Annotated in this window: 49 protein-coding genes and 1 riboswitch; of the genes, 35 read left to right on the top strand and 14 right to left on the bottom strand. The window is 72.0% G+C overall.

Annotated features, from left to right (window positions below; genetic code table 11):
- Positions 1–136: 136 nt before the first annotated feature.
- Positions 137–907, bottom strand: coding sequence for an SDR family NAD(P)-dependent oxidoreductase (locus ACIRR8_RS05475; RefSeq protein ID WP_404059276.1), 771 nt, complete (start codon positions 905–907; stop codon positions 137–139).
- Positions 908–1,064: 157 nt separating this feature from the next.
- Positions 1,065–1,736, bottom strand: coding sequence for a TetR family transcriptional regulator (locus ACIRR8_RS05470; RefSeq protein WP_404059273.1), 672 nt, complete (start codon positions 1,734–1,736; stop codon positions 1,065–1,067).
- 163 nt (positions 1,737–1,899) lie between these two features.
- Between ACIRR8_RS05470 and ACIRR8_RS05465 the strand changes: the two genes are divergently transcribed.
- From ACIRR8_RS05465 to ACIRR8_RS05440, 6 genes are all read left to right on the top strand, one after another.
- Positions 1,900–3,069 (top strand): IS701 family transposase, encoded by a 1,170-nt coding sequence (locus ACIRR8_RS05465; protein WP_404059271.1) that lies wholly within the window; start codon positions 1,900–1,902, stop codon positions 3,067–3,069.
- Between the two features lie 113 nt (positions 3,070–3,182).
- Positions 3,183–4,394: an IS701 family transposase gene (locus tag ACIRR8_RS05460; protein WP_404059269.1), complete on the top strand. Its 1,212-nt coding sequence runs from the start codon at positions 3,183–3,185 to the stop codon at positions 4,392–4,394.
- A 303-nt stretch (positions 4,395–4,697) separates the two neighbouring features.
- Entirely contained in the window at positions 4,698–6,890 is a 2,193-nt protein-coding gene (gene tkt / locus ACIRR8_RS05455; protein ID WP_404059267.1) for a transketolase, read from the top strand.
- Positions 6,887–8,170, top strand: coding sequence for a 3-phosphoshikimate 1-carboxyvinyltransferase (gene aroA, locus ACIRR8_RS05450; RefSeq protein ID WP_404059264.1), 1,284 nt, complete (start codon positions 6,887–6,889; stop codon positions 8,168–8,170). The genes tkt and aroA overlap by 4 nt, the downstream gene beginning before the upstream one ends.
- 37 nt (positions 8,171–8,207) lie before the next feature.
- Positions 8,208–9,392, top strand: coding sequence for a chorismate synthase (aroC, locus tag ACIRR8_RS05445; RefSeq protein WP_404059262.1), 1,185 nt, complete (start codon positions 8,208–8,210; stop codon positions 9,390–9,392).
- Positions 9,389–9,916: a shikimate kinase gene (locus ACIRR8_RS05440; RefSeq protein ID WP_404059259.1), complete on the top strand. Its 528-nt coding sequence runs from the start codon at positions 9,389–9,391 to the stop codon at positions 9,914–9,916. Before aroC ends, ACIRR8_RS05440 begins: the two co-directional genes overlap by 4 nt.
- A gap of 69 nt (positions 9,917–9,985) precedes the next feature.
- Here the strand turns inward: ACIRR8_RS05440 and ACIRR8_RS05435 are convergent, their stop codons facing one another.
- Complete coding sequence (locus ACIRR8_RS05435) at positions 9,986–10,906, bottom strand: NAD(P)H-binding protein (protein ID WP_404059257.1); 921 nt, start codon at positions 10,904–10,906, stop codon at positions 9,986–9,988.
- 231 nt (positions 10,907–11,137) lie between these two features.
- Between ACIRR8_RS05435 and ACIRR8_RS05430 the strand changes: the two genes are divergently transcribed.
- Complete coding sequence (locus ACIRR8_RS05430; protein WP_404060667.1) at positions 11,138–12,559, top strand: MFS transporter; 1,422 nt, start codon at positions 11,138–11,140, stop codon at positions 12,557–12,559.
- A gap of 160 nt (positions 12,560–12,719) precedes the next feature.
- Here ACIRR8_RS05430 and ACIRR8_RS05425 read toward each other — a convergent pair whose 3' ends face one another.
- Complete coding sequence (locus ACIRR8_RS05425) at positions 12,720–13,604, bottom strand: helix-turn-helix transcriptional regulator (RefSeq protein ID WP_404059254.1); 885 nt, start codon at positions 13,602–13,604, stop codon at positions 12,720–12,722.
- 103 nt (positions 13,605–13,707) lie between these two features.
- Between ACIRR8_RS05425 and ACIRR8_RS05420 the strand changes: the two genes are divergently transcribed.
- A complete protein-coding gene (locus ACIRR8_RS05420) occupies positions 13,708–15,231 on the top strand; it encodes an MFS transporter (protein WP_404059248.1) in 1,524 nt (507 codons plus the stop codon).
- Positions 15,232–15,313: 82 nt separating this feature from the next.
- Here the strand turns inward: ACIRR8_RS05420 and ACIRR8_RS05415 are convergent, their stop codons facing one another.
- From ACIRR8_RS05415 to gcvT, 4 genes are all read right to left on the bottom strand, one after another.
- Positions 15,314–16,699, bottom strand: a complete 1,386-nt coding sequence (locus ACIRR8_RS05415; protein ID WP_404059246.1) for an L-serine ammonia-lyase — start codon at positions 16,697–16,699, stop codon at positions 15,314–15,316.
- Between the two features lie 172 nt (positions 16,700–16,871).
- Positions 16,872–18,131 (bottom strand): serine hydroxymethyltransferase, encoded by a 1,260-nt coding sequence (gene glyA / locus ACIRR8_RS05410; RefSeq protein WP_404059243.1) that lies wholly within the window; start codon positions 18,129–18,131, stop codon positions 16,872–16,874.
- Positions 18,132–18,157: 26 nt separating this feature from the next.
- Complete coding sequence (gene gcvH / locus ACIRR8_RS05405; protein ID WP_148020931.1) at positions 18,158–18,535, bottom strand: glycine cleavage system protein GcvH; 378 nt, start codon at positions 18,533–18,535, stop codon at positions 18,158–18,160.
- Positions 18,536–18,655: 120 nt separating this feature from the next.
- A complete protein-coding gene (gene gcvT, locus ACIRR8_RS05400; protein ID WP_404059241.1) occupies positions 18,656–19,771 on the bottom strand; it encodes a glycine cleavage system aminomethyltransferase GcvT in 1,116 nt (371 codons plus the stop codon).
- 180 nt (positions 19,772–19,951) lie between these two features.
- A riboswitch (glycine riboswitch) is annotated at positions 19,952–20,049 on the bottom strand.
- A 164-nt stretch (positions 20,050–20,213) separates the two neighbouring features.
- Between gcvT and ACIRR8_RS05395 the strand changes: the two genes are divergently transcribed.
- From ACIRR8_RS05395 to ACIRR8_RS05350, 10 genes are all read left to right on the top strand, one after another.
- Complete coding sequence (locus ACIRR8_RS05395) at positions 20,214–20,978, top strand: AAA family ATPase (RefSeq protein ID WP_404059239.1); 765 nt, start codon at positions 20,214–20,216, stop codon at positions 20,976–20,978.
- A gap of 52 nt (positions 20,979–21,030) precedes the next feature.
- The gene (locus ACIRR8_RS05390; protein ID WP_404059237.1) at positions 21,031–21,801 is read left to right on the top strand and encodes an enhanced serine sensitivity protein SseB; all 771 of its coding nucleotides are present in this window, start codon (positions 21,031–21,033) and stop codon (positions 21,799–21,801) included.
- A gap of 226 nt (positions 21,802–22,027) precedes the next feature.
- Complete coding sequence (locus ACIRR8_RS05385; protein ID WP_404059235.1) at positions 22,028–22,819, top strand: enhanced serine sensitivity protein SseB C-terminal domain-containing protein; 792 nt, start codon at positions 22,028–22,030, stop codon at positions 22,817–22,819.
- 233 nt (positions 22,820–23,052) lie between these two features.
- On the top strand, positions 23,053–24,723 hold the full coding sequence (locus ACIRR8_RS05380) for an ABC transporter substrate-binding protein (protein WP_404059232.1): 1,671 nt from the start codon (positions 23,053–23,055) through the stop codon (positions 24,721–24,723).
- 85 nt (positions 24,724–24,808) lie between these two features.
- Positions 24,809–25,813 carry an ABC transporter permease gene (locus ACIRR8_RS05375; protein WP_404059230.1) on the top strand — a complete coding sequence of 335 codons (1,005 nt, stop codon included), beginning with the start codon at positions 24,809–24,811 and terminating at the stop codon, positions 25,811–25,813.
- Between the two features lies 1 nt (position 25,814).
- Positions 25,815–26,777: an ABC transporter permease gene (locus ACIRR8_RS05370; protein WP_404059228.1), complete on the top strand. Its 963-nt coding sequence runs from the start codon at positions 25,815–25,817 to the stop codon at positions 26,775–26,777.
- A 6-nt stretch (positions 26,778–26,783) separates the two neighbouring features.
- Positions 26,784–27,776 carry an ABC transporter ATP-binding protein gene (locus tag ACIRR8_RS05365; RefSeq protein WP_404059226.1) on the top strand — a complete coding sequence of 331 codons (993 nt, stop codon included), beginning with the start codon at positions 26,784–26,786 and terminating at the stop codon, positions 27,774–27,776.
- On the top strand, positions 27,773–28,933 hold the full coding sequence (locus tag ACIRR8_RS05360; protein ID WP_404059223.1) for an ABC transporter ATP-binding protein: 1,161 nt from the start codon (positions 27,773–27,775) through the stop codon (positions 28,931–28,933). Before ACIRR8_RS05365 ends, ACIRR8_RS05360 begins: the two co-directional genes overlap by 4 nt.
- 18 nt (positions 28,934–28,951) lie before the next feature.
- Positions 28,952–29,611, top strand: a complete 660-nt coding sequence (locus tag ACIRR8_RS05355) for a trimeric intracellular cation channel family protein (protein ID WP_404059221.1) — start codon at positions 28,952–28,954, stop codon at positions 29,609–29,611.
- 63 nt (positions 29,612–29,674) lie between these two features.
- Complete coding sequence (locus tag ACIRR8_RS05350; RefSeq protein ID WP_404059218.1) at positions 29,675–30,547, top strand: thioesterase family protein; 873 nt, start codon at positions 29,675–29,677, stop codon at positions 30,545–30,547.
- A gap of 90 nt (positions 30,548–30,637) precedes the next feature.
- Here the strand turns inward: ACIRR8_RS05350 and ACIRR8_RS05345 are convergent, their stop codons facing one another.
- The gene (locus tag ACIRR8_RS05345; protein ID WP_404059215.1) at positions 30,638–31,300 is read right to left on the bottom strand and encodes a TetR family transcriptional regulator; all 663 of its coding nucleotides are present in this window, start codon (positions 31,298–31,300) and stop codon (positions 30,638–30,640) included.
- 122 nt (positions 31,301–31,422) lie between these two features.
- On the opposite strand from ACIRR8_RS05345, the gene ACIRR8_RS05340 reads away from it, so the two are divergent.
- From ACIRR8_RS05340 to ACIRR8_RS05330, 3 genes are all read left to right on the top strand, one after another.
- The gene (locus ACIRR8_RS05340) at positions 31,423–31,569 is read left to right on the top strand and encodes a hypothetical protein (protein ID WP_404059212.1); all 147 of its coding nucleotides are present in this window, start codon (positions 31,423–31,425) and stop codon (positions 31,567–31,569) included.
- Positions 31,570–31,641: 72 nt separating this feature from the next.
- On the top strand, positions 31,642–31,983 hold the full coding sequence (locus tag ACIRR8_RS05335) for a hypothetical protein (RefSeq protein WP_404059209.1): 342 nt from the start codon (positions 31,642–31,644) through the stop codon (positions 31,981–31,983).
- Positions 31,984–32,046: 63 nt separating this feature from the next.
- Entirely contained in the window at positions 32,047–33,216 is a 1,170-nt protein-coding gene (locus tag ACIRR8_RS05330; protein ID WP_404059206.1) for a cysteine desulfurase family protein, read from the top strand.
- Between the two features lie 9 nt (positions 33,217–33,225).
- Here ACIRR8_RS05330 and ACIRR8_RS05325 read toward each other — a convergent pair whose 3' ends face one another.
- Positions 33,226–33,963, bottom strand: a complete 738-nt coding sequence (locus ACIRR8_RS05325; RefSeq protein WP_404059203.1) for an N-acetylmuramoyl-L-alanine amidase — start codon at positions 33,961–33,963, stop codon at positions 33,226–33,228.
- Between the two features lie 61 nt (positions 33,964–34,024).
- Here ACIRR8_RS05325 and mnmA point away from each other — a divergent pair, with 61 nt between their 5' ends.
- A complete protein-coding gene (gene mnmA / locus ACIRR8_RS05320; protein ID WP_404059200.1) occupies positions 34,025–35,161 on the top strand; it encodes a tRNA 2-thiouridine(34) synthase MnmA in 1,137 nt (378 codons plus the stop codon).
- Positions 35,162–35,171: 10 nt separating this feature from the next.
- On the opposite strand, the gene ACIRR8_RS05315 is transcribed toward mnmA, so the two are convergent.
- Together ACIRR8_RS05315 and ACIRR8_RS05310 are read right to left on the bottom strand one after the other, a co-directional pair.
- Positions 35,172–35,969 carry an alpha/beta fold hydrolase gene (locus ACIRR8_RS05315; protein ID WP_404059197.1) on the bottom strand — a complete coding sequence of 266 codons (798 nt, stop codon included), beginning with the start codon at positions 35,967–35,969 and terminating at the stop codon, positions 35,172–35,174.
- A gap of 74 nt (positions 35,970–36,043) precedes the next feature.
- Positions 36,044–36,379: a DUF427 domain-containing protein gene (locus ACIRR8_RS05310; protein ID WP_404059194.1), complete on the bottom strand. Its 336-nt coding sequence runs from the start codon at positions 36,377–36,379 to the stop codon at positions 36,044–36,046.
- Positions 36,380–36,494: 115 nt separating this feature from the next.
- Between ACIRR8_RS05310 and ACIRR8_RS05305 the strand changes: the two genes are divergently transcribed.
- The 13 genes from ACIRR8_RS05305 to ACIRR8_RS05245 all read left to right on the top strand — a co-directional run bounded on the left by ACIRR8_RS05305 (position 36,495) and on the right by ACIRR8_RS05245 (position 53,800).
- Positions 36,495–37,034: a TIGR00730 family Rossman fold protein gene (locus ACIRR8_RS05305; RefSeq protein ID WP_404059192.1), complete on the top strand. Its 540-nt coding sequence runs from the start codon at positions 36,495–36,497 to the stop codon at positions 37,032–37,034.
- A 99-nt stretch (positions 37,035–37,133) separates the two neighbouring features.
- A complete protein-coding gene (locus tag ACIRR8_RS05300; protein ID WP_404059190.1) occupies positions 37,134–37,823 on the top strand; it encodes an SDR family oxidoreductase in 690 nt (229 codons plus the stop codon).
- A gap of 91 nt (positions 37,824–37,914) precedes the next feature.
- Entirely contained in the window at positions 37,915–38,943 is a 1,029-nt protein-coding gene (locus tag ACIRR8_RS05295; protein ID WP_404059187.1) for a methionine synthase, read from the top strand.
- Positions 38,944–38,975: 32 nt separating this feature from the next.
- On the top strand, positions 38,976–41,204 hold the full coding sequence (gene ligA / locus ACIRR8_RS05290) for an NAD-dependent DNA ligase LigA (protein WP_404059184.1): 2,229 nt from the start codon (positions 38,976–38,978) through the stop codon (positions 41,202–41,204).
- Between the two features lie 379 nt (positions 41,205–41,583).
- A complete protein-coding gene (locus ACIRR8_RS05285) occupies positions 41,584–43,731 on the top strand; it encodes a putative bifunctional diguanylate cyclase/phosphodiesterase (protein ID WP_404059182.1) in 2,148 nt (715 codons plus the stop codon).
- A 321-nt stretch (positions 43,732–44,052) separates the two neighbouring features.
- A complete protein-coding gene (gene gatC / locus ACIRR8_RS05280) occupies positions 44,053–44,349 on the top strand; it encodes an Asp-tRNA(Asn)/Glu-tRNA(Gln) amidotransferase subunit GatC (protein ID WP_015036350.1) in 297 nt (98 codons plus the stop codon).
- Between the two features lie 5 nt (positions 44,350–44,354).
- Positions 44,355–45,848: an Asp-tRNA(Asn)/Glu-tRNA(Gln) amidotransferase subunit GatA gene (gene gatA, locus ACIRR8_RS05275; RefSeq protein ID WP_355875839.1), complete on the top strand. Its 1,494-nt coding sequence runs from the start codon at positions 44,355–44,357 to the stop codon at positions 45,846–45,848.
- Between the two features lie 5 nt (positions 45,849–45,853).
- Positions 45,854–46,087 (top strand): hypothetical protein, encoded by a 234-nt coding sequence (locus ACIRR8_RS05270; protein ID WP_326707662.1) that lies wholly within the window; start codon positions 45,854–45,856, stop codon positions 46,085–46,087.
- A 17-nt stretch (positions 46,088–46,104) separates the two neighbouring features.
- Positions 46,105–47,613 (top strand): Asp-tRNA(Asn)/Glu-tRNA(Gln) amidotransferase subunit GatB, encoded by a 1,509-nt coding sequence (gene gatB / locus ACIRR8_RS05265; RefSeq protein ID WP_404059179.1) that lies wholly within the window; start codon positions 46,105–46,107, stop codon positions 47,611–47,613.
- A 397-nt stretch (positions 47,614–48,010) separates the two neighbouring features.
- Complete coding sequence (locus ACIRR8_RS05260) at positions 48,011–50,116, top strand: phosphocholine-specific phospholipase C (RefSeq protein WP_404059177.1); 2,106 nt, start codon at positions 48,011–48,013, stop codon at positions 50,114–50,116.
- 188 nt (positions 50,117–50,304) lie between these two features.
- Positions 50,305–52,545, top strand: coding sequence for an MMPL family transporter (locus ACIRR8_RS05255; RefSeq protein ID WP_404059174.1), 2,241 nt, complete (start codon positions 50,305–50,307; stop codon positions 52,543–52,545).
- Positions 52,523–53,128: a GNAT family N-acetyltransferase gene (locus tag ACIRR8_RS05250; protein WP_404059171.1), complete on the top strand. Its 606-nt coding sequence runs from the start codon at positions 52,523–52,525 to the stop codon at positions 53,126–53,128. Before ACIRR8_RS05255 ends, ACIRR8_RS05250 begins: the two co-directional genes overlap by 23 nt.
- 48 nt (positions 53,129–53,176) lie before the next feature.
- Positions 53,177–53,800, top strand: a complete 624-nt coding sequence (locus ACIRR8_RS05245) for a hypothetical protein (protein ID WP_404059169.1) — start codon at positions 53,177–53,179, stop codon at positions 53,798–53,800.
- A gap of 53 nt (positions 53,801–53,853) precedes the next feature.
- On the opposite strand, the gene ACIRR8_RS05240 is transcribed toward ACIRR8_RS05245, so the two are convergent.
- Together ACIRR8_RS05240 and ACIRR8_RS05235 are read right to left on the bottom strand one after the other, a co-directional pair.
- Positions 53,854–54,045 carry a DUF6191 domain-containing protein gene (locus ACIRR8_RS05240; protein WP_404059165.1) on the bottom strand — a complete coding sequence of 64 codons (192 nt, stop codon included), beginning with the start codon at positions 54,043–54,045 and terminating at the stop codon, positions 53,854–53,856.
- Positions 54,046–54,095: 50 nt separating this feature from the next.
- The gene (locus ACIRR8_RS05235) at positions 54,096–55,307 is read right to left on the bottom strand and encodes a PQQ-dependent sugar dehydrogenase (RefSeq protein ID WP_404059162.1); all 1,212 of its coding nucleotides are present in this window, start codon (positions 55,305–55,307) and stop codon (positions 54,096–54,098) included.
- Between the last annotated feature and the right edge of the window lie 66 nt (positions 55,308–55,373).

Genomic DNA, 55,373 nt, shown 5'->3' with positions numbered 1-55,373 from the left:
CCGGTGGGGCGGGATCTTCGGCCCAGACGCAGGACGCGCGCCCCCCCACCCCCAGCTCGGCCCGCCCCCGGGGGCGCGGGCCCCCCCCCCCCGGGGGGGGGCGCCCCCCCCCCCCCCCGGGACGGGCCGCCAGGTGTCAGCCGGCGGTCCAGCCGCCGTCCACCGGCATCGCGACACCCGTGACGAAGGAGGCCTGATCGCTGCAGAGCCAGGCGGCGTTGCGCGCGATCTCCTCCGGTTCGGCCATCCGGCGCTGCATGGAACGGCCGACGAACTGCTCCTCCAGCGCGGGGGTCTCCTTCAGCACCTGGTCCATCATCTCGGTGCGCGTGCTGCCCACCACCAGGGCGTTCACACGGATCCCGCGCCCTCCGTACTCGGCCGCGGCCGCCCGTGTCAGCCCCAGGACCGCGTGCTTGGCCGCCACATAGGCGGCGGAGGTGCCGGTGGCCAGCACCCCGGCCACGCTGGAGGTGTTCACGATCGTGGCGGGGCGGTCGGAGCGGAGCATGGCGGGGATCTGGTGGCGCATGCAGTTCCACACGCCCCGGACGTTCACGGCCATGATCTGTTCGAAGGCCGCACCGTCCGTCTCGTGCAGCAGGCTGCCGGACGCCGCGTATCCGGCGTTGTTGAACGCCCCGTCCAGCCGGCCGAAGCGTGACACCGCCTCGGTGACGACCCGCTCGACCTCGCCCTCCTGGGTCACGTCCCCCACGGCCGCCATCGCGCGGCCTCCGCTCGCGGTGATCCGGTCGGCCAGTTCGCGCAGCCGCTCCTCGCGCCGTGCCATGAGCACCACGGCCGCGCCCTCGGTGGCGAACACGTGCCCGGCCGCCGCCCCGATCCCGCTGGACGCCCCCGTGATCATGATGACCTTGTCGCGCAGCAAGCCTGTGTCCCTCATCATGTGAGCTCCCACTCCCCATGGACTGCTTCTGACCCCCCAGGGGCCGCCCTCGCGGATGGCCCCCCGGACAAGAAAAGAATAATGGTCCTTATGTAATTTTGCCAGTGGGTGGCAGAGGTCTGGCGGGTGTCAGGGCCGGGGGAGTCCGAGGGGCCTACCGGGGGGTCGGGTCCGCCTCCGGCGGGCGGTCGGCCGAGATGCCGTACAGGAGCAGGTCGCAGAACTGGGCGACGTGCTCTCCGTCGGCCTCGGCGGCGCCGGGCTCCGGATCGCGGCCCCGGGCGCGCACCTCCGTCCCGGCGGCCAGGCGCAGGGCCATCTCCGTCACCGCCTCCGGGGTGACGCCCGCCCGCAGCTTCCCTTCCTCGCTCGCGCTCCGGAGCATCTGCCGCACCGGCCGGAGCCAGGAATCCGGCCAGCCCCCGCCTTCCGGGAGCTCTCCGGAGAGCCGTACGGCCGCGCGCACCACGACGTCGCGGTGCAGTAGTTCGAGCAGGGCGAGCAGCAGGAGGCGGGCCCGGCGCAGGGGGGCCGCCGGGAGCCCGACCGCCTCGTTCACCCGCTCCTCGATCCGGGCGAGCCCGAGCTCCCTGAGCTCGGTGAGGAGCTGCCCCTTCGTGGGGAAGTGGAAGGTCAGCGCCCCGGTCGTGACACCGGCCTCGCGGGCGATGCGGTGCATGGCGATGCTGCCGTGGCCGTGCCGGTCGATCTCCCGTGCGGTGGCGTCCAGCAGGGTGCCGCGCGTCAGCAGGGATCTCTCCTGCTGTTTCGCCGGCCTCCTTCCCGCTCCGTCCGATGTCACCGTGGCCTCCCGCTTCTCGTTCACTGATCAACTCCCTACGCTCCCCGCGTCATCCGCCGTTCACAACGCCGAGTTGACGAACTTGCACCCGGAAGGCATCCTCACTCTTCAAAAGAATGAGAATGATGGTTATGTTTTGCTTGTCGCCGGCAGCCACCGCCGGCCGGGAGCCTTCAGGGGGCCAGTCATGTCTGCAGGGGCCACAGCGATCCTCGACGCACCGGAGAGCGCGCGGCACGGGGGGCCGGAGGGCCTGACCGCCTACGGGGAGCGGGTCTTCGGGTATCTGCCCCGCAGCGATCAGCGCCGGTGGGCGGACGCCTATCTCAGGGGGCTGCTCGCCACGCCCGGTCGCAAGACCGTACGGCGGATGGCCCGGAGGCTGGACCTGCCCGCCAGTGCGCCGCAGGCCCTCCAGCAGTTCATCAGCGCCAGCCCCTGGCAGTGGACGCCCGCTCGGGTGGAGCTGGCCCGGATCGCCGCCGAACTGCTGCCCGACGCCGTCTGGACGGCCAAGCCGGTGCTGCTGCGCAAGCGCGGAAACCACTCCGTGGGGGTGCGCGAGGGCATCCTCCCCGGCACCGGCCGGCGGGTGAACTGCCAGGTCGGCATCGGACTGTTCCTCACCGGAGCCGGACACAGCGTCCCGGTCGGCTGGCGCCTCCTCCTCGACGACGCCTGGTGCGAGGACCCCGAGCGCCGCCGCCGCGTACGGATCCCGGACACGGTGACGTCCCGCCCCGCCTGGGCCCTCGTACTGGAGATGGTGGAGCAGTTCGCCGCCGCGGGGGTGGCCGGGTCCGCGCCCGTGGTGCTCGGCCGTGACTTCGCCCCGGGCGTCCGTCACGTGGTCTCGCAACTCGCCCGCCGGCGGCGTGACTTCGTCCTGGAGGTGGAGCCCGGGCAGCCGCTCGTCCCGGTGTCCCCACGCGGGGACGTCCCCTCCCCGGCCACCGCTCCCCGCGGCGACGCGGCGGCCCTGGCCGCGGCGCACTGCCGGCGGACGACCTCCGCGCTGCCGGGGCGGGCGCAGATGTTCTCGGCCGCGGTACGTCTCCTTCCGCCCGGCCCCCCGGCACCGGCGGGGCACCAGCCCCACCGGCTCGTGGCGGAGGTCGCCGCCGCGCCGAAACGGCCCTCCCGGTTCTGGATCACCTCGCTGCGCGACGCCCCGCCCACCACCGTGCGCGGGCTCGCCCACCGCACCGTCCTGACCGACGTCGTGGTCCGGGACGTGCAGACCGAGCTGGGTCTCCTGGACTTCGAGGGCCGCTCCTTCCCGGGCTGGCACCACCACATGACGCTGGCCTCCGCCGCCTACCTCTACCGCCGGCTGCGGGGTCCGAACGCCCCCTAGGGGGCGTCGCCGAGCGGGGCCTCGCGCAGCCGAGGCGCCGCTCAGCCGGACACCGTGCCGTCCTGTCGTCGATCCCTCCGGGGCCACGCCCCCGGGCAACAGTGAGGAATCCCATGATTGACCACCACCCGGCCGCTGTCCGCACCGGCCACGCTCTGCCGGCCCAGGCCCAGGCTTCTTCCGCTTCCCGAGACCTCACCCTCGCCGAGCTGTCCTCCAGGGTCCTGGCCTCGCTGCCCCGCAGCGATCAGCGCCGCAAGGGCCTCCAGTACCTGGACGGTCTGCTGACGGTCCAGGGGCGCAAGTCGATCCGCAACATCGCCAAACTGCTCGGAACCCAGGCTTCCGAGCAGAACCTGCACCACTTCATCTGCGACTCCACCTGGGACTGGGTGCCCATACGCCGGGCCCTGGCCGAAGCCGTGGACGACGCCCTGCCGACCCGGGCCTGGGTGGTGAGACCCATGACCATCCCCAAGGCCGGCCAGAACTCCGTGGGGGTGGGCCAGCACTTCTCCCCGGCGCTCGGCCAGACCCTGAACGCACAGCGGGCCGTCGGAGTCTGGGCCGCGTCGGAATCCGCGAGCGTACCGGTCAACTGGCGCCTGTACCTCCCCTCCTCGTGGCACACCGACGACGCCCGGCGCAGTCAGGCGGCGGTCCCGGAGGGGGCGAGCGCGGAGAGCCTGCACGGCTGCGCGGTCGAGGCGTCCCGGGAGACCCAGCTGGGCTGGGGGCTGCCGGTGCGGCCCGTCGTCTACGACCTGGACGATGCGCCCGAGCCGTTCCTGGAGACGCTAGCCACCAGCCACGCGCCGCTCATGGCGAGGGTGGGCGAGGACACCCTGCTCACCGTGGTCGACCGGGTCATGGGCGGGCGGGAGCAGAGCCCGTTCCCCGCGCACCGGATCATGGCCATGGCCCGCAACATGCGGCGTCCGGTCCCGCACGGGCGCCCGCTGCCGGGCAGGGTGCGGGCCACGCCCCTCGCCGCCGCCGTCCGGGTCGAACTCCCCGCACACCCGCGGGGTTCCGGGCACCGGCAGCTGGTGCTCCTGGGCACGGGCGACTACGGCAGCCGCTGGCCGGCCGAACTGTGGCTGTCCAACCTCACCACCGTCCCCATGGAATATCTGGCCAGGCTGCGACAGCTCACGGCCCGCGCGGCCCGGGACGCCGCGGTGGTGGCCGACCGGGTGGGCATCCGGGACTTCACCGGGCGCTCCTTCACCGGCTGGCACCGGCACGTCACGCTCGCCTCGGCGGCCCACGCCGTCACCATGCTCGGCGACCCCACCCGACAACTTCCGCACCTGGTGCGCTAGTTATCGACATCCGGCTTGGGTGCCCACCCGCGGCCCCATAAGTTGGAGCGGCAGCCGAGGCACGGCCCGGCCCGCCGCGGGCCGCCCCGCCGCCGGTCTCCCGCCCGGCGCACGGCACGCCGGACCCCACCACGAGGACCGGCCCACGACAGGGGCCCGCCCCGAACCCGCCGCCCCCCCCACGCGCCTGCGCACGCCCGCCCGTACGCCCGCACGCACGTCTCGACCGCGCTGCCCCGGGCAGCACCTCCCGACCAGCCCCGCGGTTCTCCCGGACCGCCGAACTCCCGTAGGGACGACCTCATGCAGTCACCACCGCAGACCGCACCGGATCAGCCGGCACAGCGCACGGAGGACCGGAGCACCGAGGACCGGAGCACCGAGGTCCCGAGCGCTCAGGAATGGAGCGCACGGGACCGGAGCGCACAGGAGCGGATCGCACAGGAATGGAGCGCGCTCGACGAGCTGGCCGTCGACACCGCCCGCGCCCTGGCCATGGACGCCGTGCAGCACGCCGGGCACGGACACCCCGGAACCGCGATGAGCCTCGCCCCGGCCGCGTACGTCCTCTTCCAGAAGGTCATGCGCCACGATCCCGCCGACCCCGGCTGGGAGGGGCGGGACCGCTTCGTCCTCTCGGCCGGGCACGCCAGCCTGCTGCTGTACGTCCAGCTGATGCTGGCGGGCTACCCGCTGACCCTGGACGACCTCAAGGCCTTCCGCCGGCACGGCAGCCTCACCCCCGGCCACCCCGAGCGCGGGCACACCCCTGGAGTGGAGACCACCACCGGGCCGCTGGGACAGGGCATCGCCAACGCGGTCGGTATGGCCATGGCCGCCCGCTACGAGCGGGGACTCTACGACCCCGAGGCCGCCACCGGCACCTCCCCCTTCGACCACACGGTCTGGGTCATCGCGGGCGACGGCGACCTCCAGGAGGGCGTGTGCGCCGAGGCCTCGTCGCTGGCCGGGCACCAGAAGCTGGGCAATCTCGTCGTGCTCTACGACGACAACCACATCTCGATCGAGGGGGACACCAGCACCGCGTTCTCCGAGGACGTCCTGCAGCGGTACGCCTCGTACGGCTGGCACGTGCACCGGGTGGAGCCGAAGCCCGACGGCGACCTCGACCCCCTCGCCCTGCGCGAGGCGTTCCTCGCCGCCAAGGAGGTACGCGACCGGCCCACCCTGATCGCCGCGCGCTCGGTCATCGCCTGGCCCGCGCCCCAGGCCAAGGGCACCGCCGCCGCGCACGGAGCCGCGCTGGGCCCGGCGGAGGTCGCGGCCACCAAGGAGATCCTCGGCCTCGACCCGGCCCGCTCCTTCCACGTACCGGACGAGGTGCTCGCGCACACCCGGACCGCCCTGGTCCGTGGCCGCGCCGCCCACACCGCCTGGGCCGGGAGACTGGCCGGGTGGCGCGACGCCCACCCCCGCCGGGCCGCCGAGCACGACCGGATCACCCAGGGGCAGCCGCCGACCGGGTGGGAGAACAAGCTCCCCGCCTTCGAACCCGGCACCTCCATGGCCACCCGCAAGGCCTCGGGCACCGTGCTCGCCGCGCTGGGGCCGCTGCTGCCCGAGCTGTGGGGCGGCTCCGCCGACCTGGCCGGCTCCAACAACACCACCATCGACAGCTCCTCCTCCTTCCTGCCGCTGGGCAACGCCCTCCCGCAGGCCGACCCGTACGGGCGCACCGTGCACTTCGGCATCCGGGAACACGCCATGGCCTCCGTGATGAACGGGGTGGCGCTGCACGGCGCGACCCGCATCTACGGCGGCACCTTCCTGGTCTTCTCCGACTACATGCGCCCCGCCGTCCGGCTCGCCGCGCTGATGCGGCTCCCGGTCACCTATGTGTGGACCCACGACTCCATCGGCCTCGGCGAGGACGGCCCCACCCACCAGCCGGTCGAACAGCTGGCTTCCCTGCGGGCCATCCCCGGACTGAACGTCGTACGCCCCGCCGACGCCAACGAGACGGCGGCGGCCTGGGCGGAGATCGTACGCCGGCACAGTGCCGACCCCGCCCCGCACGGGATCGTGCTGTCCCGGCAGAACCTGCCCGTTCACCCGCCCAACGAGCTGGTCCCGCGCGGTGGTTACGTCTTCCGCGAGGCCGAGGGCGGGGTGCCGCGGGCGCTGCTCGTGGCCACCGGTTCCGAGGTGTCCCTGGCGGTCGCCGCCCAGGAGCTGCTGGAGCGGCGCGGCATCGCGGCCCGGGTGGTGTCGATGCCCTGCCTGGAGTGGTTCATGGAGCAGGACCGCTCCTACCGGGACCTGGTGCTGCCTCCCGACATCCGCGTACGGGTGACGGTCGAGGCCGGCGTCGGCCTCGGCTGGGACCGCATCGCGGGCGAGGCGGGACGCGTGATGTCCCTGGAGCGGTTCGGGGCCTCGGCCGACGGCGCCCTGCTCTTCCGCGAGTTCGGCTTCACCCCCGAGGCGATCGCCGCCGAGGTGGAGACCGCCATGGAGAAGGCGGCCGGCCGATGACACCGCAGGCATCCCGGCTGCGCCCGCTGACCGCGCGCATCCCCGGCTCCAAGAGCATCACCACCAGAGCCCTGCTGCTGGCCGCCGCCGCGAAGGGCACCAGCACCCTCTGGGCCCCGCTGGTCAGTCACGACACCCTCGCCTTCCGGGCGGCCCTGGGCAACCTCGGCGTACATGTCGAGAACAGCCCCGGCGACCAGTTCTGGGACGTCACCGGCCACGGACGCGGCCCCGTCGGGACGGGAGAGGTGTGGTGCGCGGACGCCGGTACGGCGGCCCGCTTCCTGCCCCCGTTCAGCGCGGCGGGCGAGGGCACCTTCGCCTTCGACGGCTCCGGACAGCTCCGGGCCCGGCCGTTGAGCCCGCTGATGAAGGCCATGACCGCCCTCGGCGCCGAGCTGGAGACTCCGGCCCCGGGGCGCCTCCCGCTGACCGTACGGGCCACCGGGCTGGAGGGCGGCGAGCTGCGGGTGGACTCCTCCATGAGCAGCCAGTTCCTCAGCGGCCTGCTGATGAGCGCCCCCCTGATGCGGCGTCCGGTCCGGGCCGACCTGAGCGGTTCCGTCAGCCGCCCCTACCTGGACATGACGCTGTCCCTGATGCGGCGCTTCGGCGCGGACGTCCAGGAGTCCGGCACCGGGGTGGTCGAGGTGCGGCCGGGCGGATACCGGCCCGCCGCCCTCGTCATCGAACCCGACGCCTCGACCGCCAGTTACGTCTTCGCCGCCGCCGCGGCGACCGGGCACCGGGTCACCGTCCCCGGCCTGTGCCGGCGCAGCCTCCAGGGCGACCTGCGGTTCGTGGACACCCTGCGCCGGCTGGGAGCCCAGGTGGAGGTGTCGGACCGGGACGTCACCGTGACGGGCACCGGACGGCTGCGCGGCGGTCTCACCCTCGACATGGGGGACATCTCCGACACCTTCATGACCCTCGCCGCCATCGCCCCGCTCGCCGACGGACCCCTGACCATCGGCGGTGTGCGGCATGCCCGCTACAAGGAGTCGGACCGCATAGCGGCGGTGGCGCAGAACCTGCGCGCCTGCGGCGTCAAGGTGGACGAGACGGAGGACTCGGTCACCGTCCACCCCGGCCTGCTGCGCCCGGCCCGCATCGCCTGCCACCGCGACCACCGGATCGCCATGGCGTTCTCGGTCCTGGGGATGGCCGCACGGATTCCGCTGGCTCTCGACGACCCGTCCTGTGTGAAGAAGACCTTCCCCGGGTTCCACCGGGAGATGGCCCGGCTCTTCCCGTCCTACGAAGTACCGGATCACCGCTGATGACCACGTACGCGCGCAAGAGGAAAGCAGGGAGAGGATGAGCAGGTTGCGCTGGCTGACCGCGGGGGAGTCGCACGGCCCCGCACTGGTGGCGACGCTGGAGGGTCTTCCCGCCGGTGTCCCGGTCACCACGGAGCTGGTGGCGGAGGCGCTCGCCCGGCGGCGGCTCGGTTACGGGCGCGGTGCCCGGATGAAGTTCGAGCAGGACGAGGTCACCTTCCTCGGCGGCGTACGCCACGGCCTCACCATGGGCTCCCCGGTCGCCGTCATGGTCGGCAACACCGAGTGGCCCAAGTGGGAGCAGGTCATGTCGGCGGACCCGGTCGACCCCGCCGAGCTCGCCGGCCTGGCCCGCAACGCCCCGCTGACCCGTCCGCGCCCGGGCCACGCCGATCTGGCGGGGATGCAGAAATACGGCTTCGACGAGGCCCGGCCGGTCCTGGAGCGCGCCAGCGCCCGGGAGACCGCCGCCCGGGTGGCCCTCGGCGCGGTGGCCCGCTCGTACCTGCGGGAGACGGCCGGGATCGAGATCGTCAGCCATGTCGTGGAGCTGGGCGCAGCGCGGGCTCCGTACGGGGACGTGCCCCGGCCCGGCGACGTGGAGCGGCTCGACGCGGACCCGGTGCGCTGCCTGGACGTGGACGCGTCCAAGGCGATGGTCACGGAGATCGACCAGGCCCACCGGGACGGCGACACCCTGGGCGGCGTCGTCGAGGTCGTCGTTCACGGCGTACCGGTCGGCCTCGGCTCGCACGTGCACTGGGACCGCCGGCTGGACGCGCGGCTGGCCGCCGCGCTGATGGGCATCCAGGCCATCAAGGGGGTCGAGGTGGGCGACGGCTTCGGGCTGGCCCGGGTGCCCGGCTCGCTGGCCCACGACGCGATCGTGCCCACCGCCGACGGCATCCGGCGCGCCTCCTGCCGCTCCGGGGGCACAGAGGGCGGCCTGACCACCGGTGAACTCCTGCGCGTACGGGCCGCGATGAAGCCGATCGCCACGGTTCCGCACGCCCTGGCCACCGTGGACGTCAGCACCGGCGAGGCGGCCGTCGCGCACCACCAGCGCTCGGACGTGTGCGCGGTGCCGGCCGCCGGGATCGTGGCGGAGGCGATGGTGGCCCTGGTCCTGGCCGACGCGGTGGCGGAGAAGTTCGGCGGCGACAGCGTGGCCGAGACCCGTCGTAACGTCTCCGGCTTCCTCGCCCACCTGGAGATCGCATGACCTCCCCCCTGGCCGTGCTCGTCGGCCCGCCCGGCGTGGGCAAGTCCTCGGTCGCACGGATCCTCGCGGCGCGTACGGGCACGGCGGCCCGTGACACCGACCGGGACATCGAGCGGCTGACCGGACGGTCCGTCAGCCAGATCTTCGCCGAACGGGGCGAGCCGCACTTCCGCGCCATCGAGCACGAGGCCGTCCGCGCGGCGCTGCACCAGCACTTCGGGGTGCTCGCCCTGGGCGGCGGGGCCGTCGTGCACGCGGGGACGCGCGCGGCGCTGCGCGGGCTGCCGGTGGTCTTCCTGGACGCCACGCTCGCGGACGTCCGGGAACGCCTGGGTGCGGACGACTCCCGTCCGCTGCTGCGGGACGACTTCGCCGGCCGGTGGCTCGGCCTGATGTCCCGGCGGCGCCCGCTGTACCTGTCCGTGGCCCGGGTCGTGGTGTCCACCCACGGGCGCACCGCGGCGCAGGTCGCCTCTGTGGTGCGGTCCGAGCTGGCCGCCGCGTCGGTGGGGGTCCCGTCATGACCGCCGTCCGCATCCCCGTCGCCGGGAGCGCCGGGAGCGAACCGTACGAGGCCGTCGTCGGGCGGCGGCTCACCGGCGAGCTGGTCCGGCCGGCCGGGGCCGCGCACCGGGCCGCCGTGACCCACCCGGCGGCGTCGGCGTACGGAAGGCGGCGCCATGACGCCGGGCCCACGCCCGGAACGTACCGGGCTCCCGGCCGATCGCTTCCCGTACCCCGTGGTCCACGGCGCTCTTGGCTCCCCGGGCCTGCCGGTCCGCGCTTTCGAGGAGCGCCGCCGCGAGGGCGTCGGGGTAGCGGGCGCGCCACCTCGCCAGGGCCTCCGCCTCGGTCAGCTCCTCATGGCGTACCGGCCGGCCCAGCACCTCCGCGAGCTGCGCGGCCTGCTGCCGGGCCGACAGGGGGGCCGGGCCCGTCAGCGCGTACGCCCGTCCCGCGCACCCGGGGGAGGTCAGGGCGCGGGCCGCCGCCGCGGCCACGTCCCGGGGGTCGACGCAGGAGTTGGCGGAGGAGCCGTGCAGCGTACGTACGACGCCTTCCTCGCGTACGGACCGCGTCCAGTCCAGGCAGTTGGACATGAAGGCGCGGGGGCGCAGCAGCGTCCAGGACAGCCCGGACGCCCGGACGCGCTCCTCGCACGCCCGCTGCCACCGGGTGATCGCGTCCTGCGCCCGGGGGTCGGCGACCGCGAGGGCCGAGACCTTCACGACGTGCCGGACCCCGGCCCGGCGCGCGGCGGTGAGGAGGTGCTCGTCGTGGGTGTCCCGCAGGGGGTCGAACGTCACCGCCAGGAGCGCGTCCGCCCCGGCCAGCGCCCGTGTCAGGGATGGGACGTCGTCCAGGTCCGCCTCGACGGCGAGGCCGGGCCCCGGCAGGCGGGCCGCCGCCCGTTCCGGGGAGCGGGTCAGGCAGCTCAGGTCGTACCGCGGGGCGAGGAGGCGTGCCACCTGGCCCCCCACCGTTCCCGTCGCACCCGTGAGCGCTATCCGCACGAACTTCTCCTCTCCACGGCTCCATGACTATCACCGGATCTGGCAAAGGAGCGGTCGCTATGCCAACATAATAATAGGCACTATGTTTCTTGCCGGGCGGTCGTTCCCCTCGTCGCTCAGCGGCCCGGCCGCACTCACTCTGGAGGAAGTACGTTGACCACACACAGCACAACACCCCGCCGGGCCTGGTTCGGCTTCACCCTGGTCCTCAGCCTCGTCGGGCTGGTGGCGATGGACAATTCGGTGCTCTACCTCGCGATGCCGAGCATCAACGACGCGATCTCGCCCAGCGCGAGCCAGGCCCTCTGGATCGTCGACATCTACGGATTCGTGGTGGCCTCGCTTCTCATCGCGTTCGGCAACCTCGGCGACCGGCACGGCCGGCTCAAGTTCCTGCTCGGCGGCGCGATGCTCTTCGGCATCGGATCGGCGGGCGCCACGTTCGCCACCAGCCCGGAACTCCTCATCGCCTCGCGCGGGCTGATGGGACTCGGCGGCGCGACCCTGCTGCCCTCCGGCCTGGCGATCGTCAGCCACCTCTTCCCCGACGTCAGGCAGCGGGCCCGGGCGATCGGCATCTTCGCGGCCACCTTCGCGGCGGGCTTCGCCGTCGGCCCGGTCGCCGGCGGTCTGCTCCTCGACCGCTTCTGGTGGGGCTCGGTGTTCCTGATCAACCTCCCGGTCGTCGTGGTCTTCCTGGCCTTCGCCCCGAAGCTCCTGAAGGAGGTCCGCGAGGCCAGGCCCGGCCGGGTGGACGCGCTGAGCGTGGCGCAGTCGGCGGTCGGCATCCTGCTCGCCGTCTACTCCGTCAAGGCCGCGGCGGCGGAGGGGTTCTCGGTCGAGCAGCTGGCCATCGGCGCGCTGGGCATCGCCATCCTGGTGTGGTTCGTACGCCGGCAGTTCACGCTGGAGGAGCCGCTGCTCGACCTCGGCCTCTTCCGTGACCGGGTCTTCACCGTCGCCGTACTGACCGGGCTCCTCTCCTTGGTGGCCTGGGCCGCGGCCGGCTACCTCAGCGGTGTCTACCTCCAGTCGGTGCTCGGCTTCACCGTGCTCACCGCGGCGTTCCTCGCCCTGCCGGGCGCGGCGGTGCTCACCGTGGCCTGCATCGGCACGGCGGGCGTGGTCGACCGGATCGGCAAGCGGGCCGCGCTGATCGCCTCGCACTTCTTCATCGGCACCGGACTGCTGCTGCTGATGTTCACCGGCTCCACCGCCGGTGCGGCGCTGTACATCGCCTCCACCGTCATCGCGGGCGTCGGCTACGGGTTCTCCTTCAGCCTGGTCGCGGAGACCGCCGTCGCGGCGGTGCCCGCGGAGCGGGCCGGTTCGGCCGGGGCCATCGCGGAGATGAGCAACGAGCTGGGCGGCGCGCTCGGCATCTCCCTGCTCGGCTCGCTCGCCGCGTTCTTCTTCCGCCTCCTCGGCCCCGGCACGGCGGGCACGCTCGACACCACCCTGTCCACACCCGGCCTGTCCGACGAGAGCGCCGCGCAGGCCAAGGACGCCTTCGTCACCGGCCTGCACGCGGCGATCGGCGTCGCGGCCGCCCTCACGCTCGCGCTCGGCGTCCTCGCGGTCCGCTGGCTGCCGCGCGAGGAGCGGAACACGGAGCCCGAGACCCCGGACCGGCAGGAGCAGACGGTCTCCTGAGCACCCGGAACCCGCGTGTCACGAGCACACGGAACCGCCCCGCTCCGAGCACCCGGAACCGCCCCGCTCCCAGCACGCGAAACCGCCCCGCTCCTTTCCGTACGGACGCCCCCGGCCCCACCGCGGGCGTCCCCGGAAGGAGCGGGGCGGTTTCAGCGCCTCAGCGCCGCTCGGCCCGTACGAGGGCCGAATCCGGCTCGTCACCCCGGCCGCTCTGCTGGTTCAGCACACGCAACGCGTCAGCGGAGGTCGTGTCGTTGGGCGTGTAGATCTCGACCCGGTGGTCGGGGCTGTCGGGCTGGAGCCACACCTGGTAGTCGACGCTCACCGCCCCCACGGTGGGATGCTGCAGATGCATGGCCCCCGTCGTGCAGTCGGAGACGTCACCCGTCGCCCACATCGCGCCGAAGTCCGGGCTGCTCATGGTGAGTTCGCCGATCAGCCCGGCCAGCCGGGCATCCGTCGGATAGCGGCCCGCGGTGAGACGCAGATAGGCGACGTGGACCTTGGCGAGGTCCGGCCAGTTGCGGTACATGTCGCGGGTGTGGGGGTCGAGGAAGAACATCCTGGGGATCGACGGACGCCCCTGCGCGTTCCGCGGGGCCTCGAAGGGGATGTGCTCGGCCACCAGCGCGTGCCCGGTGCGGTTCCACGCGAGGACGTCGCCGCGCCGGCCGAGCACCACCGCCGGCGTGGCATCGCCCAGCGACTCCAGGAGGGTCAGGACCCGCGGGTGGGGCTCCTCGGCGGGCGGATCCCCCAGACCGGGCTTCACCGACTGCCGGGCGAGATTGTGCAGATGGACGGTCTCCACCTGGTCGAGCCGGAGCACCCGGGCGAGCGCGTCGAGCACCTGCTCGGAGGCGGTCTCCGCCTGCCCCTGCTCCAGACGCGTGTAGTACCCCGCGCTCACCCCCGCGAGCTGGGCGAGCTCTTCCCGCCTGAGGCCGGGAACCCGGCGGGAGGTGCCGTAGGTCAGCAGACCGATCTCCGCCGGCGTGACCCGGTCACGGCGGCTCTTCAGGAACGTACCGAGGCTCTCCATGTATACGAGCGTAGGGCGCTCGCCCGCTCCGTGGGTGTACCTGTCGGGTGTACCCACACCATGGGGATGGCTGCCGGCCCCGCCGTGCCCGAGGGTCGGCACCATGACTCGACAGCAAGCGAACGACGCACCCGGACTGCGATCCTGGCTGGGGCTCGCGGTGATCCTCGGACCGGTTCTCCTCGTCTCCATGGACGGCTCGATCCTGTTCCTGGCGATGCCCCGGATCAGCCAGGCCCTCTCGCCCACCGCCGACCAGGCGCTGTGGATCCTGGACATCTACGGCTTCGCCGTCGGCTCCCTGCTCGTCGCCTTCGGCAGCATCGGCGACCGCTACGGCCGGCTGAAGCTCCTGATGATCGGCGCGACCGTGTTCGGACTCGGCTCCGCCGGGGCCGCGTTCGCACCGACCCCCGAACTCCTCATCGCCTGCCGGGCGCTCATGGGCGTGGCCGGTGCGACCCTGCTGCCCTCGGCGCTGGCCGTGCTGAGCGAGCTCTTCCCCGACCCCCGGCGCAGGGCCCAGGCCATCGGCATCTTCGCCGCGGCCTTCGCGGCCGGCTTCGCCATCGGCCCGGTCGTCGGCGGCGCCCTGCTCGGCTCGTTCTGGTGGGGCTCGGTCTTCCTCGTCAACCTCCCCGTCATCGTCGTGTTCCTGGTCTTCGCACCGGTCCTCCTCCGCGAGGTCCGGTCGGGCGGGACGGGCCGCGTCGACCCGCTCAGCGTCGTGACCTCCGCCGGAGGCCTGCTGCTCACGATCTACGGGATCAAGCACCTGGCCGCCGACGGGATCTCGGCCCTCCCGGTCATCACGGTGATCGCCGGCATCGCCGTACTGACCTTCTTCGGCCTGCGCCAGCGGCACCTCGACAACCCGCTGATCGACTTCTCCCTCTTCCGCGACCGCGTCTTCACCATCGCCATCATCACCGGCCTGCTGCCCCTGGCCGCATGGTCGGCGGCGGCGTATCTGTCCGGCATCTACCTCCAGTCCGTGCTGAACCTGAGCGTCCTGCACGCGGCGCTCCTGGCGCTCCCGGGCGCGGCGGCCCTCACCCTCTCCTGCATCATCACCCCGGCCGTCGTCGAGCGCATCGGCAAGCGGGCCGCGCTCCTCATCTGCCACTTCTCCATCGCGGGCGGCCTGTTGATGCTGCTCCCCACCACGGTCACCGGCGGGATCGGCTGGTACATCGCCTCGACCGTGATCGCGGGACTGGGATACGGCATCTCCTTCGCCGTCGTCGCGGACACCGCGGTCGGCGCGGTCCCCGCGGAGCGGGCGGGTTCGGCCGGCGCGATCGCCGAGACCAGCAACGAGATCGGCAACGCCCTGGGCATCGCGCTCCTCGGCTCCCTCGCCGCGCTGCTCTTCCGCCTCCAGGGCCCGGACCTCGCCCCCACCCTCGACGAGACCCTCCAGCTGCCCTCCCTGCTCCCGTCCGCCATCCAGGACGCGAAGTCCGCGTTCGTCACCGGCCTGCACGTCGTCGTGGTCGTGGCGAGCCTCCTGCACGCCGCCCTCGGCACGGCCGCCCTGCGCTGGCTCCCCAGGTCGGCCCCGAAGGAGCAGCCCGCCGAAGCTCACGAGCAGCCCGCGGAGGAGCGCATCGCGAGCAGGCAGTAGCTCCGGAGCCTCTCCGCCGGGTGGACGGGAAAGGCCCTGACCGCGCTGAAAGCTATAAAAGCGCTGGTCAGGGCCGCTCGGCCTAGCACTCGATGATGTTCACCGCGAGCCCGCCGCGGGCCGTCTCCTTGTACTTCACGGACATGTCGGCCCCTGTCTCCTTCATCGTCTTGATGACCTTGTCCAGCGAGACCTTGTGGCTGCCGTCCCCCCGCAGCGCCATCTTCGCCGCCGTGACCGCCTTCACCGCCGCCATGCCGTTGCGTTCGATGCACGGGATCTGGACCAGGCCGCCGACCGGGTCGCAGGTCAGGCCCAGGTTGTGCTCCATGCCGATCTCGGCGGCGTTCTCCACCTGCTCGGGGGAGCCGCCGAGGACCTCGGCGAGGGCGCCGGCCGCCATCGAGCAGGCCGAGCCGACCTCGCCCTGGCAGCCGACCTCGGCGCCGGAGATGGAGGCGTTCTCCTTGAAGAGGAGGCCGATGGCGCCGGCGGCGAGGAGGAAGCGGACGACGCTGTCCTCCTTCTCCGCCTCGGTGCAGCCGTGGGCCGCGAAGTTCATGTAGTAGTGCAGGACCGCCGGGATGATGCCCGCCGCGCCGTTGGTGGGGGCGGTGACCACGCGGCCGCCCGCCGCGTTCTCCTCGTTGACCGCCATCGCGTAGAGGGTGATCCACTCCATCGCGTGGGCCTGCGGGTCGCCCTCGGCGCGCAGCTGGCGGGCCGAGTTGGCGGCGCGGCGGCGGACCTTGAGGCCGCCGGGGAGGATGCCCTCGCGGGACATGCCGCGCGAGACGCAGGCCTGCATGACCCGCCAGATGTCCAGCAGCCCGGAGCGGATCTCCGCCTCGGTGCGCCAGGCCAGCTCGTTCTCCAGCATCATCGAGGAGATCGAGAGGCCGGTCTCGCGGGCCAGGCGCAGCAGCTCGTCGCCCGTACGGAACGGGTGCCGCAGGGCCGTGTCGTCCGGGACGATCGGGTTCTCGCCGGCCACCGCGTCCTCGTCCACCACGAAGCCGCCGCCGACCGAGTAGTACGTCTTCTCCAGGAGCGGGGCGCCCTCGGTGTCGTACGCGAAGATCGTCATCCCGTTGGCGTGGTACGGGAGCGCCTTGCGGCGGTGCAGGATCAGGTCGTCGTCGAAGGCGAACGCGATCTCGTGCATGCCGAGCAGGTTGATCCTGCCGGTGGAGCGGATCGCCTCGACCCGAGCGTCGGCGGACTCGACGTCGACCGTCTGCGGGGACTCGCCCTCCAGGCCGAGCAGGACCGCCTTCGGGGTGCCGTGGCCGTGTCCGGTCGCGCCGAGGGAGCCGTACAGCTCGGCCCGTATCGAGGTCGTGTGCGCGAGCAGGCCCTCGTTCTTCAGGCGGCGCGCGAACATCCGGGCGGCCCGCATCGGGCCCACCGTGTGGGAGCTGGACGGGCCGATGCCGACCGAGAAGAGGTCGAAGACCGAGATGGCCACGGGAGGACTCCTTGGGGGGTTGGAAGACGCCGTTGTCTGCCTGGGCGGTGCGGGGACAAGCGGGGCAAGCGGGGTGAAAATTTCAGACCGGGGGCAAGGAACGGGGCACCGCGCTCACTCTCCTCAGTGTGCGCGGTGCCCCGTCACGATGCGCGGAACCGCAGGCCAGGCGCTACTTCAGGCCGGGGTACAGCGGGAACTTCTCGGCCAGCGCGACCACGCGGGCCTTGAGGTCGTCCGCGTCGTACGACGGCTTGAGGGCGGCGGCGATGATCTCCGCGACCTCGGTGAACTCCTCGGTGCCGAAGCCGCGTGTGGCCAGCGCCGGGGTGCCGATCCGCAGGCCCGAGGTGACCATGGGGGGACGGGGGTCGTTCGGGATGGCGTTCCGGTTGACCGTGATGCCCAGCTCGTGGAGCCGGTCCTCGGCCTGCTGGCCGTCCAGCTCGGAGTTGCGCAGGTCGACCAGGACCAGGTGCACGTCGGTGCCGCCGGAGAGGACGGAGACGCCGACCTCGGTGACGTCCGGCTGGACCAGGCGCTCGGCCAGGATCCGCGCGCCGTCCAGGGTGCGCTGCTGGCGCTCCTTGAACTCCTCGCCCGCCGCGACCTTGAACGAGACCGCCTTGGCCGCGATCACGTGCTCCAGCGGGCCGCCCTGCTGCCCAGGGAAGACCGCCGAATTGATCTTCTTGGCGAGCTCCTGGGTGGAGAGGATCACGCCACCGCGCGGACCGCCGAGGGTCTTGTGCGTGGTGGTGGTGACGACGTGGGCGTGCTCCACCGGGTTGGGGTGCAGCCCGGCCGCGACCAGGCCCGCGAAGTGCGCCATGTCGACCATGAGGTACGCGCCGACCTCGTCCGCGATGCGGCGGAAGGCGGCGAAGTCCAGCTGCCGCGGGTAGGCGGACCAGCCGGCCACGATCAGCTTCGGCTGGGACTCCTTGGCGAGGCGCTCGACCTCCTCCATGTCCACGACACCGGTCTCGTCGACGTGGTACGGGACCACGTTGTAGAGCTTGCCGGAGAAGTTGATCTTCATGCCGTGGGTCAGGTGACCGCCGTGGGCCAGGTTCAGGCCCATGATCGTGTCGCCCGGCTTCAGCAGCGCGAACATCGCGGCGGCGTTCGCCTGCGCACCGGAGTGCGGCTGGACGTTGGCGGCCTCGGCGCCGAACAGGGCCTTGATCCGGTCGATCGCGATCTGCTCGACCACGTCGACGTGCTCACAGCCGCCGTAGTAGCGGCGGCCGGGGTAGCCCTCGGCGTACTTGTTGGTGAGGACGGAGCCCTGCGCCTCCATGACCGCGACCGGAGCGAAGTTCTCCGAGGCGATCATTTCGAGGGTGGACTGCTGGCGGTGGAGCTCGGCGTCGACGGCGGCGGCGACGTCCGGGTCCAGCTCGTGGAGGGAGGAGTTCAGAAGCGACATCAGGGGGTCCCTTAAGGTCTCAGATCTCAGTTGCCGGAGAACGCGGTGTACTCGTCGGCGGAGAGCAGGTCGGCCGGCTCGTCCGTGACGCGCACCTTGAACAGCCAGCCGCCCTCGAAGGGAGCGGAGTTCACCAGCGAGGGGTCGTCCACGACGTCCTGGTTGGCCGCCGTCACCTCTCCGGTCACCGGCGAGTACAGATCGCTGACGGACTTGGTCGACTCCAGCTCACCGCAGGTCTCGCCTGCGGTCACCGTGTCACCGACCTCCGGAAGCTGGGCGTAGACGACGTCACCGAGCGCGTTGGCCGCGTACTCCGTGATGCCGATCGTGGCCACGCCGTCCTCGACGGCCGACAGCCACTCGTGCTCCTTGCTGTACCGCAGCTGCTGGGGGTTGCTCATGACCTGAATTCTCCTGTACGCGGGGGAGTGCTGATGAACGGTGGTCTTACGGGGTGAGACGGAGGTACGTCACTTCCGTGACGCCCGGGTGGAGCGAGAGGCCCGGTTCCTTCCGGGATATCACTTCTGGCGCTTGTAGAACGGCAGCGCGACGACCTCGTACGGCTCGTGCGTGCCCCGGATGTCCACGCCCACGCCCCCGGTGCCCGGCGCGGCGAAGGCCGCGTCCACGTACGCCATGGCGATCGGCTTGCCGAGGGTGGGGGAGGGGGCTCCGGAGGTGACCTCGCCGATCACCTTGCCGTCCGCGACGACGGAGAAACCGGCTCGCGGGACCCGGCGGCCCTCGGCGATCAGGCCGACCAGCTTGCGCGGCGGGGCGCTCTCGGCGCGCTCGGCGGCGGCCTGGAGCGCCTCGCGCCCCACGAAGTCGCCCTCCTTCTCGAACTTCACGACCCGGCCGAGGCCCGCGTCGAACGGGGTCAGCGCCGTCGTCAGCTCGTGCCCGTACAGCGGCATGCCCGCCTCCAGGCGCAGCGTGTCCCGGCAGGAGAGGCCGCACGGGATCAGGCCGTGCGCCTCGCCGGCCTCGCTCAGCGCGCGCCACAGCCGCTCGGCGTGCTCGGGCGCGACGAAGAGTTCGAAGCCGTCCTCGCCGGTGTAGCCGGTACGGGCGATCAGCGCAGGCACCCCGGCGACCGTGCCCGGCAGGCCCGCGTAGTACTTCAGCCCATCCAGGTCGGCGTCGGTGACGGCCTTCATGATCGCGGGCGACTCCGGACCCTGGACCGCGAGCAGCGCGTACGCGTCCCGGTCGTCGCGCACCTCGGCGTCGAAGCCGCCGACCCGCTCGGTCAGCGCGTCCAGCACGATCTGCGCGTTGCCCGCGTTGGCGACGACCATGTACTCCGTCTCGCCCAGGCGGTAGACGATCAGGTCGTCCACGATCCCGCCGTCCTCCTGGACGATCATCGTGTAGCGGGCCCGGCCGTTGCCGACGGTGGCGATGTTGCCCACCAGCGCGTAGCTCAGGAAGGCCGCGGCCTCGGGACCGGTGACGGTGATCTCGCCCATGTGCGACAGGTCGAAGAGCCCGGCCCTGGTCCGTACGGCGTTGTGCTCGTCGCGCTCACTGGCGTACCGCAGGGGCATGTCCCAGCCCGCGAAGTCGGTCATGGTGGCGCCGAGCGAGCGGTGCAGCGCGTCGAGGGCGGTGAGACGGGGGGCAGTGCTCATGGGCATGGCTCCAGGGCATGACGACGTCAGGACGGAAATCCTCCCCATCTGTCATCGGAACCTGAGAGGTTCGCCGATAGCCCCTGCCGGGGTATGCCCCGGGTAGCGGGGCGCCCTGGTCACAGGGCTCGGCTTGCACCTTGGGTGGAGCCGCCGGAGCGGCCCGCTTTTCAGATCTGCCTCATCCACGCGGTACGGGGCCTGAGAGATTCAAGGGAGGATCTTGCTCCTTCGGCGCCCGGCTCACACTGTGGCCGGAACTCTCCCGCGCGGATTCGAACGGCCGGTATGCAGTTGGCGCGGTCATCATCGCACGCATTGCGCCCCCGTGGGGAGGCCGGTCCACAACGGGTGGATGAACGGCGATGACGGTTGTGGAGCCTTGCCCTTTCTTTACACTTCAGGATCAGGCGTGGCCGGCCCGACAGCAGGGGGATGGGCGATGACGTTGCAGCGGTCGGTACCGACCGCGGGACTCGCGGACGGCGCGATGCCCGCACAGCCGGGCGCCCCCGCGCGCGAGCTGCCCGAGCGGGCCGGAGCGCCGGTACGGGAGCCGGCCGCGGCGCCCGGCGCATCCGTACAGGAGCTGCTCACCGCGCCCGCGCCGGGGGTACGTGATCTGCGCGGGCGCGCGGACCACACCCCGTACAGCCTCGATTTCACCCCCGGCGACATCGTGGTCGTCTCCGGGCTGCCCGGCGGCGGCAAGTCCACCATGATCCGGCGTGCGGTGGCCGGCCACGCCATCGACTCGCAGAACACCCGCGACCGCTGGGCCGCCGCCCTGCCCCGCTTACTCCCGTACGCCCTCTACCGCCCCCTGGTCCGCGCCGCCCACTACCTCGGGCTCTGGGCCGTGCTGCGCTCCGGCGCCTCGGTCGTCGTCCACGACTGCGGTACGCAGACCTGGGTACGGAACTGGCTCGCCCGGCACGCCGCGCGCCGGGGCCGCACCCTGCGCCTGCTCCTGCTGGACGTGGACCCGGAGACCGCCCGCCAGGGCCAGCGCGAGCGCGGCCGGGGCGTCTCCGGTTACGCCTTCGCCCGGCACCGGCACGCGGTGGGCCGGCTGATCCGCGACACCGAACGCGGCGCGCTGCCCGTCGGCTGCGCCTCGGCGGTGCTGCTGGACCGGGAGGCCGCGACCGCGCTGGAGCGGATCACCTTCACAAACGCCCACGACCCGGCCGACCACTCCGGTTAGGGTTCTGGCCGGAACAACGCCAGCGACGACAGCCGAGAGAGGCACAGAGGCAGTGGAGATTCCGGCACCGGCCCAGGCGCACCCCCAGCACGCGTGGCCCGCCAACGAGCTCGAAGAGGTCCTGACCGCCTCCCTCGGCATCGCCGACGCGGGCGGCCGCCTGGTCGAGGTGCTCGGCCGCAGCTCGGTCTGGGTGCCGCTGCCGAACGGCGGCTCGCCCGCCAGCGCCGACCTGGACCTGCCGATGATGGACATCGACGGCGCCGCGTACGTCCCCGTCTTCAGCTCCGAGGGCCAGTTCCTCAGCTGCGTCGGCAGCCACATGTCCTTCGCCGTCGCGCCCGCCCGCGACTTCGCCCGCGGCCTGCCGCCGCAGGTCGGCATCGCGGTGAACCCGGGCGGCGCGGTCGGCATCCCGCTGCCGCCGCCCGCCGTCGCCGAGCTCTGCCGGGCCGGGCGCACCGCGCTGGACGGTCCCGCCAGCGGCGGCCGGGTCAAGCTGTACGAACCGGACTGGCAGCACGACCCGGTCGACTTCCTCACCGCCGTCTCCGCCGAGTTCGAGGCCACCGGCGTGGTCTCCACCGCCCGCCGCGCGCTCGCCAGCATCGAGGGCGGCGACCCGGTCCTCTTCGTCGGCGTCGAGTTCGCCACCTGGGACGGCGCGGGCCAGAGCGCCCCGATGGAAGCCCTGGGACGGGCGCTCGGCCGCGTCGAGGTGCCCTGGCCGGTGAACCTGGTCCTGCTGGACGTGGCCCAGGACCTGGTCGGCGACTGGATGCGCGAGAAAGTACGCCCGTTCTACCGGCGCGAAGGCCACTGAACGTACGGCGCGAAAGCCACCGGGCATACCGGGCGAAAGCCGCCGGACGTGCGGCGCGAAAGCCACCGGACGTACCGCGCGAAGCCACCGGCCGCGCGGTGATCGCGGGCGCCGGCCGACCGTGGCGTCAAGTCGGTGTCAGAAGTGGCGCATAAGCTGGTTTGATGGCGGGGCCGCTCCCGTGTGCCCGGGAGCGTCGACGGATCGATGAGGGGCGGGACCCAGGGTGAGTGCGTCAGGCACTGCGGCGGCCGGTCAGGTCGAGCACATGCTGCGCCAGGTCAGCCCCGGGCGTTACGACGCCTACGAGGCGCTGCTCGCGGCCCTCGCCGACGGCCGCATCTGGATGCTGCTCTGGCACGGCACGGCCGGCTCACCGGACGCGCAGTACGGCTCCATGGAGGTCGAAGGACTCGGTTACGCGCCGTGCGTCACCTCCGCGCAGGAGCTCTCCGCCAGCGGCTGGAGCCGTTCCCACGAGCTGGTCTCCGGCCGGGAGATCGCCCGCGCCCTCTTCCCCGACCGCTGGGGCATCTGGCTCAACCCGCACGCGCCCGGCGGCGGCGTCGGCATCCCCTGGCTCGATCTGCGCCGGATCTCCACCGGCCTGGACCGGCTCCCCGCCGGACCGCTCCGGCTGACCGAGCCCGCCGTGGAGCTGCCGCAGTTCTACGCCCAGCTCACCCAGAACGCCCACCGCACCCCGGCCGTCCGCTCGCTGCGCCGCGCCTGGGTGCACCCCGCCGTCGGTGTCCCGTACCTCGCGATCGGTCTCGATCTGTACGACACCGGGCGGGAGTCCGTCGACGCGGTGCGGGCGATGATGCGGCAGTCGGTCGGCGCGGTCCCCGACGGGCTGCCCGTCTCCACCGTCGCCATGTCCGACGAGTACGACCCGGTCGCGATGTGGCTGCGCGCCAACACCCGCCCGTTCTACGACCGCGAGCCGCACGCCCCGGCAGGCCCGCCGCCGGCCGCTGCCCCCGGCTACGGATACCCGCCGCAGCAGCACCGCTGACCTGCGGGTCCGTCCGCCGTCACCGACCCGCCGCAGGAGACCCCCCGCTCCGAACACCCGCGGATTTCCGGCGCGTTAACCGGGCGCGGAGGGATGTCCCGGAACTGGGCGGTTTGTTAACTGTCCGGGTCTCGACTAGGTATCACCGCTATCCGGACTGTTCTCTTGCGATGTACCCCGTCTGTAGTGTGCGGCCATCAAACCTCACCACATGGCGAACCAGGGGTGGACCCATGCGCATATTCAAGTCCCGGGCTGTCCGGGCGATCACGACAGCGGTCGCTGTCGGTCTGATCGCCACGGGCTGTTCCAGCGAGCGGGACACCGACGGAGCCAAGGGGGGCGACAAGGACACCTTCGTCTTCGCCGGATCCGGTGACCCCGGCTCCCTCGACCCGGCCCTCGCGAGCGACGGCGAGACGTTCCGCGTCACCCGCCAGGCGTTCGAGGCGCTGCTGGAGCACGAGCCCGGCGGCAGCAAGCTGGTCGGCGGACTCGCCGAGAAGTGGGAGGGCGACGCGGCCGGCAAGGTCTGGACGTTCAACCTGCGCCAGGGCGTGAAGTTCCACGACGGCGAGGCGTTCAACGCCGCTGCGGTCTGCGCGAACTACGACCACTGGTTCAACTGGAAGGGCACCTACCAGTCCAGCGCGGTCTCCTACTACTGGCAGAGCATCATGGGCGGGTTCGCGAAGAACGAGGACGCCGAGGCGCCCAAGGCGAACTACAAGTCCTGCACCGCCAAGGACGAGAACACGGCCGTCATCGAGGTGAACGAGCCCTCGGCGAACCTGCCGGGCGGATTCTCCCTCCAGGCGCTCGCGATCCACTCGCCGAAGGCGATCAAGGAGTACGAGAAGCAGGACGCGTCCGCCAAGGGCGACGCGATCACGTACCCCAAGTACAGCCAGGAGGCCGGCACGGTCGCCGGCACCGGCCCGTACAAGATCGTGAAGTGGAACAAGGGGAACAAGGAAGTCTCCCTGGAGCGCTTCGACGACTACTGGGGCGACAAGGCCAAGGTGAAGAATCTGGTCTTCCGCACCATCTCCACCGACGAGACCCGTCGCCAGGCGCTCCAGGCGGGTGACATCGACGGCTACGACCTGGTCGCTCCCGCCGATGTGACGACGCTGGAGAAGCAGGGCTTCGAGGTCCCGACCCGCGACGTCTTCAACATCTTCTACGTCGGCATGAGCCAGGGTGCGAACCCGGCGCTGAAGAAGCCGCAGGTCCGTCAGGCGATCACGCACGCCATCGACCGCGAGAACCTCGTCAACACCCAGCTGCCCGAGGGCGGCAAGGTGGCGACCCAGTTCATGCCCGACACGGTCGCCGGCTACTCGGACAAGGTGAAGACGTACCCGTTCGACACCGCCAAGGCCAAGAGCCTCCTCAAGCAGGCCGGCGAGGAGAAGCTCTCCATCGACTTCTGCTACCCGACCGAGGTCACCCGCCCGTACATGCCTGCCCCGCAGGACATGTTCGAGCTGATGAAGGCCGACCTGGAGAAGGCCGGCATCACGGTCAGGCCGAAGGCCATGAAGTGGGCCCCGGACTACGTGGACGGCGTCGAGGCCGGTTCCTGCGCCCTGCACCTGTTCGGCTGGACCGGTGACTTCAACGACGGCTACAACTTCATCGGCACCTGGTTCGCCAAGGCCGAGAAGCAGTGGGGCTTCAAGGAGCCGAAGGTCTTCGGCGCCGTGACCGCGGCCTCCAAGATCACCGACACCGACGGTCGCACCGAGGCCTACAAGAAGGCCAACGAGGCGATCATGGAGTACGTCCCGGGCGTGCCGATCTCGTCCTCCCCGCCGGCGATCGCGTTCGCCAAGAACGTCAACCCGCCGAAGGTCTCCCCGCTGACGCAGGAGAACTTCGCCGAGGTCTCCTTCAAGTAATCGCACATCAGCGGGTCCGCCCGGCCACAGCAACCAGGTGGCCGGGCGGACCCGCTTCGACGCACGTGAGAAAGGGGCATGCGGGGTGCTGCGACTCGTCGTCAGAAGACTTCTCCAGCTCATTCCCACCCTGCTCGGCCTGTCGGTCCTGCTGTTCCTCTGGCTGAACCGACTGCCCGGCGGACCCGCCTCAGCGATCCTGGGCGAGCGGGCCACCGAAGCCGAAGTGGCGAGAATCAACCGTGCACTCGGGCTCGACGAGCCGGTGCACGTCCAGTACTGGCGCTTCCTCAAGCGCATCTTCGAGCTCGACCTCGGAACCTCCACCCAGACCGGCCAGCCGGTGTGGGACGAGTTCACCCTGCGCTTCCCGGCCACCGTGGAACTCAGCGTGGCCGCCATCCTGATCGCCGTGGTCGTGGGCATCCCGATGGGCTACCTCGCGGCCAAGCACCGCGGCGGCTGGCTGGACGTCGCGTCCGTCTCCGGATCGCTGCTCGGCATCTGCATCCCGGTCTTCTTCCTGGCCATGCTGCTGCGCGGGATCTTCTCCGTCCAGCTGGGCTGGTTCCCGAGCCAGGGAAGGCTCACCACCGGCCTCAACGCCACCGACATCACCGGGTTCTCGGTCCTGGACGGGTTGCTGACCGGCGAGTTGGACGCGAGCTGGGACGCGATCATGCACTTGATCCTGCCCGCCCTCGCGCTGGCCTCGATCCCGCTCGCCGTCATCGTCCGGATGACCCGCGCCAGCGTCCTGGAGGTGCTCGGCGAGGACTACATCCGCACCGCCGAGTCCAAGGGCCTGGACAAGCGTGTCGTCCGCGGCCGCCATGTGCTCCGCAACGCGCTGCTGCCGGTGATCACCGCGGTCGGCCTGCTGACCGGCAGCCTGCTCTCCGGTGCGGTGCTCACCGAGTCCGTCTTCGACTTCGGCGGCATCGGCTCGTTCATCCGTACCGCGATCGACGGCCGCGACTACCCGGTCCTCGTCGGGTTCATTCTCTTCATCGCGATGGTGTACGTGCTCATCAACCTCCTGGTCGACCTCGCGTACAGCATCATCGACCCGAGAGTGCGGGTGCACTGACGTGACGCTTCTGACCAACAAAGCAGACAAGATCGACCGTCTCGCCGAGCTCACCCAGAGCTCCGAGTCCGTCGCCGGCACCAGCCTCTGGCGCGAGGCGTTCCGCCGGATGCGCTCCAGCAAGATGGCGATCATCGGAGCGGCGATCATCGCCGCCTTCATCGTCGTCGCCATCGTCGGCCCGATGCTCGCGCCGCACGGCCCCACCGCGCAGAACTGGCGCAGCGAGGTCTTCCCCAACCAGGGCAAGTTCGTCGGCATGCGCGGCGAGAACTGGTTCGGCCTCGACCACCTCGGCCGCGACATGTTCTCGCGCTGGCTCGTCGGCGCCCGGCAGACCCTCCTCGTCGGTGTGGTCTCCATGCTCATCGGCCTGATCATCGGCGCCGCGGTCGGCATCCTCTCCGGCGCCGCCGCCACGCTCGGCGGCAAGGTCGGCCGACGCGTCGACACCGTGGTGATGCGCTTCACCGACATCATGCTGTCGCTGCCGTCCCTGCTCCTGGCCGTCTCCATCGCCGCGGTCCTCGGACAGTCGCTGACCACCGTGATGATCGCCGTCGGTGTCGTCCAGATCCCCATCTTCGCCCGCCTGCTGCGCGGTTCGATGCTGGTGCAGGGCGGCGCGGACTATGTGCTCGCCGCCAAGGCGGTCGGTATCCGCCGCAAGCGGATCGTGCTGACCCAGATCCTGCCGAACTCGCTGAGCCCGGTGATCGTCCAGGCGACGCTCAGCCTCGCCACCGCGATCATCGAGGCGGCGGCCCTCTCCTACCTGGGGCTCGGCAACCCGGACCCGGCCGTTCCCGAGTGGGGCGTGATGCTCTCGCAGGCGCAGCGCTTCTTCGACAACGAGCCGATGATGGCCGCCTATCCGGCCATCGGGATCATCATCACGGCACTCGGCTTCACCTTGCTCGGCGAGTCCATGCGGGAAGCCCTCGACCCGAAGTTGCGAGGCTGACGTCCCATGCCACTGCTCTCAGTTGAAGAACTCAGCGTCACCTTCACCGCGCGCGGCCGCAAGGACGCCACCGCCGTGGACGGCGTCTCCTTCGACGTCGACCAGGGCCAGGTCGTCGGCCTGGTGGGGGAGTCGGGGTGCGGCAAGTCCGTCACCTCGCTCGCCCTGATGGGGCTGCTGCCGCGCAAGGGTGTACGGATCGGCGGACGGGCCGAGTTCGACGGCCGGGACCTGCTGACCATCGGCGAGCGCAAGCTCCGCGACATGCGCGGCAGCCAGCTGGCGATGATCTTCCAGGACCCGCTCTCCTCGCTGAACCCGGTCGTCCCCATCGGCATCCAGGTCACCGAGATCCTCCAGCGCCACCGCGGCCTCAAGGGCGAGAAGGCCCGCAAGGAGGCGGCGTCGCTGCTCGACCGGGTCGGCATCCCCGACCCGGACCGGCGGCTCAAGGAGTACCCGCACCAGCTCTCCGGCGGAATGCGCCAGCGTGCGCTGATCGCCATGGCGGTGGCCTGCGCGCCCCGACTGCTGATCGCGGACGAGCCGACCACCGCGCTCGACGTGACCATCCAGGCGCAGATCCTGGAGCTGCTCAAGGAACTGGTCGACCAGGAGGGCACCGCCCTGCTGATGATCACCCACGACCTCGGTGTGGTGGCAGGCCTCTGCGACGAGGTCAACGTCCTCTACGCGGGCCGGGCCGTGGAGTCGGCGGGCCGTCGAGAGCTGTTCGCCCACCCGACCCACCCGTACGCGCACGGCCTGCTCGGCTCCATCCCGCGCCTGGACGCACCGCGCGGCGAGCCGCTCAACCCGATCCGCGGCTCCATCAACGACAAGATCGCCTGGGCCGACGGCTGTGCCTTCGCACCCCGGTGCGACCACTACACGATGGAGTGCCTCACCGGCACCCCCGAACTGACCGAACCACGCGCGGCCGGACACCAGGTCCGCTGCGTCAACCCGGTCCTGCCCAAGGCGGAGGTCCCGGCATGAGCCTGCTCGAACTGGACGGCGTGAAAGTCCACTTCCCGGTCAAGAAGGGCCTCTTCTTCGACCGTACGGTGGGCCATGTCTACGCCGTCGACGGCGTCTCGCTCAGCGTGGAGGCCGGCCAGACGTACGGTCTGGTCGGCGAGTCCGGGTGCGGCAAGACGACGCTCGGCCGCGCGGTGCTGCGGCTGAACGACATCACCGACGGGGCGGTCGTCTTCGACGGCACCGACCTCGCGCAGCTGCCGGACGAGAAGATGCGGACCTTCCGCCGCCGCCTCCAGATGGTCTTCCAGGACCCGCTGGGCAGCCTCAACCCGCGGCAGAACATCGAGTCGATCCTCGCCGAGGGCATGGCCGCCCACAACATCGGCAAGGACCAGGCGGAGCGCCGGGAGAAGATCAAGGAGATCCTCGCCAAGGTCGGCCTCCCGGCCAACGCGATGTCCCGCTACCCGCACGAGTTCTCCGGCGGTCAGCGCCAGCGCATCGGCATCGCCCGCGCGCTGGTCCTGGAGCCGGACGTGATCATCTGCGACGAGCCGGTCTCGGCGCTCGACGTCTCGGTCCAGGCGCAGGTCATCAACCTGCTGGAGGAGCTCCAGGAGTCCCTCGGCCTGACCTACCTGGTCATCGCGCACGACCTCGCCGTGGTCCGGCACATCTCGGACGTCATCGGGGTCATGTACCTGGGCGGGCTGGTCGAGGAGGCGCCGAGCGACGCGCTGTACGCGGGGCCCCGGCACCCGTACACCAAGGCGCTGATGTCGGCCGTCCCGGTGCCGGACCCGGAGGTGGAGGACCGCCGCGAGCGCATCCTGCTCCACGGCGACCTGCCCTCCCCGGCCAACCCGCCGGCCGGCTGCCGCTTCCACACCCGCTGCCCGTGGGTGCAGGAGACCAAGTGCGCGACCGAGCGCCCGCCGCTGCTCGACACCGGCGACGGGCACAAGGTGGCCTGCCACTTCACGGCCGAGATCGAGGCCGGGACGGTGAAGCAGACCCTGGCCACCGGCATCGAGGCGGTCGTCGCCACGAAGGCGGTGGCGGCCGAGGCGGTGGAGGTGTCGGAGGGGGATACTCCGCAGGAGGCCCCGAAGGTGCCGGGCCAGGCCGACGCGCCTGTCGCCGTGTCCGCGAAGGACGGAGCCGCCGAGTAGGACCGGCACAATTGCCCGGTGCTCACCGAACTGTTCACGCCCTCCGTCCAGCATGCGCTCGATCTCGTCGGGATCTTCGTCTTCGCGATCTCGGGCGCGCTGCTCGCCGTACGCAAGAACTTCGATGTCTTCGGCATCGCGGTCCTCGCCGAGGTGACAGCGCTGGGCGGAGGGCTGTTCCGTGATGTGATGATCGGCGCGATCCCGCCCGCCGCCTTCACCGACCTCGGCTACTTCATCACCCCGCTCTTCGCCGCCGGACTGGTCTTCTTCCTCCACCCGCACGTGGAGCGCATCCAGGTCGGCGTCAACGTCTTCGACGCGGCGGGGCTCGGCCTGTTCTGCGTGACCGGCACGGTCAAGGCGTACGAGTACGGCCTCGGGCTCACGGCCTCGGCGGCGCTCGGGCTGGCCACGGCGGTCGGCGGCGGTGTGCTGCGGGACGTGCTGGCCAACGAGGTGCCGTCGCTGCTGCGCTGGGACCGCGACCTGTACGCGGTGCCCGCGATCGTCGGCGCCACCATGGTCGTCCTCTGCATCCGCTTCGACACCCTCAACGCTCTGACCAGCGGCTTGGCGGTGATCGCCGCCTTCACTCTGCGCCTGCTGGCCCTGCGCTTCCACTGGCGTGCGCCGCGTGCGTACAACCGGTCCTCGGCGCGGGCGGAAGAGGTCTAGACGCGGGATTGAGCGACCCAAAAAGCTACCGCTCAGTAACGCTATCCGTGTACCGTGCATGCCATGGCACAGGCAGCGACAGAGGCGGCGGCGCAGACCGCTCCGGCAACCATCGGTGACAGCGAGTTCGACCGCGACACCGCGGTCACCCTGCGCGAGGAGGGCGTCTACGACGCGGAACTCTCCGCGGGCTGGACCATCATCCACGCCGTCAACGGCGGCTACCTGCTGGCACTCCTGGGCCGCGCGCTGGGCGAGGCGCTGCCGCACTCGGACCCGTTCTCGGTCTCCGCGCACTACCTCACCGCCTCCGTCCCCGGCCCCGCGGTGATCCGGACGCAGACCGTCCGCACCGGCCGCACCCTCTCCACCGGACAGGCCTCGCTCTTCCAGTACGCCGAGGACGGCAGCGAGATCGAGCGCATCCGGGTCCTCGCCACCTACGGCGACCTGGACGCGCTTCCCGACGACGTACGCACCACCGCCCTGCCGCCCGCCATGCCGGACCGGGACCACTGCCTCGGCCCGAGCGACGGCGCGCCCAAGATCCCCGGCAGCTCGGCCATCACGGACCGGCTCGACATCAAGCTCGATCCGGCGACCGTCGGCTGGGCGGTCGGCGCGCCGTCCGGCAAGGGCGAGATGCGCGGCTGGTTCGGCCTCGCGGACGGCCGCGACCCGGACCCGCTCTCGCTGCTGCTCACCGTGGACGCCCTGCCGCCGACCTCGTTCGAGCTGGGGCTGACCGGCTGGACCCCCACGGTCGAGCTGACCACCCACATCCGCTGCCGCCCGGCCCCGGGCCTGCTGCGCGTCTCCATCACCACCCGCAACCTCGCCGGCGGCTTCCTGGAGGAGGACGCGGAGGTCTGGGACAGCGCCGACCGCCTCGTCGCCCAGTCCCGCCAGCTGGCGAAGGCGCCGCGCGCGGAGTAGCCCGCACGCGGGTAGGGCGTGCGGTCCGTACGCGGTGGGGCGACGCGTACGGGAGCGGCTCGCGTACGCGTACGGGGGCGCCGCGGCCGTTCAGTCCCGGGGCGCCTCGTCGCGTTCCGGGTCCCGGCCGGGCGCCTCGTCCAGCCAGTGCGCGCGGCCGATCGAGACCAGCCGCAGCCGCCGCCGGGCCCGCCGGACCACGGCCCGCTCGTTCTCGGGACCCGCTTCCAGGAGCGCCGACGCGGTCATCACCATGTGGTCCACGTAGAACCCGCCCAGCATCAGCAGATCCTCCTCGCTCCACCCGGCCGACCCCGGCTCCACCTGGAGCGCGCACGCCACCTCCTCCGCGAACCGGAACAGCTGCGCCGCGATGGCCTCGCGCACCGGTTCCACCCCGCCGTGCTGCTCGCGCGCGATGAACCGGAAGTGCGCGGGCTGCGCGCCGACGTGCCGCGCTATCACCTCCACGCTGCGGTCCAGCCGCTCCTCGCTGTCGCCGGTCTCCATGAGCACCGCGGCGATCAGCCCGTGCAGGCTGCCCAGCGTCTCCTCCACCAGGGCCACACCGAGCGCCGCGGTGTCCGCGAAGTGCCGGTAGAAAGCGGTGGGCGTGACTCCGGCGACCCGGGTGACCTCGCGCAACCCCAGGCTGCTCAGGCTCTGGTGCTCCAGCAGCAGGAGCGCGGCGTCGAGCAGCGCCTGGCGGGTCTTCAGCTTCTGGGTCTGGCGGATTCCGGCGGTGTGACTCATGCCATTGAGTAAACAACCGTTCTCCGAGTCAAGGAAGGGGTCGGAGGTTTAGGCTGGAAGGTCAGTGAACACTCGTACTCCGAACGGCTTTCGTCTTCGTCGTCGTACAGAGAGGTCCCGCCGTGCTCGTCCTCGTCGCCGCGCTGCTGCTCCTGGGCATCGCCCTCGGAGCGGTCGCCCATCTCCCGCTTCCGGTCTCCCTGGCCGCCGCGACGGTGATCGGCTGCTGGCTGCTGATCTTCGCCGTACGGGAACGCCGCACCCGCTGACCGGCACCCGCTGACCCGCACCGGCGTCTGTCGCGCCCGCCGTACCCGGACCGATCCGAAGGAGCTCGCACGATGGCCCTCACCCTCACCGACCGCGCCCGCCGTACGGACGACGTCACCGGCCAGGCCGCACCGGAGGCGGCCTCCGCCCCGGCCTCCGCCTCGCGCCGGGCCGCAGGCCGCGAGGCGGACGGTCTCGCCGTCGCCTCCTTCGTCCTCGGTCTCGTCGGCCTGCTGGCGTTCAACCTGCTGCTCGGTCCCACCGCGATCGTGATGGCGCTGCTCTCCCTGGCCCGCCGCACCCGCCGCCCCGGCCGGGCCTGCCTCGGCCTCGCACTCGGCGTCGCCGACCTCGTCGTGCTGGCCGTCCTCGTCACCGTCAACGGCACGGCGGCCTGGAACTTGGGCGGCTGACGCGGGTGGTCCCGGACGCGCCCGCCATGCGCCCCGCCCCGGGCTCGTAGAATCGGCCCCACCATGGCCTACCTCGACCACGCAGCGACCACGCCGATGCTTCCCGAAGCGATCGAGGCGATGACCGCCCAGCTCTCCGTCACCGGCAACGCGTCCTCCCTGCACGCGGCCGGACGCAGGGCCCGCCGCACCGTCGAGGAGTCCAGAGAAACGCTCGCCGACGCCCTCGGCGCACGCCCCAGCGAGGTGGTGTTCACCTCCGGCGGCACGGAGGCAGACAACCTCGCCGTCAAGGGCCTGTACTGGTCCCGCCGCGACGCCGATCCGCGCCGCACCCGGGTCCTCTCCGGCCCCGTCGAGCACCACGCCGTCCTGGACGCCGTCGACTGGCTCGCCGAGCACGAGGGCGCGACCGTCGACCACCTCCCGGTCGACCGCTACGGCCGGGTCCACCCCGAGGACCTCCGCGCGGCGATCCTCCGCAACCCCGACGACGTCGCGATGATCACCGTGATGTGGGCCAACAACGAGATCGGCACGATCATGCCGGTACGGGAACTGGCTTCGGTGGCCGCCGAGTTCGGGATCCCGATGCATGCCGACGCGGTGCAGGCCTTCGGCCAGCTTGAGGTCGGCTTCGCCGCCTCCGGACTGGCCGCGATGACGGTCAGCGGCCACAAGATCGGCGGTCCGTTCGGCATCGGCGCGCTGCTGCTGGGCCGCGACCACACCCCCGTACCCGTGCTGCACGGAGGCGGCCAGGAGCGGCACGTGCGCTCGGGCACCCTGGACGTGCCCGCCGTCGCCTCCTTCGCCGTGGCCGGCCGGCTGGCCGCCGAGGGGCGCGAGCACTTCGCCCGGCGCGTGGGCGGGCTGCGGGACGACCTGGTGGCCGCCGTGCGCCATGCCGTCCCGGACGCCGTCCTCGGCGGCGATCCGGACCCGGCCGGACGGCTCCCGGCCAACGCGCACTTCAGCTTCCCCGGATGCGAAGGCGACTCCCTGCTGCTCCTCCTGGACGCCCAGGGCATCGAGTGCTCCACCGGCTCCGCCTGCACCGCCGGGATCGCCCAGCCCAGCCACGTACTCCTGGCCACCGGCACCGACCCGGACCTGGCCCGCGGCACGCTGCGCTTCTCGCTCGGCCACACCTCCACCGAGGACGACGTGAAGGCGCTGGCCCAGGCGATCGGCCCGGCGGTGGAGCGGGCGCGGACGGCTGGACTCAGCTGAGAGCGGCTGTTACTCGGCGCGTGCGGCGGAAGGCGACGGCGTCGGCGGTGCCGTCGCCGCCCGCTTCACCAGCTTCAGATACCGGTCCCAGTCCCAGTGCGGCCCGGGGTCGGTGTGGTCGGTGCCCGGCACCTCCACATGGCCGATGATGTGCTCCCGGTCGACGGGTATGTCGTACCGGGCGCAGATCGACGCCGTCAGCCGCGCCGACGATTCGTACATCTCCTTGGTGAGGTCCTTCGGCCGGTCGACGAACCCCTCGTGCTCGATGCCGACGGCCCGCTCGTTGAACGACCGGTTGCCCGCCTGGTACGCCACGTCCAGCTCGCGGATCATCTGCACCACCCGCCCGTCCTGGCCCACGATGTAGTGCGTCGCGGCCCGGTGGGCCGGGTCCTGGAAGACCCGCACCGCGCTGTCGAAGCTGCCCTGCGTGACATGGATGATCACGCGGTCGATCCGGAAGTCGTCCGGGCGGTCCGCCCGCCGCCAGTTCGCCTCGGAGGCCGCGACCCAGGTCGCGCCCGCGTAGTCCAGCTCACCGGCCTTGCGCGGCTTCTCCACGCCGGGCACCCGCCACCAGGCCCGCTTCACCTCGTCGCGCGCGAGCACGGCGACGGTGCCGGCCGCCACCACCGCACCGCCGCCGATCAGCAGCGCGCGCCGGCTGACGCCGTCGGCGGACTTCTTCCGCGACCGTCCGCCCGAGGGCTTGGCCGACGCCCTGGTGCTCCCGTTGTTGCCCATGTGATCACCAACGCATATCCGCGGGCGTTCGGTTCCCGGCGACCCGTACCCTGGAGGGGCTATGACTCAGACTTCCCAGCGCCCCCTGCGTGTCCTCGCCGCGATGTCGGGCGGCGTGGACTCCGCCGTCGCCGCGGCCCGCGCCGCCGAGGCGGGCCACGACGTGACCGGTGTCCACCTCGCCCTCTCCGCGAACCCCCAGTCCTTCCGGACCGGGGCGCGCGGCTGTTGCACCATCGAGGACTCCCGGGACGCCCGCCGCGCGGCCGACGTCATCGGTATCCCGTTCTACGTCTGGGACCTCGCGGAACGTTTCCGCGAGGACGTCGTGGAGGACTTCGTCGCGGAGTACGAGGCCGGGCGCACGCCCAACCCCTGCCTGCGCTGCAACGAGAAGATCAAGTTCGCCGCGCTGCTCGACAAGGCTCTCGCCCTCGGCTTCGACGCCGTCTGCACCGGTCACTACGCCACGGTCGTGCTCGCGGAGGACGGCAGCCGCGAGCTGCACCGCGCCTCCGACATGGCCAAGGACCAGAGCTATGTGCTCGGCGTCCTGGACGAGAAGCAGCTCGCCCACGCCATGTTCCCGCTCGGCGACACCCTCACGACCAAGGACGAGATCCGCGCCGAGGCCGAGCGGCGGGGCCTGGCCGTCGCCAAGAAGCCCGACAGCCACGACATCTGCTTCATCGCCGACGGCGACACCCAGGGCTTCCTGGCCGACCGCCTCGGCGGCCCGGCCGAAGGCGACATCCTGGACGAGTCCGGTACGAAGCTGGGCACCCACGACGGCGCGTTCGGCTTCACCATCGGCCAGCGCAAGGGCCTGAGGATCGGCCACCCCGCTCCCGACGGCAAGCCGCGCTACGTGCTCGACATCTCGCCGGTCGACAACACCGTCACCGTAGGTCCGGTCGAGGCTCTCGACGTGACGTCCCTGACCGCGATCAAGCCGCGCTGGTGCGGAACGCCTCCCTCCGGCCCGGGAACGTACACCGCCCAGCTCCGCGCCCACGGCGGCGAGACCGAGGTGACGGCCGAGCTGGTGGACGGCACCGAGCTGAACGTCACCTTCACCGAGCCGGTACGGGGCGTCGCCCCGGGCCAGGCGGTCGTGCTGTACGACGGCAGCCGGGTCGTCGGCTCGGCCACCATCGCGACGACGGTCCGCCGCGAGCGAGTCCCCTCAGGAGGCTGAGGCTCCCGCTTCACGACGCCTGGCGTACGTACGCGTCCCGGGCGAAGAAGTCCGCCAGCACCGGGGCCAGCACCTGCGGCGCCACCTCGCGCAGCTGGCCCGTCAGCGTGCGGTGCCGGGCGCGTGGCAGGGCCTCGGCCAGGGTGCGGGTGGCGGCGCGGGCGCCGGCCGAGCTGAAGCCGCCGCAGACCACCAGCGTGCGGGCGGTGACGGCGGCGAACCGCTCCGCCGGGACCGCCCCGTCGCCCAGCACCGCGTCGTCGTACGCCAGCGTGTGCGCCAGCGCCTCCAGGCCCGGCCACAGGGGCGCGCGCCGCATCCGGGCCACCGTCGCCGCGTCCACGCCCGTCCCGGCCAGGAACAGCTCCACCGCTGCGCCCCGGTCCCCGGCCGCCAGCAGCCGGTGCAGCCGGTCCGTGCGGGCGGCCTTGGCGCGGAGGCCGGAGGCGCCGGGTGTGTAGGGCGGCTCGTACACGGCGAGCAGCTCGACCGGAAGCCCGGCGGCCGCCGCCTCCAGGGCCAGCGCGCCACCGGAGGCCATCCCGAACACGCGCGCGTCGGGCCCGGCCGCCGCCACGACGGCGGCCAGGTCCTCGATCTCCCGGCGCACGCCCTCCGCACCGCTGCCACTGGCGCCGCGCCCCCGGCGGTCGTAGGTGACCACCGTGAAGCGCGGCGCCAGCAGTGCGGCCAGCGGCGCGTCGGTCGCCGCGGTGCTCAGCGCCCCGCCGACCAGCACCAGCGGTGGCCCCTCGCCGCGGCGGCGGCAGGCGATCGGCGTGGCGTCGGCGGAGAGAATCCTGTCCATGCGAGAGGAGACCGGAGCGGGCCGGGAAACTCATCGCTCCGGCGGAAAAAACCTCCCGGGAGGCAGGCCGCGCCTCAGCCGGCCACCGGCTCCGTCCCGTAGAAGCAGAAGTGGTCCTTGACGGCGGCCACTTCGGGCTTCGGGTCCGGGTAGGCCCAGACGAGGTCGGCGGCGCCGGGAATCGACCAGTAGGAGGCGTCGCCCTTGAACGGGCAGTGGGTGGTGGTGTCGGACGGCGTGAGCAGCTCGGTACGGACGTCCTCCGGCGGCAGGTAGTAGCGGTCCGGACAGCCCGTCTCGCGCAGGACGAGGGGGCGGCGGCTCTCGGCCAGCACCTGGCCCTCGTGCACCGCCCTGACGTGGACGGTGACCGGCTCGACGGTGATGTGGTGTCCTCGGGTGGAAGTCATACCCCTCTCAGCGGCGTACGGGCCCGGAATCTTCCCCGCCCGCCCCTGACGGCCGGAATCCGCACCTGACTCACCGGAACGGGGGAGTGCCGGAGGCGGGTCGTACGGTGGCTTTATGAACATCTGCGTCTTCCTCTCCGCCGCCGACCTCGACGACCGCTACACCGTGCCCGCCCGCGAGTTCGCCGAGCTGCTCGGCAGAGGCGGGCACACCCTGGTCTGGGGCGGTTCGGACAGGGGGCTGATGAAGGTCGTCGCGGACGGGGTTCAGGAGGCGGGCGGACGGCTGGTCGGGGTCTCGGTGGAGTTCCTGGCCGCGAGTGCCCGGACGAACGCCGACGAGATGGTGATCGCCCGCGACCTCGCCGAGCGCAAGGCCCTGCTCCTGGAGAAGTCCGACGCCATCGTGATCATGGTGGGCGGGACCGGGACGCTGGACGAGGCCACCGAGATCCTGGAGCTGAAGAAGCACGGCAAGCACACCAAACCGGTCGTCCTCCTCAACACGGCGGGCTTCTACGACGGGCTGCGCGAGCAGTTCCAGCGGATGGAGGACGAGGGGTTCCTGCCGCTGCCGCTGACCGAGCTGGTCTTCTTCGCCAAGGACGGCGTCGGCGCGCTGGCGTACCTGGAGGAGTCCGCCGGGCTGCAGTGATCACGCAGGTCAGGAGGGGGCCGCCGGGCCGCAGTGATCACGCGCGTCCGCAGGAGTCCGCCGGGCTCCGGTGATCGGACCTCCGCCTAGGATCGCCCCATGCCTACCCACCTCATCACCGGCGCCGGTTCCGGCATCGGGGCCGCTGTCGCCCGCCGTCTCCTGGAGCGCGGCGACGACCTCGTCCTGCTCGCCCGTGACGCCGGCCGCGCCAAGGAGTTCGCCGACCGCTACCCGGGCGCGCGGACCCTCGTCGGCGACCTCGGCAACCCCGACCGGCTCTCCTGGGCGTTCGGCCAGCAGCCCATGCCCGAGCGGATCGACACCCTGCTGCACATCGCGGGCGTCGTCGAGCTCGGCACCGTCGGCGAACTGACCCCCAAGGCCTGGCACTTCCAGCTCAACGCCAACCTCATCGCCCCCGCCGAGATCACCCGCCTCCTCATCCCGCAGCTCCGCGCCGCCCAGGGCCACGTCCTCTTCGTGAACTCCGGCGCCGGCCTCAACGCCCACGCCGGCTGGAGCGCGTACGCCGCGAGCAAGCACGGCCTCAAGGCGCTCGCCGACTCGCTGCGCCACGAGGAGCACGGCAGCGGGGTCCGGGTCACCTCCGTCTATCCCGGGCGCACCGCCAGCCCCATGCAGGCCAAGGTGCACCAGCAGGAGGGCAAGGAGTACGACGCGGAGCGCTGGATCGACCCCGAGTCGGTGGCCACCACGATCCTGATGGCGATCGACCTGCCGCGCGACGCCGAGGTCAACGACCTCACGGTCCGCCCGGGTCGCTGAAGCTCTCCGTCCGCCCCGGCCGCTGAAGCCCCTTCGGACCGCTGACGCCCCGCGTACGCGGGGCGTGCGCGGCGGACCGTAGGCTTCCGGCGTGAGCGAGAAGAGCAAGTTGAGCGAGTGCCGGGCGACCGGGGTCGGGTCGATGCCCGGAGGAGACGCGCGGGAGGCGGCGAAGACCGTCACCGGCTCCTTCGCCGACGGCCAGGGCATGCCGTACCTGGCGGAGCTGCCGGCGCGCGGCCCCGGCGCCGACATGATCGGCCGGACCATCGGCATGCTCGTCGAGATGTACGGGCACGTCGAGCCGAGCGGCTGGCGGATCAGCGACCGGCCCGGCCGCGACACCCGCCGCGCCCGCTCCTGGCTCGGCGAGGACCTGGACGCCCTGGAGGAGTTCACCCAGGGATACGAAGGACTGCTGAAGGTCCAGGCCGTCGGCCCGTGGACGCTGGCCGCCGCCCTCGAACTGCGCGGCGGCGAGGCCATGCTCGGCGACGCCGGGGCCTGCCGCGACCTGGCCGGTTCGCTGGCCGAGGGGCTCCGCGCCCACCTCGCCGAGGTGCGCCGCCGGATGCCCGGCGCCGAGGTGGTCCTCCAGCTGGACGAGCCTTCTCTCACCGCCGTCCTGCTGGGCCGGATCCGCTCCGCCAGCGGCTACCGCACCTACCGCGCCGTCGACCGCCAGATCGTCGAGTCGGCGCTGCGGGACGTCCTCGCGGCCACCGGCGAGGACGGCACGGCGATCGTCCACTCCTGCGCCCTCGAGGTTCCCTTCGCGCTGTTGCGCCGGGCCGGGGCGGCCGGAATCTCGTTCGACTTCTCCCTCCTCACGGAGCGTGAGGAAGAGGCGATCGGGGAAGCGGTCGAAGGCGGCACCCAGCTGTTCCTGGGCGTGGTGCCCTCCACCGACGCGGCAACGACGGCATTGTCGGACCCGGGCGGTAGCGTCATGGGAGTCAGGACGCTGTGGAGCAGGCTGGGGCTGAATCCGGGGACTCTCGCCGAGTCCGTCGCGATCACCCCGTCGTGCGGTCTCGCGGGCGCGTCGCCCGCGTACGCCCGCACCGCGCTCGCCCACAGCGCCCGGGCGGCGAGGTCGCTCGCGGACAACCCTGAGTGACGGGGACGACGGGTCAACAGGAGGACGGGACGATGGCGGGCGAAGAGCGGGTGGAACAGGAGAGTTCGGTCCCGGCGGACGCGCGGGAGGAGCACGCGCTGCTGGCGGAGCGGATCGAGGAGCACCGCTTCCGGTATTACGTGAAGGACCAGCCGGTCGTCAGCGACGCCGAGTTCGACCGGCTGCTGCGCTCCCTGGAGGCCCTGGAGGAGGAGCACCCGCCGCTCCGCACCCCGGACTCCCCGACCCAGAAGGTCGCCGGGCCGTACGTCACGGAGTTCACCTCCGTCGAGCACGCCGAGCGGATGCTCTCCCTGGACAACGCCTTCGACGACGAGGAGCTGGCCGCCTGGGCCGAGCGCGTCGCCAGGGACGTCGGCACGCCCGACCACCACTTCCTGTGCGAGCTCAAGGTGGACGGGCTCGCCGTCAACCTCACCTACGAGCACGGCCGGCTGACCCGGGCCGCGACCCGCGGCGACGGCCGCACCGGCGAGGACATCACGCCCAACGTCCGCACGATCGCGGAGATCCCGCACCGGCTGAAGGGCGACGACGTCCCCGCGCTGGTCGAGATCCGCGGCGAGGTCTTCTTCCCGATGGAAGGCTTCGAGGAGCTGAACGCCCGGCTGGTCGCCGCCGACGACAAGCCGTTCGCCAACCCGCGCAACGCGGCGGCCGGTTCGCTGCGCCAGAAGGACCCGAAGGTCACCGCCACCCGCCCGCTCCACATGGTGGTCCACGGCATCGGCGCCCACGAGGGCCTCACACTCGACCGCCTCTCCCAGGCGTATGACCTCCTCCACTCCTGGGGCCTGCCCACCGCCAAGCACAACAAGGTCGTCGACTCCCTCGCAGGCGTAAGGGAGTTCATCGCGTACTTCGGCGAGCACCGGCACTCGGTGGAGCACGAGATCGACGGCGTCGTCGTCAAGCTCGACGAGATCCCGCTCCAGGGACGCCTCGGCTCCACCTCGCGCGCCCCGCGCTGGGCCATCGCCTGGAAGTACGCCCCGGAGGAGGTCAACACCAAGCTCGTCAACATCCGCGTCGGCGTCGGACGCACCGGCCGAGTCACCCCGTACGCCCAGGTCGAGCCGGTCGAAGTGGCCGGCTCCGAGGTCGAGTTCGCCACCCTCCACAACCAGAACGTGGTGAAGGCCAAAGGCGTCCTCATCGGCGACACCGTGGTCCTGCGCAAGGCGGGCGACGTCATCCCGGAGATCCTCGGCCCGGTCGTCGACCTGCGCGACGGCACCGAGAAGCCGTTCGAGATGCCGACGCACTGCCCCGAGTGCGGTACGGAGCTGCGCCCGATGAAGGAGGCCGACATCGACCTCCGCTGCCCCAACGCCCGCACCTGCCCGGCCCAGTTGCGCGAGCGGGTCTTCTACCTCGCCGGGCGCAAGTGCCTGGACATCGACCACTTCGGCTATGTGGCCGCCGCCGCCCTCACCCGGCCCATGGAGCCCGCCGGGCCGGTCCTGCGGGACGAGGGCGACCTGTTCGACCTCACCATCGAACAGCTGCTGCCGATCCGGGCGTACGTCCTGGACCAGGACAGCGGACTGCCCAAGCGCGACCCGAAGACCGGCGAGGAGAAGATCGCCACCGTCTTCGCCAACCAGCAGGGCGAGCCGAAGAAGAACGCGGTGGCCATGCTGGAGGGCATCGCCGCCGCGAAGGAAGCCCCGCTGGCCCGGATCCTCACCGGGCTCTCCATCCGCCACGTCGGACCGGTCGCCGCGCAGGAGCTGGCCCGCCAGTTCCGCTCCATCGACCGCATCGACGAGGCCACCGAGCAGGAGCTGGTCGACGCGGACGGAGTCGGCCCCATCGTCGCCGCCTCCGTCAAGCAGTGGTTCGCCGAGGACTGGCACCGCGAGATCGTACGGAAGTGGCGCGAGGCCGGGGTCCGGATGGCCGACGAGGGCTCGGACGAGGACCAGGGCCCCCGCCCGCTCGAAGGCCTCACCGTCGTCGTCACCGGCACCCTCACCGGCTACACCCGGGACGGCGCGAAGGAGGCGCTGCAGAGCCTCGGGGCGAAGGTCACCGGTTCGGTGTCGAAGAAGACCGGGTTCGTGGTCGTCGGCGACAACCCCGGCTCCAAGTACGACAAGGCCATGCAGCTGAAGGTCCCCGTGCTGGACGAGGCCGGGTTCGCCGTTCTCCTCGAACAGGGCCCCGACGCAGCCCGGGAGGCGGCCCTGCCGGTGCCGGAGCCGGCGGCGGCCGAGCCGGAGGCCGCCGCGGAGTAGCGGTGCGTCCCGCCTCCCGGGCCCCTCGCGACGCGTACGCCACTCCCGGACATCCCCTGTTCGCCGTATCGAGACGACTCCGTGACGCGGCCCCGGCGTGGCGCGCCCCGGGAAGGGAAGAAACGGGGCAGAGGGGCGAAGAAAGGTCGGCCGGACCTCGAACGGCTCATCCACATCACCCGTTCGGCCCATAGCAGAAGGTGACGGGTCGTCGGTTCGCCTTCGGCAAGAGCGGTGGAGCGCTGCCCCTGGAAGCCTTTCGCGGCCTACTGTTGAGAGGTAGCGCCTGCCGCTCCGCGGCCGCCCGTCCGGGGCCGTGGTAGAAGGAGAGCGGGGGCCACCGAGGGACTTCGGCACCGCCGGCTGTGAGAGGGACGGAATGAAACCGACCGAGAGCGCCGCCCCGGTGTCGCGGCTGCAAGGTTTCGTCGGCCTCACGACCCCCGTGGGCGCCGCCGTCATCGCGATCGCCGCGTTACTGCTGGCGGTCGGCTTCTTCCGGACCGTGCAGGACGGCCACGCCCTCTTCCCGGACGGTGCCGCGGGCTGGTCGATCGCCGTCCTCACCGGGATCATCGTCGGCCATCTGGTCGCGCTCGGCCGCGACCGCTGGTGGGGCGGGACCGGCTCCGGCGCCGCCCTCACCCTCGCCGTCCTGCTGCTCTACGGCTGGCTGCCCGCCGGACTGGTCAGCCTGGTCGTCGTGGTCCTCGTCGGGAGCGCCCGCAGACACCGCTGGTGGCAGGGGCTCCTGCACGGCGCGGTGGACATCCTCGGCATCGCGGCGGCGGCGCTCGTGCTGGCCGCGTTCGGTGTGGTGCCGACCGTGGAGCGGCCCTGGCTGCCACTCGACTGGGGCATCGCCGCCGTACCGGAACTGCTCCTGGCGGCGTCCACGTATCTGCTCGTCACCCGGGTCCTGCTCTGGTACGCGGGAGCTCCGCAGAACGGCGGGCTGCCGACCATCGCCCGCACCGCCCTGCTGCGCCAAGGGCTCGTCGCCGTCGCCCTGCTCGGCCTCGCCCCGCTGATCTGCGTCGTCGCGATGTCCATGCCCGTCGTCCTGCCGCTCTTCGCGGTCCCGCTCATCGCCCTGGACTCCACGCTCTGGATCGCCCGCGCCCGCGCCGAGGAGCAGCTGCGCGACCCGCTGACCGGCCTGCCCAACCGCCAGTGGCTGCTGGAGCGGACCTGGTCGGCGCTGGAGGACGCCGAGAGCGTCGGCACCCGGTCGGCGCTGGTCCTGATCGACCTGGACCGCTTCCGTGCCGTCAACGACACCCTCGGCCACCTCGCCGGGGACCGGCTGCTGCTCCAGATAGCGGAACGCCTCCGCCTCGCCCTGCCGCACGGCGCCGAGGCGGCCCGGCTCGGCGGCGACGAGTTCGCCGTACTCCTGCCGCAGGCCGACTCGACCACCAGCGCCCAGCGGGTCGCCCGCCACCTGGTCGCCGAACTGTCCTCGCCGCTCGACCTGGACGGCCTGGTCCTCGTGCTGGAGGCCAGCGCCGGGGTCGCCGTCTACCCGGACCACGCACTGGACGCCGAGGGGCTGCTGCGCCGCGCGGACGTCGCGATGTACCAGGCCAAGCGCGACCGTACGGGCGTGGAGGTGTACGAGTCGAAGCGGGACAGCAACACCCCGGACCGGCTCGGCCTGCTCGGCGATCTGCGCCGGGCGCTGGACGCGGGCGACGTCGAGCTGCACTACCAGCCCAAGGTCCGCTTCGACGGCCAGGTCGCCGGCCTGGAGGCGCTGGTGCGCTGGGTGCACCCGGAGCGCGGCCGGGTCCCCCCGGACGAGTTCATCGCCATCGCGGAGTCCTCCGGGCTGATGCCGCACCTCACGGAGTACGTGCTGGAGACGGCGCTCGCGCAGGTCGCCCGGTGGCGCGCGCAGGGCCTGTTCGTGCCGGTCGCGGTCAACGTCTCCCCGCGCGACGTCCACACCCCCGGCTTCGCGGGCGGGGTCGCCGCCCGGCTCGCGAGGCACGGCGTCCCGGCCTCGGCGCTCCAGCTGGAGATCACCGAGCACGTGCTGCTGGAGGACCCGCAGCGGGCCGCCGACACCCTGGCCGGGCTGACGGCGCACGGCGTGAAGATGTCCCTGGACGACTTCGGTACGGGGTACTCCTCCCTCGTCCATCTGCGCAGGCTCCCGGTGAGCGAGCTGAAGATCGACCGCTCCTTCGTGGCCCGCCTCGCGCTGGACCACGAGGACGGCGAGATCGTCCGCTGCACGATCGACCTGGCGCACTCGCTCGGCCTGGTCGTCGTCGCGGAGGGCGTCGAGGACGACGAGACCTGGGAGCGGCTGCGGGACCTGCGGTGCGACGCGGTGCAGGGCTGGCTGGTGGCGGCCGCGATGCCGCCGCAGGAGACGACGGCCTGGCTCCGGGCGCGCGGCGAGCACGGCTGGCGCCGCCCGGCCGAGCTGGAGGCCCAGGCGGCGGCCGCCGCGAACGGCAAGCCGGAGGGCAAGCAGCACCCTCACGGACGTACGGTCTCGGGCCCGGCGACGGCCTGAGGCACGGCCCGGGCCCGTAGCCGCAAAGCCGGAACCCCGCACCGAAAAGGCCCGAAAGGAGTGGGCCGATCGGGGTGGGGTATCCGCCATGACCGGACCCCATAGGATTGGGGGTCGGTGGCACCTTTCCACCCGCCGCGCGACGCCTGGTACGCACGCTCGCCACGTTGCCGAAACGCCCACGTGGCTCCGCCACGAGGGCGCTCCGGCGCCTTGCGACCGCACGCACCACACGCCGCGCGGCCCGTCCTTCGGACGGACGGGGGAGATGTGTCACCGACCCCCAGCCACAACCACACACCAACCCCTGAGGATCGCTGCATGCCTGGCATCACGCGCGAGGAGGTCGCCCACCTCGCCCGGCTGGCGCGTCTGGAGCTGAAGGGCGAAGAGCTCGATCACTTCGCCGGTCAGCTCGACGACATCATCGGCGCGGTCGCCCGCGTCTCCGAGGTCGCCGACCAAGACGTACCGCCGACCTCCCACCCGCTGCCGCTGACCAACGTCATGCGCGCGGACGAGGTCCGTCCGTCGCTCACCCCCGAGCAGGCGCTCTCCGGCGCCCCGGCCCAGGAGCAGCAGCGTTTCAAGGTGCCGCAGATCCTGGGGGAGGACTAACCGCCATGACGGACATCATCAAGCTCACCGCGGCCGAGATCGCCGCGAAGATCGCCTCCGGCGAGCTGACCGCCGTCGAGGTCACCGAGGCCCACCTGGCCCGGATCGACGCCGTCGACGAGAAGGTCCACGCCTTCCTGCACATCGACCGCGAGGGCGCCCTCGCCCAGGCCCGTGCCGTGGACGCGAAGCGCGAGGCGGGCGAGAAGCTCGGCCCGCTGGCCGGTGTCCCGCTCGCGCTGAAGGACATCTTCACCACCAAGGACATGCCGACCACCGTCGGTTCCAAGATCCTTGAGGGCTGGGTCCCGCCGTACGACGCCACGCTCACGCAGAAGCTGCGCGCCGCCGACGTCGTCATCCTCGGCAAGACCAACATGGACGAGTTCGCCATGGGATCCTCCACCGAGAACAGCGCCTACGGCCCCACCGGCAACCCGTGGGACCTCACCCGCATCCCCGGTGGCTCCGGCGGCGGTTCCTCCGCCGCCCTCGCCTCCTACGAGGCCCCGCTCGCCATCGGCACGGACACCGGCGGCTCCATCCGCCAGCCCGCCGCCGTGACCGGCACGGTCGGCGTCAAGCCCACCTACGGCGGCGTCTCCCGCTACGGCATGGTCGCCTTCTCGTCCTCGCTCGACCAGGGCGGGCCCTGCGCCCGTACGGTCCTGGACGCGGCGCTGCTGCACGAGGCCATCGCCGGGCACGACCCGCTGGACTCGACCTCCATCGACGCCCCGGTCCCGCCGGTCGTCGAGGCCGCCCGCAACGGTTCCGTCCAGGGCATGCGCGTCGGCGTCGTCAAGCAGTTCCGCGGCGAGGGCTACCAGGCCGGCGTCCTCCAGCGCTTCGACGAGTCGGTCGAGCTGCTGAAGTCGCTGGGCGCCGACATCGTCGAGCTGGACTGCCCGTCCTTCGACCTGGCGCTCTCCGCCTACTACCTGATCGCGCCGTCCGAGTGCTCCTCCAACCTGGCCCGCTTCGACGCCATGCGCTACGGCCTGCGGGTCGGCGACGACGGCACGAAGTCGGCCGAGGAGGTCACCGCGCTCACCCGCGAGGCCGGCTTCGGCGACGAGGTCAAGCGCCGCATCATCCTGGGCACGTACGCGCTGAGCTCCGGCTACTACGACGCGTACTACGGCTCGGCCCAGAAGGTCCGCACCCTCATCACCCAGGACTTCGAGAAGGCCTTCGAGCAGGTCGACGTGATCGTCTCGCCGACGACGCCGACCACCGCCTTCCCGATCGGCGAGCGCGCCGACGACCCGATGGCGATGTACCTCGCGGACCTGTGCACCATCCCGACCAACCTGGCAGGCAACTCCGCCATGTCGCTTCCCTGCGGCCTGGCCCCGGAGGACGGCCTGCCGGTCGGGCTGCAGATCATCGCCCCCGCCATGAAGGACGACCGGCTCTACAAGGTCGGATCCGCCGTCGAGGCCGCCTTCGTGGAAAAGTGGGGGCACCCGCTGCTTGAGGAGGCTCCGTCGCTGTGAGTGCCATGGCAAAGAAGGCCAGTAACTTCAAGAAGTCCAAGACCGGGCTGTACGTCGCGCTCGGCAGTACCGCGTTCGGCGCGATCAGCGTCGCCAAGCAGGCGAAGCTCGCCCGCCACGACAACGACGTGCTGCGTCTCGTCGACGCGGCCGTCTCCGCGGCCGCCATCGTCACCGGACTCGCGATCCTCTATCGCGAACTGAAGCGTCTCGGCGACGACGACGTCCTGCTGGGCTGAGAGGGAAAAGTTTCACCGTGACTGTCACTGACCTGGTGTCGTACGAGGACGCGCTCGCGTCCTACGACCCCGTCATGGGCCTCGAAGTCCATGTCGAGCTCGGCACGAAGACGAAGATGTTCTGCGGCTGCTCCACGGAGCTGAAGCAGGACGCCAACTCCCAGACCTGCCCGGTCTGCCTCGGACTGCCCGGCGCGCTGCCGGTCGTCAACGAGATCGGCGTGGAGTCGGCCATCAAGATCGGTCTCGCGCTCAACTGCGAGATCGCCGACTGGTGCCGCTTCGCCCGGAAGAACTACTTCTATCCGGACATGCCGAAGAACTTCCAGACCTCGCAGTACGACGAGCCGATCGCCTTCGACGGCTATCTGGACGTCCAGCTGGAGGACGGCGAGATCTTCCGGGTGCAGATCGAGCGCGCCCACATGGAGGAGGACACCGGCAAGTCGACGCACGTCGGCGGCGCCACCGGCCGTATCCACGGCGCGTCCCACTCCCTGCTCGACTACAACCGGGCCGGCATCCCGCTCATCGAGATCGTCACCAAGCCGATCGAGGGAGCCGGGGCGCGGGCGCCGGAGGTCGCCAAGGCGTACGTCGCCGAGCTGCGCGAGCTGATCAAGGCCCTCGGCGTCTCCGAGGCGCGCATGGAGATGGGCCAGATGCGCTGCGACGTCAACCTGTCGCTGCGGCCCAACGGCACCGAGAAGTTCGGCACCCGCTCCGAGACGAAGAACGTGAACTCGCTGCGTTCCGTCGAGCGGGCCGCGCGCTTCGAGATCCAGCGCCACGCCGCCGTGCTGTCCTCGGGCGGCACGATCGTGCAGGAGACCCGGCACTTCCACGAGGAGGACGGCTCCACCACGGCCGGCCGCATCAAGGACAACGCCGAGGACTACCGCTACTTCCCCGAGCCGGACCTGGTCCCCGTCGCGCCCGCGCGCGACTGGGTCGAGGAGCTGCGCAAGGGCCTCCCCGAGCTGCCCCGGCTGCGCCGGGCGCGGCTCAAGGAGGAGTGGGGCGTCAACGAGCACGACATGCAGTCCATCCTCAACGCGGGCGCGGTCGAGCTGATCGTCGCCACGATCGAGGCGGGCGCTCCGGCGGATCAGGCCCGCAAGTGGTGGATGGGCGAGCTGGCCCGCAACGCCAACGAGACCGGCCGCGGCCTGGACGAGCTGCCGATCAGCCCGGCGCAGGTTGCCCGGGTGGCCGCGCTCGTCGCCAAGGGCGACCTCAACGACAAGCTGGCCCGGCAGGTCATCGAGGGCGTCCTCGCGGGCGAGGGCGACCCGGACACCGTCGTCGAGAAGCGCGGCCTGAAGGTCGTCTCGGACGAGGGCGCGCTGTCCACGGCCGTGGACGAGGCCATCGCGGGCAACGCGGCCATCGCGGACAAGATCCGCGGCGGCAAGGTCGCGGCGGCGGGCGCGCTCGTCGGCGCGGTCATGAAGGCCACCCGCGGCCAGGCGGACGCGGCGCGCGTGCGCGAGCTGATCCTGGAGAAGCTCGGCGTCGAGGGCTGATTCCGGCCGATCACCACTGGGAGGGGCGGTGCACCCGTGACACGGGTGCACCGCCCCTCCGGCCGTGGTTCGCAGAACCTTGAGAGCCCCCGCTGAACACCGTCACCGCCGAGCTCGTCTTCTTCGCCCTGCTCCCGGGCCTGCTCGCCTTCGCCGTCGTACGCCCCCGGGGCCTGCCGGAGGTCACCCGGCTCGGACTCGCGACCCTACCGGCGACGCCGCTCGCGTCCACCCTCGCGCTCCGGGGGTCCCTGCACATCATCGGGGCACAGGCCGCCGCTTGGACTTCTCGTACGGCCTCTTGGACGTTCACCACCGGGCCGTACGCAGTCCTTCCGACCGCCACCTGCGCTGACTAGCTTCCCGGCTGTAACCCACCGACACACGGGAGGCTCCTTTGACCACGGACATGTCACGGCGGCGGCTCTTCGCCCTCGGCGGAGGCGCGCTCGGCGCCGCTGCGGCCGGATCGTTCCTGCCGCCGTCGCTCCAGGCAGCCATCGCCGCGCAGCCCGCCCACCCGGCGGGGTCCGGAGGGCTCGGGGCCATCAGGCACGTGGTGATCCTCATGCAGGAGAACCGTTCCTTCGACCACTACTTCGGCACTCTGCGCGGTGTACGCGGCTTCGGCGACCGCAACGCCATCGAGCTGCCCACCGGCGGGACCGTCTTCGAGCAGCCCGCCGCCTCCGGCACCACCGTGCTGCCGTTCCCGGTGCGCGGCGCGGCCGAGGAGCAGAAGAAGGACCTCCAGTACATCGGCGCCCTCGACCACTCCTGGAGCGGCGGCGCGAAGGCCTGGGGCGGCGGCTGGATGAACGGCTGGATCAGCGCCAAGACCGCGGCCACCATGGCGTACTACGACCGCCGGGACATCCCGCTCCACTACGAGCTGGCCGACACCTTCACCGTCTGCGACGCCTACCACTCCTCCATCCACACCTCCACCAGCCCCAACCGCAACCACCTCTGGAGCGGGAAGACCGGCTTCGAGGCGAACGGGAAACGGGCCGTCGGCAACGACGCGTACAACGAGGGCAGCCATCCCGGCTACGACTGGTCGACGTACGCCGAGCGGCTGGAGAAGGCGGGCCGCAGCTGGCGGACGTACACGGAGTGGGAGAACTTCACCGACAACCAGATCGAGTTCTACGCCACCTTCAAGGCCATCGCCCGCAAGGCCCTGGCCAGGACCGGCGGCCATACGTACATGGAAGCCTTCTACGCCAAGGTGCGCGGTGCCTCCGAGGCCGAGCGCACCCGGCTGCTCGGGCTGCTGGAGGAGGGCGTCGCGACCCTCACGAAGCAGGAGCGGAGCCTGTTCGAGCGCGGGCTGCGCCGGGTTCCGACGGGCACACTGGCGGAGGAGTTCGCCAAGGACGTGGCCGCCGGGACGCTGCCGGAGGTCTCCTACCTGGTCCCCTCGGCCACCGACTCCGAGCACCCGAGCACCTCGTCACCGGTGCACAGCGCCACCATCGTCTACAAGATCCTGGACGCGCTCGGCCGGCATCCGGACGTCTGGCGCCACACCGCCGTACTGATCAACTACGACGAGAACGACGGCTTCTTCGACCACGTACCGCCGCCCGTCGCCCCGCCCGAGGTGACAGAGGAGCAGTGGGAGGGCCGCCCGACCGGCCTCGGCATCCGGGTGCCGCTGCTCGTCGTCTCGCCGTGGACCGTCGGCGGGTACGTCTGCTCCGAGGTCTTCGACCACACCTCGGTCATCCGCTTCCTGGAGCGCTGGACCGGCGTGAAGGAGCCCAACATCGGCGACTGGCGGCGCCGCGTCACCGGCGACCTCACCTCCGCCTTCGACTTCACCCGGCCGCGCCGGAAACCCGCCGTCCAGGCGCCCGGCCCGATCCCGCCGCTCAGCGGCCGCTGGCAGCCGAAGCCTCCGTCCGTCCAGCACCGCCCGGAACAAGAGCCCGGCGTACGCCCGGCGCGCCCACTGCCGTACCAGCCGGACGCGCAGGTCAGGCGGGCGGACGATGGCCTACGGGTGGAGCTGGCCAACAGCGGCCGGTCCTCGGCGCACTTCACGCTCTATCCGTACGCCGGTGAGTTCGCGGCCCCGCAACACCAGGACGTCCGGGGCTCGGGCCGCTGGACCGTACCGTTCGCCAAAGACGCGTACCGCTTCACGGTCACCGGGCCGAACGGCTTCCGGCGCGAGTTCGCCGGGCCGGTCCAGGGCGGCGCCGAGGTCACCACCCGCATCGACACCCGCGACCGCGACGTGCACCTCACCCTGCGCAACACCGGCCGCCGTCCGCTGACCTTCCTCGTCCGGCCGCTCGGCTACGTCGACGAGGATGACCTGCACGACTGGGTCCGCCGCGTCACCGTCAAGCCGGGCCGCCAACGCACGGTCGTGCACTCCGCGGCCGACGCGCACGGCTGGTACGACCTCGCCGTCACGGCCGACGGCGAGGACGGCTTCCGGCGGCGGCTCATGGGGCACATCGAGAACGGCCGGGCGAGCGTCTCCGGCTGAGCCCGCCGACAGCGGGTGGCGCATGGGGTGTCGCGTGTAGGGAACAGATCAACTCCTGTGACCATGGCCACGAAACGGACAAAGGATCACTTTCTGCTGAGAGAGTGGCGGTCCAGGTCATGCGACGTTTGCGGGCAGAGCACGTTATCTGCGGGTAAAGGTCCACGAACCCGCAGGGAGCTCGTCCGTTGGCTGCCATCGCCCGCTGGTGCATCAAGCACCGCCTTCTCGCCGTCCTCATCTGGCTCGCCGCCCTCGGCGGCACGGCCGCCGCGGCGGGGTTCGCGGGCTCCGCGTACTCCAACGACTACGAGGTGCCCGGTACGGAGTCCGGCCGGGCCACCGAGCTCCTCTCGCGCGGCTTCACCGACCTCGGCGGCGACACCGACACCGTGGTCTGGCACACCACCGGCTCCACGGTCCGGGCCGCCGACGTCGAACAGACGATGACCCGCACGCTGCACGCCATCGACGCGCTGCCCGGCGTCGGCGCGGTCACCGGCCCGTACGGCGCCGAAGGCGCCGGCCGGATCAGCGAGGACGGCCGCACCGCCTACGCCACGGTCACCTTCGACCGCCCCGCCGACGAGATCCCCGCCTCCCAGGCGCAGGCCCTCGTCGACACCGCGAAGGAAGCCGAGGCGGACGGGCTCCAGGTGGAGCTGGGCGGCACCGCCGTCGCCCTCACCGAGGCGCCCTCCGCCCATATCGCCGAGGCGGTCGGCGTCGCTGTCGCGGCCGTGGTCCTCTTCCTGGCCTTCGGCTCGCTCGCCGCCAGCCTGCTGCCCATCGCCACCGCCCTGGTCTCCGTCGGCACCGCCTACGCGGGCATCGTCCTGCTCGGCCATGTGATGACCGTGGCCGACTTCGCGCCGATGCTCGGCATGCTCATCGGGCTCGGCGTCGGCATCGACTACGCGCTCTTCATCGTCACCCGGCACCGCAGAGGGCTCCGGCGCGGCATGTCCGTCGACGAGGCGGCCCAGAACGCCGTCACGACCACCGGGCGCGCCGTCGTCTTCGCCGGGGCCACCGTCTGCATCGCCCTGCTCGGCATGCTGATACTGCGACTCAGCTTCCTCAACGGCGTCGCCATCGCCGCGTCGCTCACCGTCGTGCTGACCGTGGCCGCCTCCGTCACTCTGCTGCCGGCTCTCCTCTCCCGCATCGGGATGCGGGCCCTCAGCCGCCGCGAACGCCGCCGGCTCGCCGAACACGGACCGCGCCCCGACCTGCCCACCGGCTTCGCCGCCCGCTGGTCCGCCTTCGTCGAGCGCCACCCCAAGCTGCTCGGCGGCATCGCGGCCGTCGTCATGACCGTCCTCGCGCTGCCGGCCCTCGGCCTCCACCTCGGCACCTCCGACCAGGGCAACAACCCGGCCACGACCACCACCCGCCAGGCGTACGACCTGATCGCCGACGGCTTCGGCCCCGGCGTCAACGGCCCGCTCACCATCGCCGCCCAGCTCGACGGCGCCGACGACCGGCTCGCGCTGGACGCGCTGCCCGAGACGCTCCGTACCACCGAAGGCGTCGCCTCGGTCAGCCCGGTCACCTACAACAGCGGCGGCGACACCGCCTTCCTCACCGTCGTCCCCGACTCCGCGCCCCAGTCGCAGGAGACCAGCGAGCTGGTCGACCGCATCCGGGAGGACGTGCTGCCGCCGGTCGCGGACACCAGCTCGCTGGAGACGTACGTCGGCGGCGTGACCGCGAGCTACGACGACTTCGCCGAGATCATCGTCGGCAAGCTGCCGCTCTTCGTCGGGGTCGTCATCGGTCTCGGCTGCCTGCTCCTGCTGCTCGCCTTCCGGTCCATCGGCATCCCGGTCAAGGCCGCCGTCATGAACGTGGCCGCCGTCGCCTCCTCCTTCGGGGTCGTCGTCGCCGTCTTCCAGTGGGGCTGGGGGAGCGAGCTGCTCGGCCTCGGCAGCGCCGGGCCCATCGAACCGTTTCTGCCGGTGATCATGGTCTCGGTCCTCTTCGGCCTCTCCATGGACTACCAGGTCTTCCTGGTCGGCCGGATGTACGAGGAGTGGCTGGAGACCGGCGACAACCGGCGCTCGGTCCGGGTCGGCCTCGCCGAGACCAGCCGGGTGATCAACTCCGCCGCCGTGATCATGATCTCCGTCTTCCTCGCCTTCGTGCTCAGCGGCGACCGGGTGATCGCGATGTTCGGCATCGCGCTGGCCACCGCCGTCGCCCTGGACGCCTTCGTCCTGCGCACCCTGCTGGTACCGGCCCTGATGCACATGCTCGGCGGCGCCAACTGGTGGCTGCCGGGCTGGCTGGAGCGCCGGCTGCCGCGGATCAGCATCGAGCCGCCCGACACCGTGGTGGATCGTGCGAAGATCCCGGGGGCGCGCGTCACGGAGGAGGGCGTCGCGCCGGCAGAGGAGGAGCAGGATGTTCGCCGTATCCCTGGGTGAGGAGCCGGGTCAGGACCCGGGGCAGGACCTGGCTGACGACCGGCGGGACCGGCGGGCCGAGCTGCGGCCGCTGGAGGTCTGGCAGGCCGAGGAGTTCCTCGCCCACATGGACCGGGCGCGCGAGCTGGTCGACCCCTGGATCCCGTTCGCCTCTTTCGCCACCGACCTGGACTCGGCGCGCGCACTGCTCCAGCGGTACGCGGACAAGCAGGCGGCGGACACCGGGCGGCTCCACGGCATCTGGCTGGACTCCACCCTCGTCGGCGGTGTCCTGTTCCGGACCTTCGACGCGCAGTCGGGCACCTGTGAGCTCGGCGTCTGGCTGGAGCCCGCCGCCCAGGGCCGGGGTCTGATCACCCGGGCCGCCGAGCGCCTGATCGACTGGGCGGTGCACGAGCGCGGCATGCACCGCGTCGAGTGGGTCGCGGCCGCCGCCAACACCCGCTCCATCGCGGTGGCCGAGCGGCTCGGCATGACCCGCGACGGAGTGCTGCGCCAGAACTACCTCTACCGGGGCGTACGCCACGACTCGGAGCACTGGTCCGTGCTGGCCCCGGAATGGCGGGCCCGCACCGGGCGCTGAGCGGTGGCGTTAAGGGGGCTCTCATCCGGGGCCCCTAGCGTGCGGCACATGAACACCACCCCCTCCAGGACGACCGACCTCTCCAAGACGGCCGCACCGGCCGACGACCCCGGGAAGAGCACCGCCGACGCCGCTGCGGAGGGCACCACCGCGACCGCCGAGCCGGACGGGACTCCGGTGGCCGCGGACTCCTTCGACGAGGCCGAGGCTCTCGACGGAGCCGATGACGACGACCTGGAACCCGACGCCTTCACCGAGGCCCGCCACGGCGTCGGGGCGGGCGCCACGGCCGTGGTCTCCGCCGCACTCGGCGTCGTCGCGCTGACCGGTGCCTGGTCCGGCCGGGTCGCCGCCGAGCGCGAGACCCTGCTGGGCCAGATCCAGACCGCGGGCGGCTCCAGCGCGGCCCAGCAGATCTCCGAGATCTACGGCGACGCCTGGCACGCCACGGCCCTGGTCAACGGCGTCTTCGCGGTGCTGGCCCTGCTCGTCGGCGCCTTCGTCCTGGCCCGCCCGGCCTTCGGCACCCCCGCCACGAGGCCGCAGCCCGCCTGGATCCGGGCGGTCGCACTGGCCGGAGTCGCGCTCGGCACCCTCGGCGTACTGATCTCCGCGGGCATGTACTTCGACCTGTTCCTCTCGCTGCCGGTCGCGGGCACACCGGCGGGCTGAGCCCGTGGAGCGCCTCGGGTGCGGTCCGGGCCCGCAGCGGCGGACCCGGACCGTCAGCGCCCGGAGCCGTCCGGGGCGGGCTCCGCCTCCGGGGCGCGGACCGTCACCTTGCCGGAGGTGAGGTCTATCGGTCCGCGGGCCGGGTCGCCGGCGGCCACGTCCACCCGGCTCAGCTCCAGCCGCTTCCGCTCGTCGCTCGTGTGCTTGCGGCCCGGGGCGAAGAGCTCCTCGAAGAAATTGAACACGGTCGTGCTCCCTCCGGCATGGTGCGCGGGTGATGGATACGGGTGTCCGCCTACTCCACTTCGACCAGCAGGATCCTGTCGTCTCCCGGCTTCGGCTCTCCCCGGCCGTCCGTATTGCTGGTGACCAGCCAGAGCCGGTCGCCGCCCGCGCTCACCACGGTGCGCAGCCGGCCGTGCTTCCCCTCCAGGAACGCCTGGGGATCCGCCAAAGGTTCCTTCGCCCGGTCACCGGAGAGCGGGATCCGCCAGAGCCGCTCGCCGCGCAGCCCGGCCATCCAGATCGAGCCCTCCGCGTACGCGATACCGCTCGGCGAGGCCTCGGAGGTCTTCCACTGGGCCACCGGATCGATGAACCCGTCCTCGCCCTCCCGCCCCTCCACCTCGGGCCACCCGTAGTTGCCGCCGGGCTCGATCAGGTTCAGCTCGTCCCAGGTGTTCTGGCCGAACTCGGCCGCCCACAGCCGCTTCTGCGCGTCCCAGGCGAGCCCCTGCACATTGCGGTGCCCGTACGAATACACCACCGAGTCCGCCTCCGGGTTGCCGTGCACCGGCTCCCCGTCCGGAGTCATCCGCAGGATCTTGCCCGCCAGCGACTCCTTGTCCTGCGCGAGCCCGGTGTCCCCGATCTCGCCGGTGCCCGCGTACAGCATCTTGTCCGGGCCGAACGCGATCCGGCCGCCGTTGTGGATGTTCCCCTTGGGGATGCCGCGCAGGATCGTGTCCGGGGCGCCGAGCTGCTGTCCGGCCGGACGCTTCTCGTCGTAACTCATGCGGACGATGCGGTTGTCGGAGGTGGTGGTGAAGTAGGCGTACACCCATCCGTCCGCCGCGAACGTCGAGGAAACCGCGAGGCCCAGCAGGCCGCCCTCGCCCGCCGGGGAGACCCCGGGCACCGAGCCGAGCAGGGTCTGCTTCCCGTTCTCGCCGTCGATCCGGTGGATCGTGCCCTCGTCGCGCGAGGCGACCAGCAGGTCACCGCCCGGCAGCGCGGTCAGCCCCCAGGGTGACTTCAGCTCCTCGGTCAGCGTCGAGACGACCTTCGCCGAGCCCTTGGCGGGCGGCAGATCGGCCGACCGATCCGGCGAGGGCGAGCCGGAGCCCGGAGAGGCGGCGGTCGGCGAGGCGGCCCCCGTACCGGACGAGCCCTCCTCCCCGCCCGCGGAGCACGCGGCCGACAGGACCAGCGAGGCCGTCGCCAGCGCGGCCACCACCCCCCTGCGCACCGCGGGGGACCGACCTGACCCGAACACAGCACCGCGCACTGAACCGATCCTCTCGACGGCTGCCTGAACTCTCTGCCCGTACTGCCCTGCTACCTGTTCCTACAC

This window comes from Streptomyces sp. NPDC101178 (assembly GCF_044767965.1).
Lineage (GTDB): Bacteria > Actinomycetota > Actinomycetes > Streptomycetales > Streptomycetaceae > Streptomyces.
The sequence above is the reverse complement of the archived record's forward strand: the minus strand, read 5'-3'. Positions and strand labels throughout refer to the sequence as shown.

Coding starts and splice junctions, on each gene's coding strand:
- ACIRR8_RS05475 (WP_404059276.1), bottom strand. CDS start 907: ATGAGGGACACAGGCTTGCTGCGCGACAAGGTCATCATGATCACGGGG.
- ACIRR8_RS05465 (WP_404059271.1), top strand. CDS start 1,900: ATGTCTGCAGGGGCCACAGCGATCCTCGACGCACCGGAGAGCGCGCGG.
- ACIRR8_RS05460 (WP_404059269.1), top strand. CDS start 3,183: ATGATTGACCACCACCCGGCCGCTGTCCGCACCGGCCACGCTCTGCCG.
- tkt (WP_404059267.1), top strand. CDS start 4,698: ATGCAGTCACCACCGCAGACCGCACCGGATCAGCCGGCACAGCGCACG.
- aroA (WP_404059264.1), top strand. CDS start 6,887: ATGACACCGCAGGCATCCCGGCTGCGCCCGCTGACCGCGCGCATCCCC.
- aroC (WP_404059262.1), top strand. CDS start 8,208: ATGAGCAGGTTGCGCTGGCTGACCGCGGGGGAGTCGCACGGCCCCGCA.
- ACIRR8_RS05440 (WP_404059259.1), top strand. CDS start 9,389: ATGACCTCCCCCCTGGCCGTGCTCGTCGGCCCGCCCGGCGTGGGCAAG.
- ACIRR8_RS05430 (WP_404060667.1), top strand. CDS start 11,138: ATGGACAATTCGGTGCTCTACCTCGCGATGCCGAGCATCAACGACGCG.
- ACIRR8_RS05425 (WP_404059254.1), bottom strand. CDS start 13,604: ATGGAGAGCCTCGGTACGTTCCTGAAGAGCCGCCGTGACCGGGTCACG.
- ACIRR8_RS05420 (WP_404059248.1), top strand. CDS start 13,708: ATGACTCGACAGCAAGCGAACGACGCACCCGGACTGCGATCCTGGCTG.
- glyA (WP_404059243.1), bottom strand. CDS start 18,131: ATGTCGCTTCTGAACTCCTCCCTCCACGAGCTGGACCCGGACGTCGCC.
- gcvH (WP_148020931.1), bottom strand. CDS start 18,535: ATGAGCAACCCCCAGCAGCTGCGGTACAGCAAGGAGCACGAGTGGCTG.
- gcvT (WP_404059241.1), bottom strand. CDS start 19,771: ATGAGCACTGCCCCCCGTCTCACCGCCCTCGACGCGCTGCACCGCTCG.
- ACIRR8_RS05395 (WP_404059239.1), top strand. CDS start 20,214: ATGACGTTGCAGCGGTCGGTACCGACCGCGGGACTCGCGGACGGCGCG.
- ACIRR8_RS05380 (WP_404059232.1), top strand. CDS start 23,053: ATGCGCATATTCAAGTCCCGGGCTGTCCGGGCGATCACGACAGCGGTC.
- ACIRR8_RS05365 (WP_404059226.1), top strand. CDS start 26,784: ATGCCACTGCTCTCAGTTGAAGAACTCAGCGTCACCTTCACCGCGCGC.
- ACIRR8_RS05360 (WP_404059223.1), top strand. CDS start 27,773: ATGAGCCTGCTCGAACTGGACGGCGTGAAAGTCCACTTCCCGGTCAAG.
- ACIRR8_RS05350 (WP_404059218.1), top strand. CDS start 29,675: ATGGCACAGGCAGCGACAGAGGCGGCGGCGCAGACCGCTCCGGCAACC.
- ACIRR8_RS05345 (WP_404059215.1), bottom strand. CDS start 31,300: ATGAGTCACACCGCCGGAATCCGCCAGACCCAGAAGCTGAAGACCCGC.
- ACIRR8_RS05335 (WP_404059209.1), top strand. CDS start 31,642: ATGGCCCTCACCCTCACCGACCGCGCCCGCCGTACGGACGACGTCACC.
- ACIRR8_RS05330 (WP_404059206.1), top strand. CDS start 32,047: ATGGCCTACCTCGACCACGCAGCGACCACGCCGATGCTTCCCGAAGCG.
- ACIRR8_RS05325 (WP_404059203.1), bottom strand. CDS start 33,963: ATGGGCAACAACGGGAGCACCAGGGCGTCGGCCAAGCCCTCGGGCGGA.
- mnmA (WP_404059200.1), top strand. CDS start 34,025: ATGACTCAGACTTCCCAGCGCCCCCTGCGTGTCCTCGCCGCGATGTCG.
- ACIRR8_RS05315 (WP_404059197.1), bottom strand. CDS start 35,969: ATGGACAGGATTCTCTCCGCCGACGCCACGCCGATCGCCTGCCGCCGC.
- ACIRR8_RS05310 (WP_404059194.1), bottom strand. CDS start 36,379: ATGACTTCCACCCGAGGACACCACATCACCGTCGAGCCGGTCACCGTC.
- ACIRR8_RS05305 (WP_404059192.1), top strand. CDS start 36,495: ATGAACATCTGCGTCTTCCTCTCCGCCGCCGACCTCGACGACCGCTAC.
- ACIRR8_RS05300 (WP_404059190.1), top strand. CDS start 37,134: ATGCCTACCCACCTCATCACCGGCGCCGGTTCCGGCATCGGGGCCGCT.
- ligA (WP_404059184.1), top strand. CDS start 38,976: ATGGCGGGCGAAGAGCGGGTGGAACAGGAGAGTTCGGTCCCGGCGGAC.
- ACIRR8_RS05285 (WP_404059182.1), top strand. CDS start 41,584: ATGAAACCGACCGAGAGCGCCGCCCCGGTGTCGCGGCTGCAAGGTTTC.
- gatC (WP_015036350.1), top strand. CDS start 44,053: ATGCCTGGCATCACGCGCGAGGAGGTCGCCCACCTCGCCCGGCTGGCG.
- gatA (WP_355875839.1), top strand. CDS start 44,355: ATGACGGACATCATCAAGCTCACCGCGGCCGAGATCGCCGCGAAGATC.
- ACIRR8_RS05270 (WP_326707662.1), top strand. CDS start 45,854: ATGGCAAAGAAGGCCAGTAACTTCAAGAAGTCCAAGACCGGGCTGTAC.
- ACIRR8_RS05250 (WP_404059171.1), top strand. CDS start 52,523: ATGTTCGCCGTATCCCTGGGTGAGGAGCCGGGTCAGGACCCGGGGCAG.
- ACIRR8_RS05245 (WP_404059169.1), top strand. CDS start 53,177: ATGAACACCACCCCCTCCAGGACGACCGACCTCTCCAAGACGGCCGCA.